This window comes from Klebsiella sp. 141198 (assembly GCF_050600785.1).
GTDB classification, from domain to species: Bacteria; Pseudomonadota; Gammaproteobacteria; order Enterobacterales; family Enterobacteriaceae; genus Klebsiella; species Klebsiella aerogenes.
In genome coordinates this window covers 172,291-228,710 of the sequence record NZ_JAQIRM010000007.1, presented here as the reverse complement: position 1 = coordinate 228,710, position 56,420 = coordinate 172,291, and the positions used below count along the sequence as shown (strand labels likewise).

The following is a 56,420-nucleotide window of genomic DNA, read 5'->3' as shown; positions in this document are numbered from 1 at the left end:
GTTAGTGAGCAGCCACTGGGTCAGCACGCCGTCTTTGATGATGTCGCGACGTTCGGTGCGCACGCCTTCGCTGTCGAACGGCGTGGAGGCCAGCCCCTTCAGCAGATGCGGATGTTCTTCGATGGTCAGCCACTCCGGCAGGATCTGTTTGCCGAGGGAGTCGAGGAGGAAGGTCGATTTACGGTAGACCGCGCCGCCGGCGATCGCCCCAACCAGGTGGCCAAACAGCCCGGTAGCCACTTCGTTGGCGAAGATAACCGGCGCTTTCATCGTCGACAGCTTACGCGGCGCCAGGCGCGACAAAGTGCGGCGGGCGCATTCGTTGCCGACCCACTCCGGGGTCTGTAAATCGCCAAGGGCGCGGCCAATGGTGTAGGCGTAGTCGCGTTCCATATCGCCGTTTTCTTCGGCAATCACGCAGCTGGAGAGCGAGTGGCGGGTAGAGCAATAGCTCTGGAGCATGCCATAGCTGTTACCGAACACTTTAATTCCATAGTGGCTGTTGAAGCTGCCGCCTTCGGTATTGGTGATACGTTTGTCGGCCTGCAGGGCGGCCTGCTCGGCGCGGGCCGCCAGCTCGATGGCTTCATCGGGGGAGACCTCCGCCGGATGGAACAGGTCCAGATCCGGGGCGTCAAAGGCCAGCAGTTCTTTATCCGCCACGCCGGCAAACGGGTCCGGCGAGGTGTAACGCGCGATATCCAGCGCCGCCTGCACGGTACGGGCGATAGCGTCCGGGCTCAGGTCGGTCGAAGAGGCGCTGCCTTTACGGTTTTGATGATAAACGGTGATGCCGAGCGCGCCGTCACTATTGAATTCAACATTCTCCACCTCACCGTAGCGGGTGCTGACGCCGATGCCGGTGGTCTTGCTGACGGAGACTTCCGCACCGTCGGATTTGCCTGCCGCCAGTTCCAGTGCCGTACTAACGGCTTCTTCCAGCGTCTTACGCTGCTGTGCAACTTGAGAGATGACTTTCATTGCTAATGCCATAATGTAAGAAGGAGTTAACTGAAGTCTAACAGAGAACCGTTTTTCAGTGCGCGCCTTAACTGGTAACATTAGCCTCTTTTTTAAGGAGCCTGAGATGACAAAGCAGCCCGAAGACTGGCTCGACGACGTGCCCGGTGATGACGTTGAAGATGAAGATGATGAAATTATCTGGGTCAGCAAGAGTGAAATTAAGCGCGATGCGGAAGAACTGAAGCGTCTTGGCGCGGAAATGGTAGACCTCGGTAAGAACGCGCTGGATAAGCTGCCGCTCGATACCGACCTGCGCGACGCCATTGAACTCGCCCAGCGTATCAAGAAAGAAGGCCGCCGCCGCCAGCTGCAGCTGATTGGTAAAATGCTGCGTAACCGCGACGTCGATCCGATTCGCCAGGCGCTGGATAAGCTGAAGAACCGTCACAACCAGCAGGTGGCGCTGTTCCATAAGCTGGAACAAATCCGCGATCGCCTGATTGATAATGGCGATGATGCTGTCGTAGAGGTATTGAACCTATGGCCAGACGCTGACCGTCAGCAGCTGCGCTCACTGATCCGCAATGCCAAAAAAGAGAAAGAAGGCAACAAGCCGCCAAAATCCGCGCGCCTGATCTTCCAGTATCTGCGCGAACTGGCCGAGAACGAAGGCTAATTCCCACGCTAACCGCCATCTCCCGGATGGCGGCGCGTTGCGCCTTATCCGGGCTACCCCATCACCTCACGCCCTAAATCCTCGGCAAACTGCTGATACTGCGCCGGATCGATCGGTTGCGGATAGCTCAACACCAGCAGTTCATGATCGTCGATCCCTTGATGATAGGTCGGATGCCGGTGCGCCCAGGTATTGGCATGGAATCCCATCGACTGATAAAAGCGCAGCCGCTTATGGGCGATTTCGCTGGTGAGCGGATCGATTTCCAGAATAGTCAGCGGCGCACGCGTCAGGATCTGCGCCAGCAGCTGTTTGCCATAGCCGCGCGAACGCAGGGTGTCGTCAATCGCCAGATGTTCGATATAGCTATAACCGGCAAACTGCCAGCAGCCGCTCAGGCCAATAAATCCCCCGTCATCAAACCAGGCTTCCAACGCATAGTGCGGGTTGCTCAGCGCCTGAAGTTTGGCGTCGCTTTCGCGCTGTTCGTGCCATGGAAAGGCGCGGGCGTACAGCGCGTCAAGCGCGGCGAAATGGGGCGAATCGGTAGAAAGTACTCTTTCACAGGTCAGCATCACACAATCCCTGGTGGCGAAAACAAAACTGCCCCCACGCGGAGGGCAGTAACCGGAAGCGTTCGCGCTTACTCTGCCGCGGCCGCTTTTTGCGCCAGTTTATCCAGCAGCTTCTGATGAATGCCGCCAAAGCCGCCGTTGCTCATCACCAGAATATGGTCGCCCGGATGCGCGGTTTTCACGATCATATCCACCAGCGTATCGACGTCGGCGCTCCAGTGCGCCGGCTGTACGCAGGCTTCCGCCACTTCCGCCACCTGCCACGGAATATGCTGCGGCTGTAGCAGGAAGACTTCATCGGCGCGGCCCAGAGACGGCGCCAGATCGTCTTTGCAGACGCCCATTTTCATGGTGTTGGAGCGCGGCTCCAGCACCGCCAGAATACGCGCGGTGCCGCCGACTTTGCCGCGCAGCGCCTGCAGCGTCGCGAGGATGGCCGTCGGATGATGGGCAAAATCGTCGTAGACGGTCACGCCGTTGGCTTCGCCGCGTAGCTCAAGGCGGCGGCGGGCGTTGATAAAGCTGCCCAGCGCGTTAGCGGCATCCGCCGGCACCACGCCAACATGACGCGCCGCGGCAATCGCCATCAGGCCGTTGTGCATATTATGTTCGCCGACCAGCGCCCAGTTCACTTCGCCAACTTTTTCGCCGTCGAGCAGGACTTCCCACTGCGAGGCATCGGCGTTGAGTTTCTTCGCCTGCCAGTGGCCCTGTTCGCCCACCAGCTCCTGTTCGCTCCAGCAGCCCATCGCCATCACCTGCTTCAGGTTGATGTCGCTCTCCGGCAGAATAATCTTGCCTTTGCCCGGCACGATGCGCACCAGGTGGTGGAACTGTTTCTGAATCGCTTTCAGGTCGTCAAAGATATCCGCGTGGTCAAACTCAAGGTTATTGAGGATCAGCGTGCGCGGGCAGTAGTGAACGAACTTAGAACGCTTGTCGAAGAAGGCGCAGTCATATTCGTCGGCTTCAATCACGAAGAACGGGCTATCGCCCAGGCGTGCGGAAACTTCGAAGTTCCCCGGTACGCCGCCGATAACGAAGCCCGGCTTATAGCCGCAGGCTTCGAGGATCCACGTCGCCATACCGGCGGTGGTAGTTTTACCGTGGGTACCGGCGACGGCCAGCACCCAGCGGTCGCGCAGCACGAAATCGTGCAGCCACTGCGGACCGGACATGTACGGAATGTTGTTTTCCAGCACCGCTTCGACGCACGGATTACCGCGGGTCATGGCGTTACCAATAATCACCAGGTCCGGCTGCGGGTCCAGTTGGCTGGCGTCGTAGCCCTGAATCAGATCGATGCCCTGGTTTTCCAGCAGGGTGCTCATTGGCGGATAAACGTTAGCATCCGAGCCGGTTACTTGATGCCCGAGGGAACGTGCCAGCATTGCCAGCCCCCCCATAAACGTGCCACAGATTCCTAAAATATGAATGCGCATTCGTTACTTCCCTCATTAATCTGACCCGCATTTTACCCATATGTATGCCCCCTGAGAAATGCATTTCAGGCAAATCTGCATTTGCTGGCGCGATTCACCTGTGCGCAGTTTTTTTATTATTTGTTAAGATTGTTGCGTTCGTTTTACTCAACATAAAAATGCAGGGAACGAGTTATGAAAACGTTAGGTGAATTTATTGTCGAAAAGCAGCACGAGTTCTCCCACGCTACCGGTGAGCTGACTGCTTTGTTGTCGGCAATAAAACTGGGCGCCAAGATCATCCACCGCGATATCAATAAGGCCGGTCTGGTCGATATCCTGGGTGCCAGCGGTGCGGAAAACGTTCAGGGTGAAGTTCAGCAGAAGCTGGACCTGTTCGCGAATGAAAAATTAAAAGCTGCACTGCGCGCACGTGATATCGTCGCCGGTATCGCCTCGGAAGAAGAAGATGAAATCGTGGTCTTCGAAGGGTGCGAACACGCCAAATACGTTGTGCTGATGGATCCGCTGGATGGCTCCTCCAACATTGACGTTAACGTCTCCGTGGGGACTATCTTCTCTATCTACCGCCGCGTCACGCCGGTCGGGACGCCGGTCACCGAAGAAGACTTCCTGCAGCCGGGTAACAAACAGGTTGCCGCGGGTTATGTGGTTTACGGCTCCTCCACCATGCTGGTCTACACCACCGGCTGCGGCGTGCACGCCTTTACTTACGACCCGTCACTCGGCGTCTTCTGCCTGAGCCAGGAGCGGATGCGCTTCCCGGAGAAAGGCAAAACCTACTCCATCAACGAAGGTAACTACATCAAGTTCCCGATGGGCGTGAAGAAATACATCAAGTACTGTCAGGAAGAAGATAAAGAGACCCAGCGCCCGTACACCTCGCGCTATATCGGTTCTCTGGTGGCCGACTTCCACCGTAACCTGCTGAAAGGCGGCATCTACCTGTATCCAAGCACCGCCAGCCACCCGCAAGGGAAACTGCGTTTACTGTACGAATGCAACCCGATGGCGATGCTGGCGGAACAGGCGGGCGGCAAAGCCAGCGATGGTAAAGAGCGTATTCTCGATATCATCCCGGAAAGCCTGCACCAGCGCCGTTCGTTCTTCGTCGGCAACGACCACATGGTAGAAGACGTCGAGAACTTCATTAAAGAGTTCCCGGACGCTTAATTTCTGCCTTCCCTTCCCGCCCTGCGGGAAGGGAGTTCCCTGTCAGCGATTCACCGCCCCACCCACGCGAGTCACCGCCGCATTCTGGCGATTTTCCCACAGCACCGTCAGCCCGCGCTGCAGCGCGATGAAGATAAACAGCAGGATGCCGATGGCGATCTTCGTCCACCATGAACTGAGCGTACCGTCAAAGTTGATGTAGGTCTGAATAAGGCCCTGAATCGCCACGCCGAACAGCGTCCCCAGAACCGTTCCGACGCCGCCGCTCAGCAGCGTGCCGCCTATCACCACCGAGGCGATAGCGTCCAGCTCCACGCCGACGCCCGCCAGCGCGTAGCCCGCCTGGGTGTAGATAGAGAAGACGATTCCGGCAAGCGTCGCCAGGCCGGTCGACAGCATATAGATGCGAATAGTGGTGCTACGCGTGGAAATGCCCATCAAATTGGCCGACGTGGCGTTGCCGCCGATGGCATAAACCTGGTTGCCAAAGCGGGTACGGTGGGCGAGGAAAATGCCCAGCACCACCACCAGCAGCATCAGCAGCCCCATCGCGCTCAGGCGGCCGCCGCCGGGGATGGTCCACGCCAGCCCGGACAAAGTGTCATACAGCGGGTGGTTAATGGGAATCGACTCTTCCGAGACCAGATAGCTCACGCCGCGCAGGAAAAACATACCGGCGAGGGTGATGATAAATGCCGGAATTTTCAGCGCATCGATCAGTAATCCCATAAACGCGCCGAAGGCGCAGCCCATGGCCAGTACCAGCGGAAAGGCCAGCAGCGGCGAGATCCCCCAAAAGCCGATCGCTTTGGCGAGAAACACGCCGGTGAAGGCAATCACCGACCCGACCGACAGATCGATACCACCGCTGAGGATCACGAAGGTCATGCCGACGGCGATAATGCCAAGGAAAGCGTTATCGGTCAGGATATTGCAAATCACCCGCGTCGAAGCAAACCCCGGAAACTGGGTCAGGCAGTAGAGATAGCCCAGCACGAATACCGCGAGGGTGATCATCAAAGGTAAATTACGTTTTATCACGGCCGCGTACCCCTTTCAGTAGACCGATAAAGCGCGGCGACTGAACGATCAGTACGCACAGCACCACCACCGCTTTCACCACCTGGTTAAGCTCCGGCGGGAAACCGGAGAGTAAAATCCCGGTGTTCATCCCCTGGATAATCAGCGCCCCCACCACCGACAGCAGCAGATTGAAGCGCCCACCCATCAGCGAACCGCCGCCGATCACCACCGCCAGGATGGCGTCCAGCTCCAGCCACAATCCGGCGTTGTTGGCGTCGGCGCCGCGAATATCCGCCGCCACAATAATCCCGGCAATCGCCGCACAGATGCCGCTCAGCACATAGGCCAGCATCACCACGATGCGGGTATTCACCCCGGCATTCTTTGCCGCACGGATATTGATCCCCACCGCCTCAATAAACATGCCGAGCGCGGTCCGGCGGGTAAACAGCCAGAACAACAGTAGCGTTGCGACGGCAATAATCACCGGCGTCGGCAGCAGCAACAGGGAGCCGCTGCCGAGCCAGGAAAGCGCCGGTGAATCAAAGGTGACTATCTGCCCGGAGGTAATCAGCTGCGCGACGCCGCGCCCGGCGACCATCAGGATAAGCGTGGCCACAAAAGGCTGGATCTTCAGCACGGCCACCAGAATGCCGTTCCACAGGCCGGCCAGCGCGCCTGCGCCCAATGCGGCGAGCAGCACCACCGGCAGGCTGTGCCCGGCGACGGTCATTGAGGCGGCGGTCGCCCCGGCGATAGCCATCACCGCGCCGACTGACAGATCGATGCCGCCGGTGGCGATGACCAGCGTCATGCCAATCGCCAGCAGCGCCACCGGCGCCGCGCGGTTGAGAATGTCAATCGGGCTGCCAAACAGCCGCCCATCCTGCAGCAGCACCTGGAAGAAATGCGGCGCCACCAGGCTATCCACCGCTAATACCAGCAGGAGAGCGATAATTTGCGGCATCCCTTTCGGCCAGCTAAAGCGCCGTTTTGGCTGTCCGCTTTGTGGTACGGTTCTGGGCATCATGCTGGGCTCCTTATGCCGCAATCGCGTTCATGATCGCCGGGACCGATAGCTCGGCAAGCGGGATTTCCGCCACCTGCTGGCGATCGCGCATGATGATCACCCGGTCGGCGTAGCCCACCAGCTCTTCCAGTTCGGAGGAGATAACCAGCAGCGCCAGGCCATCGGCGCAGAGGGTTTCTATCAGGCGAATAATCTCGGCGTGGGCGCCGACGTCGATACCGCGCGTCGGCTCATCGAGGATCAGGAATTGGGGTTTGGTAAGCAGCCAGCGCGACAGCAATACCTTCTGCTGGTTGCCGCCGGAGAGAAATTCGATCGGTTGTTCAGCGCTGGGAGTGCGAATCCCGAGCTGGCGAATAAAACGTTCGGCGATCTCATGCTGTTCACGGCGCGGGATCGGCCGCAGCCAGCCGCGCTGCGCCTGCAGCGCCAGCACGATATTTTCCCGCACCGAAGCAGCGGCGATGATGCCGTCAGTTTTACGATCTTCCGGACAGAAGCCAATGCCGAGGCAGGAAGCCTGATGCGGCGAGCGCAGCGTTTGCGGCTTGCCCTTGATCCACGCTTTACCGCTGTCGGCGGGCTTGATGCCAAAAATGACCTCCGCCGTTTCGGTGCGCCCGGATCCCAACAGCCCGGCCAGGCCGACGATCTCGCCCGGCCGCACCTGCAGAGTAAACGGCGCAATCGTGCCCTTCTTGCCAAAATCTTCAAACGCCGCCACCGGCTTATCGCTAAGCAGCGTGCGCCCGGCGCGCTGCAGCGCCTGATGGTCCAGCTCGCGCCCCAGCATCATTTTGACCAGGTCGATTTGCGGCAGCTCGCGGGTCTCCCGACAGCCGACGAAGCTGCCGTTGCGCAGCACGGTAATACGGTCGCTGACGGCATAGACCTGGTCGAGAAAGTGGGTCACGAAAATCAGGCTGACGCCGTTATCGCGCAGCTGGCGCATCAGGGTGAACAGCATCTCCACTTCCTGAGTGTCCAGGCTGGCGGTCGGTTCATCGAGGATTAATACTTTCGCCGACAGGTCGATGGCCCGGCAGATGGCGACGATTTGCTGCATCGCCACCGAAAAACGGTTCAGCGGTTCGCGCACGTCGAGCGAGAAGCCGTAAGAGGCCATCAGCGCGGTAGCGCGTTTTTCCATCTCTTTGCGCCGCAGCAGACCAAAGCGCTTCGGCTCGCGGCCAATAAACAGGTTATCCGCCACCGACATATTCGGCAGCAGGTTAACTTCCTGGTAAACGGTGCCGATACCCAACTGCTGAGCGTGGGCGGTGTTTTTCGGCGATATCTGCTGCCCTTCCAGCCAAATCGCCCCGCGTTCGGCATGGTACACACCGGTGAGCGCTTTAATCAGCGTCGATTTTCCGGCGCCGTTTTCGCCCAACAGGGCCATGATTTCGCCGCGCCGTAGGCTGAAATTAACGTTATCCAGCGCTTTGACGCCGGGAAAGAATTTGCTTAATCCTTCGGTGCGGAGGATTTCCTGATGTTGGTCGGTGGTCATGATTCCCCCTGCATCACGCCGGATGGCGCTACGCTTATCCGGCCTACAAAAGAGCGCAATGTAGGCCGGGCAAGCGTAAAGCCCCCGGCATTTTCATGAAGGCTTAGTAGCCCATATTTTTCTTCTTCTCTAACTCTTCTTTTGCCGTATCCGGCAGGTAGAGGGTCGATTTGGTGATGGTCAGCTTCTCAGGCAGGGTGCCGTCTTTTTTGTATTTTTCCAGCGCATCAAACGCCGGACCGGCCATATTCGGCGTCAGCTCGACGCTGGCATTCGCCTCACCGGCAATCATCGCTTTATAAATATCCGGCACGCCGTCGATAGAACCGGTGAGGATATCTTTGCCCGGCTTCAGCCCGGCCTCTTTGATGGCCTGAATCGCGCCAATGACCATGTCATCGTTATGGGCGTAGACCATGCAGATGTTCTTGCCGTTATTCTCCGCCTTGATAAAGCTCTCCATCACCTCTTTCCCCTTACTGCGGGTGAAGTCGCCGGACTGCGAGCGGATAATCTTGATGTTGGACGCTTTGGCAATCGCCTCGGCGAAGCCTTTCTTACGATCGATAGCGACGCTGGCGCCCACGGTGCCCTGTAGCTCTACGACGTTACACGGTTTGCCATCGACGGTTTTCACCAACCAGTCGCCAATCAGTTGGCCTTCCAGCACGTTGTTGGCGGTGACGGTGGTCATATACAGCGACTTATCTTTAACGTCGATCGAACGATCGAGGAGGAACACCGGGATATTGGCCTCTTTCGCTTCTTTTAGCACCGGCTCCCAGCCAGTCGCCACGACCGGCGCGATAAAGATCGCGTCCACGCCCTGGGCAATGAACGAGCGCACGGCTTTAATCTGGTTTTCCTGTTTTTGCTGACCGTCGGCAATCTTCAGGGTGATACCACGCTTCGCCGCTTCTTCCTTAGCAACATTCGTTTCGGCCGCGCGCCAGCCCGATTCAGAGCCGACCTGCGAAAATCCTACGGTCAGGTTGGCGGCCATCGCCATAGACGACATAGCTGCCGAAACCGCGGTGACGAGAAGTAAGCGCTTCCACATAAGATGTTCCTCGTAGGGTTATTGTTGGTTAAATGCTCACCTGCGAACAAACTATAGACAATCCGTTATGTAACTGAATGCGTTACATCACACTTCGAAAAAGTAAATAAAATGTTAAGTGGTGCGATTTGTCTGAGCTGAGCGGCGATAAGGCTTCCCGCCCAACGGCATGCCCTGCGCCAATGACGAAAATTTACCTTCTGGATAACCGCCGTTTGCGACATTGAAAACGGTTACACAAATTTATTCAGAATGTAGCTATCTTTATGGATTTTAGGGTTATCTGAGGAAGAGAAATTCAGACGCTTCCTCCTGTATCAAGGCAAAAAGAAGCGAAGACATTCGATGTGAGTTGGCTATAATACCGGGCACTTGTTTGCCAAACATTTTTAAAGGAAACAGACATGAGCTTACTCAACGTACCTGCGGGCAAAGAGCTGCCGGAAGACATCTACGTCGTTATCGAAATCCCAGCTAACGCAGACCCAATCAAATACGAAGTTGACAAAGAGAGCGGCGCGCTGTTTGTTGACCGTTTCATGTCCACTGCGATGTTCTATCCGTGCAACTACGGCTACATCAACCACACCCTGTCTCTGGACGGCGACCCGGTTGACGTGCTAGTCCCAACTCCGTACCCGCTGGAACCAGGTTCAGTTATCCGCTGCCGTCCGGTTGGCGTACTGAAAATGACCGACGAGTCCGGTGAAGATGCCAAGCTGGTTGCGGTTCCGCACACCAAGCTGAGCAAAGAATACGATCACATCAAAGATGTGAACGACCTGCCGGAACTGCTGAAAGCCCAGATCACTCACTTCTTCGAGCACTACAAAGATCTGGAAAAAGGCAAGTGGGTTAAAGTCGACGGTTGGGACAACGCTGAAGCGGCTAAAGCTGAAATCGTTGCTTCCTTCGAGCGCGCTAAACAGAAGTAATTCTGTCTCAGGCAGGGTCATCCCCTGCCTGACTGCGGCACGGATTGCCGCATTATCCTCGTGGAGGGATCCCCGTGAAAAGCACTCGCTATTTCACCCTGAACTATACCGGTTTCACCACCGCGGCCTCTGAAGGGCAAGCCTATTTGCGCCTCATTGCAGGCGAGCATATCTTTTATACCAATAAACGCCATTTTAGCGATCCCACGCTTTTTGACCGCCTGCAGCTTAACCGACCCCTGCACATCGGCGCCCGCCGCTTGCCCAACGGTTGCTACTGGATCCACTGGTTGAGCGACGGCAAAACGTTACTTGAACCTGACCACTTAGCAAAGCCATGGGCCCGGCCGCTGCTGTTGGTTAGCCTGCTGGTCCTCATCGCAACGCTCATCCCCGTCTTTTACATCGATTCAGAATGGGGAAAGATGGGGTTCGGCATTATCGCGGTACTGGCGTTAATCGCGCTGCTATCTGGCCTCTGCGAGCTTCTGTTTCGCCCGGCGTTAAAACTCCTCCCCGATATGCGCGATCTGCTGGCAAAGATGAATTTGGCGGGCCGTGGCGACTTCTCATTTTGTCAGTCGATACAGGCAACGCCGCAGACCGATCGTCAGGCGGCGCTGGCTTTTACAGAAACGCTTCCGCAACGCTATGCCGTCCGGACGGGGAAAATTAGCAATATCATTTTTAAGAAGTGGTTCGCAGGGAATCCAACGCGGGAATACCACGGGGTTGGATTGCAATGCGACACAGCTCCGCTGGCTTTCTTCTGGCAGATCGGTTTCGCCAATTTCGGCCTGCATCCCATTTTTTACCGCCGTCAACCGCCCTTTCTCGCTATCGGCGATCGGATAGTCGCCATCTACCAACGGGAAGATAACGATATCCAGGCGTTATACAACGTCAGTGACGGGGGCGCTTTTCTGAAAAATCATTGGTGGTATCCCGGTAACCGGCAAATGTCGCTACTCTATAACCTGCTTTATGGCATGGCGCTGGCGCTGTACCTGCTTGTACTTGGCATGGAATTATATAATCCCTACAAGTCTGGCAGGAGCTTGTGGTGGTTGTTTCGCGATTCACTGCACATGTTGTCTATATCACTACTTTGTTTCGGCGGAACACTGGCAATAATGGAGCTTATCGGCCCAACCGCCCGCTGTTTATCACAAAGCGTACGCGACTGGCTGGCGCTGCGAACGGCCGTAAGAGGTTACCTCACGCGAGTCACCGCCAACACCACATTAGAGGAAATAGGATAATGTTCAGCACCCCAGCACGACGGTTGTTGTTTCTCGCGCTCACCACGCTGGCGGCCCTTCTGTTGATTGGTAAGAGCCATTTTCATCTGTGGTAATGGCTTTGCCTGAGTCTTCGGCATGGGCTATAGGGAAAAACGCCGCTATTTCATTAAGGAAGGAACCTTGTGAAACAGACTCATTATTTCACCCTGAATTTTACCGGCTTCACCACTGCCGCCTCGGAAGACCAGGGCTATTTACGCCTTATCGAAGATGGGCGCGTCTTTTATACCGATAAACGCTACTTTAAGGACTCCTCGCTTTTTGACCGCCTGCAGGTCGGCCAGCCGCTACATATTGGCACCCGCCGCCTGCAGGATGGTAGCTATTGGATCCACTGGTTAAGCGATGGTAGTGCGTTACTCGAACCCAGCCTACAGCCGCTGAAAGGGGCATGGCTTTTCGGCGTACTGGCGCTCTGCGTTGCTGTCGGTATGATCGCTAACGGGTTATTTTTTGGGCTTTTCATGTTCGCGCTGCTGGTTATGTTATTTTTGCGGATTCACCCTACCGGTTTCGCCTGGATCGCTCATAACTTTTCCCTTACGCAAGCTGACCTGATTAGCAAAATGAATCAAGCCAGACAAGGTGACTTTTCATTTTTCCAGATATTAAACTCAGCACATTCAATAGACGAGAGAAATAAACTCCCGCTGGATAAAAATCTATCGCTACCAGAACATATCGCCCTTGAGGAAGGCGTAATAATGAATAGTTACTTTCGAATGTGGGAGTATAGACCTTCGAGAAGATATGCAACAGCAGAAGGCGTATGTTTCCAGCTAGCCACCTCTACATTGTATTTTCCTGCACAACTGACCTGGCTAACCAACCTCTTCGTGACACATCCGAATATATATCGTCATCACCCACCATTTCTTGCCGATGGCGACTGGGTAATTACCGCACGACAACATGGACATAATGGCCTCCAGGCGTTATACAATGTCAGCGATGGCAGCACTTATCTGAAAAGCAGTCAATTTAGCCTCGGCAATCCGCAGATGGCGTTTATTTATAAATGTGCTTACGGCTTCGTACTGTTGATTGTATTATTCTCACTATCAATACATCTGCACGATCTGCTAAGCGCTCCTGTAAATTGGAAGTTCATTACCAGCCTGATGATAATGGCGATGCCTATCAATCTTCTTTTAATTATCATCGAACTTATCGGCTTAGTTAGCCGTCGGCTATCGCGCCGGGTAAAAGGTAGAATAAAAGTGCATCAAATAATATTGGCTTACGCCAGGCGTAATGGTTCCAGGATAACGCCACGAGAATTGATATAGCAGTCAGCTATATTTATTATTTTAAATATTTTAATATCCGACGACCTTGAACTGGTCGCCATGTATTCTAACCACGATAGAAAATATATTAACAAAGCAGGCAACAGAATACATTGAGCATTGACATATATAAGGAGAGTAAATGACCAGAAAAGTAATAATATTAGCAATATCTATCCTTACCAGCCTGGTGACACTACCATGCCGGGCAGATGGGCCATCACCACTCACGGCTGATGAACTTCAAAAGATAGCTAAAGATGATCGTGGCTTTGATGATTATGCAAAGAGAGTCATTATTGCCGGGCCGGCAATTATTTCACTAAACGGCATTGCCGAACTGAACCTTCCGGAAGGTTATATTTATGCCGAAAATAAAATAACCTATAACAAGCCTCCACAAACCAGGTTAGAGCAAACTTGCAACAGGTACCTGGCGCTACGCGGCGCCAGCGAAAATAGACTATGTATAAAAATATCCGATGTAGGTTATTTAAGGTTATCTGACGAACTGTTTCTGTTGAAAGACCAGGCTGAACAACTGCAGCGGAAAGTGCCTCCAAAAGCTTTCTGGCATTTTCCTGAGACGATCAACTTTAACTGGCTACAGAAACCCACTTATAACAAACAAAATCACACCTTATCATGGGCGTATCACTATATTTATGATAATAAAACCATAAAAAACCAGCGCCCAGAAAGTTTCGTCGATCAAGAAATCAGCATGGTCATGTTCGGGCAGCGCCACATCATCTGGTTAGTCAATGGCAGCTATGATTCAGCGGAAAAATTCCAGCCACAATTAGCTGACTGGGTACAAAGAATAACATTTTACGATCAATTTAAGTATCAGGAAGATAAAGCTCCCACCTGTTATGGACTCGCACCAGGGGATAGCGCGTTAGGGGGCAATGCCTATGACTATTATGCCGACCCGCAACGCTGTTTTCCTTACCCAATAGAATATTTAATTATTGATTTACCTAACAGCAACGATGGCAATGATAATATTTCGAGGTTTCTTTCCACCAGAAGAAATTTGGTATGGACTAAAATTACACCGAGAGGCTAAGATATGGATATTAAAAAAAACAATTATTTTGGACTGCTATGTATTCTGTTTCTTACCGCCTGCGATAACGCACAGCCAGACGCCGGGTACCCGGTTACCAAATTGAATGAACAGCAGTGGCTTCCGGAAATTCAAAAACGTTTTGACGCCGCTAATCCTAATGGCAATCAGGCGATATGTATTATTACTCAAAATAAGCTACAAACGGATTTTTCCGAAGCGTTGTCACCAAGCGCTGGGACGTCCTGGTTTGTTCAGCACGATCTGCTTGAAGAAAAAATTAAGGTAAATGAAAGGGGAGTCACCGAATACTATTACCGGCTCACTGATAAAGGCGCATCCAGTAGGCCTACATGGCCTAATAGCTGGAGAACCGGCCTGTGCTTCGGCAGCGTACAGGTGGAAAATGTAAGTCGTATAACTCCGTTTGATGATGAACCTACCACTGAGGTCGAATTTATTTACCACCTCAACAACGTCCCCGATTGGGCGCAGGAGCTCATGCCACAGTTTTTCCCCAATATAAAAGAAGGGAAAATAGCCGGCAGCGCCCAATTTGATATGGCGGATAAAACTCACTTACGCTGCCAATCCGGTATCAGCAATGAATACGTCGAGGAAGACAAGTTCTTCAACGCGAAATGATAAGGATTTTATCTATGTCATTTAAGAAAATACTCTGCGGGTTCTTTATCTATACGCTATGCGGCTGTAATGATCAGCAATATGTGTCTGAGATCAATTCGGAGTTGGGGATCTGGGCAAACAAAGCCCACTGCTTCGCTATTCGTAAGCAGGATTTTTCATTTCCCAAGGATATCAAACAGGCTTTGACATCATCAGACCTGGCCACAAGCATCGTTAAAAAACAGCCTTCAGATACCAACCAGGTTAAACAGACGCTGGACAGTTTTGTAAATCTAGGGCTCATTACCAGACAATCCATCCCCTATGATAATACTCAAGACCTAATCATTAACCGCTATACGCTGACGCCTGAAGGACGTAAATACTGGCAGAAAAAAACGTCCTCCTTCTGCTTCGGCTCAATCAAAGCGATTAAAGTTACCGATGTAAAAGATGGGCAAGCTTTTCATCATCAAGTTCGAATAATAGACTATAACTATCAAATAGAGAATATCCCCGACTGGGCTCATCAGAATACCTTCTATCAGATATACGGTATTAATCCTGACGACTATAGCGACCGTATTCATTCAACCAGCGCTATCTATGATAAAGAAGAGGCCCGCTATATTGCGCTGCAATCCTCCCACGGCATAATCCGGGAAGGATTTTTAGGTTACCCGCAAACATCGTGGCCAGAAAATAAATAATAACGCCCCGAGCGCAAGATAAAACAACGCCACCCGAAGGTGGCGTTGTCGTTTTCAATTACTGGTCTCTGTCCAACCAGTTTCCGCTCTCAATCTGCGCAAACCCCTCGACGGAGCGCTGGTAGACATACATCCACGCGCTGCCGTAAGGCGTTTGGATCAGATGGCGCGCGTATTCACCGCCCTTGGTGCGCAGCGCATCCAGCTCGGCCAGCGTCGATGCGTCGATACGATACACTTCACCATGTACTGTGCCTTCGCCCGGCACCGCGCCTGGATAGTGGCCCAGGCTGTACAGCTGATAATCGTCGACACTATGAGCGCCCAGCAACTGGGCGTTGGTCATCCAGTGGCTGTTGCCTTGTTTGCGTCGTAAACTGCCGTAAACAAATATTCGCATTGCTAAAACTCAAACTGATAGAGCAAATCGAGAGCCTGGTCTACGCCAGACACCGCTTCCATATATAGCTTAGGCATCAGGCGATAACGCAGGGTAAGCGTCGCCAAAGAGTCGAAGATGCCGACGCCGTATTTTACCTGAAGACCCGGCAGCACATAGCCGCTGACCACCACCTGGGAGGAGTCGCCTACCCCCTGGGTATCCAGCGCCAAATTGCTTACGCCAAACGTCTCGCCGATTTTACCCACAACCTGACCACTTTGTGCAACCCCCATTCCAATAAGCATTGAGGTCATCGCCGCACTATCGCTCTGTTCGCTGCCTAATCCCTGACCGCGTAACAGATAAGAAAGCGCTTCCTGCTGCGACATTGCCGGGTCGGAGAAGATCTCGGCCTTCGGCTGATCGGCAGAACCGGTGACGCGAACGCCGGCGATCACGTCGTCTTCGGTGGCTTCCGGGTTACGAATCGCTTCGATATTGAGCAGCGGCTGGTCCGGCGGCCCGGAGAACAGCAGCTCGCCTTTACGCACGATCAGATCCTGACCATAAGCGTGGAAACGACCTTCCGGAATATTGATCTGGCCATTAAGCCCCAGTCCCTGCTTATCCTGCGCCACTTTCAGATCGCCGGTCAGACGCGCTTTCAGGCCGAAAGCGTCCAGACGCACGTTGTTGCCGACGTGAATCGTCAGGTTGCTGTTGATCGGAATACCGGCGCTCTGCGGCTTAATCGGCTTCAGATCTTTATCCAGCATCACCTCATCGGAAGAGACGCCCACCGCGCTCTCCGGCACCTCGTTCACCACGATGCGCGCCCACGGTACGTCAACGCGGCCATCGAGGTTAAACAGGCTTGGCGTGGCGGTAAACACCACATCCGGAGAAACATCCAGGCGGACCATCGGCGGCACGGTAATGCGCACCCGGCTGCCCTTCGCCGCAATCTGCGCGCGCCAGTTGTCGATTTGCGTCCAGTCGGCGTTGCCGCTCAGCGCAATCTGCCCCTGTTTGGTATTCACCGTCCCCTGCAGAGTCGAACGCGTTCCGTTGAAGTTCATCGCCAGCTGGCTCGGCTGCATATCAAACGGCATAAAGTTGCCGTCGATATCGACGCCGCTGAGCTGCATTTGACCAAACAGCTGCGGGCTCTGCAAGTTGCCGCCCAGACGCAGACGGGCATTAAGCTTGCCTTCCGCTTTCTCGCCGCGAGCGAAGATCGGGTTAATCATCGCCAGCGAGAAGTTGCTGATGTTGACGTTGCCGCCCAAGTTACGCCGCCCCTGCGGGTCGGTCACCTCTACCTGGCCATCAAGCTGGCCGTTGTTGGTCAGGCGTATCAACCAGCCCAACTGCGCCCGGTTGTTATGCAGGTCGGCGCTGAGGTTAAGCGTATCGAAAGCCACCGGCAGCGGCGCGTCGTTGACCGTCTGGGTGACTTTGACGTTGCGCCCGCTGAGGGTGACTTTGCCCTGCGGCAGCCCCTCTTTGGTGGTGTCCCAGCTCACATCGGCGTTACCGCTAAACACGCCGCTTGCTTGGGTCGCGTCCGGCATAAACGGCTTCAGCATCGCCAGATCGAAACGGTTGAGATTGACCACCGCGCGCCCGCTAGCGCCGGCATCGATGGTCTGCGGTACGCACAGCTCAGCATTCGGGTTGCTCCAACAGTGCGGTCCGATGCTGATTTTCTGCTCCTGATTACGGTAATCCAGCGCAATGTTGCGCGTCAGCGCCACCGGCCCAACAGGCGTCTGGAAACGGGTATTGCTCAGGGTGCCCTTCCAGCGCTCCTCTTTACGATCGAAACTGCCCGCCAGCGTCAACTGCCCCGACACCGGCTCGCCCTGTACGCGCAGCTGTAAATCATGCTGCTTCTCAGTCCCTTTGGCATTCAGCTGCACCAGGCTAATGTTAACGCCCGGCTGGCTGATGCGATCGACGCGTACGTCAAGATTACCGCCAATCTGGTCGCTGGATTTGACGTCGCCTTTGACGTTAACCTGGGCTACCGTCAGTTCCTGCCAGCGTAAAGCGCGGGCGGTGATATCCGCCAGTAGCTGCGGCGCGTCGATGGTGCCACGCACCTTCAATAGTCCCTTCGCCGTACCGCCGAGCCCCGGCAGCGCATTGTCGAGATGCGGCGCATCGATGGTGGCGTCGAGATTAAGGTCTTTCACCCCCAGCTCGCCTTTCACATCGGCGCTGTTTGGGCCAAGCGCCAGATGCAGTCCCGGCACTTTCCACTGCATATAGCTGTTACCCTGCAGCGAACCGTGAACATCGACTTTATTCTGTTTCACGTTGCCGGTAATTTTCAGCTCGGGAACCGCCATCTGCCAGCTGCTGCCGTACAGGCTCCCCTGGGTTTTGATAATCCCGTTCAGCTTCGACGGCCAGTCCGGCACCTCTTTGGCGGTATTAATGCCATCGAGGGTCAATTCGCCGCGCCAGCTGATCGCCTGCTGCCAGTCGAGCAACGCTTTCAGTTCGGTTTTCCCCTCCAGCGCCGCCACGGTCAGCTTATCGAGATTTACCTGCTGTTCGTTGCCTTTAGCATTAAGGGTAATTTTAGCCGGCGGCAGCGACTGTCCTTTCACCGCGGTACTAAACGCCATGGTGTAGTCGGTCATTTTGCCGCTGAATTTCAGATGCAGATCATCCGCCTGGAACTGTTTCTCGCCGGTAAACGGCCAGTACAGCTGCTTACTCTTCACTTCCATATTCAGCGGCAGACCGGCTTCCGCCAGCTGCGCTTCGGCGCGCAGGGTCATGGCCACCGAGCCGGCTAAATCAACGCCGACCTGCAGTTTTTTACGCAGCTCGCCGCCTACTTTCAGCTTCACCTTCTCGCCTTTCAGCGGGTCGATGTTCAGCGTGCTGTCGAGAGTAATATCGACCGGCCAGTTATCCTGCAGTTGCGCGGTGCCGGAAGCGGTAACCTTGCCCTGGTCGGAATCGACGTCCAGCGCATCAAGTTTCATCTGCCCGTCGATGCTGCTGACCTTCAGCAGCAGGTTGTAGACGGTCATATCGGTATCGCCGGTCAGGCGCAGCTGTTCGCCGCGGAACTCCTGAATATTAAGATTCAGCGGCAGATGCACATCGACCATTTCCGGCAGCACCGGCTGCGAGAACAGATCTTTCATCGTCTCGCCGAGAGGCTTCTCTTCCGGTTTCGGATGGTCAATTTTCGGCTCCACAACCTGCTCCTGCGCCACTTTCGCCACCTTCGGCAGGGCGATGAGTAACCCCTGCAGCGAGGTCGGCGTCAGGGTCAGGTTTTTCTCCTGCCAGTTCAGGCCGGTGGAGAAATCGCGCAGCGAAACGGCGGTGTCGTCGATTTTGACATTGACGTTATGCAGCGCCACGCGGCTGAGGGTAATGGGATAGGGCGTCGAGAGGTTCAGCGGGCCGGAATCTTCTTCCTCTACCGGCGTCGAAGGCGGCATCTTTTTGGTATCGATAGCGACGTAGATATCGCGCAGCGAGATATCGTTAACGCACAGGCTGCTATCCCACAGACAGCGCAGCTTGACGCCGAGATGGAACTGGCCGGCCGTCACCGCCACGCCCGGCTGTTCGAAGCGTACGTTCTGTAAGGTCAGGTCGCGCCAGCCGCCGGTGACCTTGCCAATCTCCAGCCCCGGCACCCAGCGGTCCGCCGCTTTCAGTACCAGATGCAAACCGGTAGTGGTACCGACTAAAAAGCCGACCGCGCCAATCAGCAGCACTAAAAAGAGTAATACGCCGAGGCTTATCTTCTTCCATAAACTCATAATTCAGGCCCCAGACCGATGTAAAACTGTAAACCGTGTTCTTCTTTGTCGCCGATAGGTCTGGCGATATCCAGCTTGATCGGCCCAACCGGCGATTGCCAGCGCACGCCGACGCCCGCGCCGGTTTTAAAATCGCTTTTACGGATATCGCTCACCGCTTCGCCGCTGTCGATAAACGCCGCCCCCCACCATTTACCGGTGACGTTGTATTGATACTCCAGCGAGCCCGTCGCCAGCTTTGAGGCACCGATTAGCTTGCCGTCGTCATCTTTCGGCGAGATCGATTTGTATTTATAACCACGAATGCTGCGGTCGCCACCGGCGAAGAAACGCAGATCCGGCGGAACTTTGCTGAAGTCATCGGCTTCAATCCAGCCGAGGTTGCCGCGCACCACGAAGCGGTGGCGGTCATAGAGGGTGCGGATCCACACGTCCTGCGCCTGCATGACGATAAAGTTAATGTCCGAGCCCCACATGGTGTTGGAGTAGTCCACCGAATAGCGCTGGGAATCGCCCCAGGTTGGCATCAGGCCGCCGCGGGAGCGGGTGCGGTTTACCGAGACGCCGGGATAAAGCAGCATAGTGGTATTGGTGACGTTAGCCTGGGTAAAGTGGTCCAGACTCCAGCGCAGGTTAATCGCGCGCTGCCAGCCGCTCGACATCTCCCAATAGCGCGACAGCGCCAGGGTGGTGGAATCGGCCTTGGTATCGTTAAGGTCGGTACGCTTAAAACCGCCCTGCATCAGGTAATACTGCTCAAGCGGGCTTTTTAATAGCGGGACTTTATAGCTGAAATCGAGCTGCTGTTCCGGCGCGGAGAGGCTAACGCTGGAGGTCAGGCTGTGGCCGTAGGAGTTCATCCACGGCTTTTTCCACGTTGCTTTCACGCGCGGCCCGACGTCTGTCGAATAGCCGACCCCGGTTTCCACGGTGTTCTCTTTGCGTGGCGAAACGACGCCCTGCAGAGGCAGCACCTTGGTTTTACGTGATTTATCAAACTGCGGCGCGACGACCACCGAGTTAAACCAGCCGGTCGCCGCCAGGCGGCGGTTCAGCTCCGCCAAATCCTGCGAGGTGTAATAATCACCCTGTTTAAAGGGCACCAGGTTTTGCAGGTACTCTTCGCGGATCTGCGAACCGGTAAAGCTTACCGGGCCAAAGCGGTAGCGCTCGCCGCTGTTGTAGTCAATGTCCCAGAAAGCCTGATGGCGATCGAGCGACACGCCGAGCTGGCTTTTATTGAACTCGCTATCGAAATAGCCTTTACGCAGCGCCACCTTGGTGAGCGAGCTTTTGAAGCCGTCATAATCACTGTGATTGAGCACCGTGCCAATTGCCGGACGCGTTTTCAGCAGATCCAGGTAATCGCGGTCGGTGCGCGCGCCGCCGCGCAGGATCACCTCGGTGCCGCCAATGCGCACCGGCTCGCCGGGAGTCACTTTGGCAATCAGCACCTGACGCCCTTTTTTGGGCGGCGGACGCAGATCGAAATCGATGGTGGGTTCATAGTAACCCAGCGCTTTCAGGCCCTCGCGGATGGCGTCATCGACGCGCGCGCGAAAACGACGGTCCGGCGTGACCTCATCGCTCTGGATCGTGGATAGTTGGGCGCGGACGTTTTTTTCCAGTTCCCCGGATAACCCCTCAACCTGCAAACGCACATTCGCTGCGCTGGCGACCCCGCTGACCAGCAAAAGGCTGGTAACGCATATCTGGCGGATTTGTTGCACGTGTTCTCCTGAATATCCTTGTTTCCCCCCGAAGGAAACGCAAGTGCCGCTCCACGGCTTAACAAAACCCTAACAACTAAGGGTTGAAAAAGTGACGGTAACCCAAATAATTCTTATGTTTAAATTTAGACGTATTGAGCGTGTTTATTGTCTAAAAAGATACGCGACGTTACAACCTTAACCACAAATTGCGAGGCCAACCGTGAGTCTATTTGATAAAACGCATCTTGTCGCCCAGGCGGATGCGCTGCCGGGGCGCAACACGCCGATGCCGGTAGCAACACTCCACGCCGTTAACGGCCACTCAATGACCAACGTTCCTGAAGGAATGGAGGTAGCGCTGTTCGCGATGGGCTGCTTCTGGGGCGTCGAGCGTCTGTTCTGGCAATTGCCGGGGGTCTACAGCACCGCGGCGGGCTATACCGGCGGCTACACGCCAAATCCAACCTATCGTGAAGTGTGCAGCGGCGATACCGGGCACGCGGAAGCGGTGCGCGTGGTATATGACCCGCAGGTCATCAGCTATGAACAACTGCTGCAGGTTTTCTGGGAGAACCACGATCCAGCGCAAGGGATGCAGCAGGGTAACGACCACGGCACGCAGTACCGTTCGGCTATCTACCCGCTGACGCCGGAGCAGCTTGAAGCGGCGCAGGCCAGCATGCTGCGTTACCAGGCAGCGATGCGCGACGCCAACGATACCCGCGAGATCACCACTGAAATCGCCACGGCGAAACCGTTCTACTATGCCGAGGACGATCATCAGCAGTACCTGCACAAAAATCCGTACGGCTACTGCGGTATCGGCGGGATTGGCGTTTGCCTCCCTCCGCAGGCGTAATCCTGTAGAAGAGGCCGCTGGCGAGAATAATTATCGCTCTGGTGGCTTTACAGACATTTACGCTATACTACGCTGTGTCATAGCCGGTCCAGCGCCTTCGGACCGGTTTTTTATGTATTCCACATTAAAAGAGTTATCCACTTCCCTTCCGAGGATCTGGCCTCAACGGTCAGAAAAGATATGTTAAACAGTATTTTAGTAATACTTTTCCTTATTGCCGTCAGTGCATTTTTTTCGATCTCTGAAATCTCACTGGCCGCATCACGTAAAATCAAACTCAAATTGCTGGCTGATGAAGGCAATGTGAATGCGCAGCGCGTTCTCAAAATGCAGGAAAACCCTGGCACCTTCTTCACCGTCGTGCAGATCGGCCTCAACGCCGTGGCCATTCTCGGTGGTATCGTCGGCGATGCCGCATTTTCACCCGCGTTTCACAGCGTATTGAGCCGCTACATGTCGCCGGAGCTTTCCGAGCAGCTGAGCTTTATTTTCTCTTTCACCCTGGTCACCAGCTTGTTCATCCTGTTTGCTGACCTGACGCCGAAACGCATCGGTATGATTGCGCCAGAAGCCGTGGCTTTGCGCATCATCAACCCGATGCGCTTCTGTTTACTGGTCTTCCGCCCGCTGGTGTGGCTGTTTAACGGCATGGCGAACAACATCTTCCGCCTGTTTAAAATCCCGATGGTGCGTAAAGACGACATCACCTCCGATGATATCTACGCGGTGGTGGAAGCCGGCGCGCTGGCCGGGGTGCTGCGTAAACAGGAACACGAATTAATTGAAAACGTCTTTGAGCTGGAATCCCGTACCGTCCCCTCTTCGATGACGCCGCGCGAAAACGTGATTTGGTTCGATTTACACGAAGACGAGCAGAGCCTGAAGAATAAAGTGGCGGAACATCCGCACTCCAAGTTCCTGGTATGTAACGAGGATATCGATCACATCATCGGCTACGTCGATTCAAAAGACCTGCTGAACCGCGTGCTGGCAAATCAGAGCCTGGTGTTAACCGGCGGCGTGCAGATCCGCAATACGCTGATCGTGCCGGATACCCTGACGCTCTCTGAAGCGCTGGAAAGCTTTAAAACCGCCGGCGAAGACTTCGCGGTGATCATGAACGAATACGCGCTGGTGGTGGGGATTATCACCCTCAACGACGTCATGACCACCCTGATGGGCGACCTGGTCGGCCAGGGGCTGGAAGAGCAAATCGTCGCCCGCGATGAGAACTCATGGTTAATTGACGGCGGGACGCCGATCGACGACGTAATGCGCGTGCTGGATATCGATGAATTCCCGCAGTCCGATAATTACGAGACCATCGGCGGCTTTATGATGTTCATGCTGCGTAAGATCCCGAAACGCACCGATGCGGTGAAGTTCTCTGGCTACAAGTTTGAAGTGGTGGATATCGATAACTACCGTATCGACCAGCTACTGGTTACCCGTATCGACAACAAACCAACGGTGCTGGTACCGAAACTGCCTGATATCGAAGAAGCGGCGAAGAAAGAAAAAGGCGCGGCGTAAGCGGCCCTGAAAACATCAACGGCTCCCATCGGGAGCCGTTTTTTTTCGTGCCGTCATACCACGTTATGCGGTCTCAGTTTGCAGACGCATAACCTGACGATTGACTTCGGACATCACTGAGAAATGCAGCTTGTCCTTAACCTTCGGGATAAGGATTTTGCCCTTATCAAATTCAAAAGCGCCAACGTCCTTGATGTACAACCGTCCACGAAACAGGATCTTCACGTACTTCGCCACTTGCAGCGGATTGTAGCGTTGGAAAATTTTCATTGTTGTCTCCTGCCAGGGTTACGCTCCTGCGGTGCCACAGTTAGCCCACGTATCGGGAGCGCAAATTTTAATGCCCTAAAACTATAGTCCAGATTTCCGAAGACACCCAGTCTGTAGAAGTTTTTTTACCCTTTGATGACAATAATTCAGAATTTTCGTTTCAGGCATACGTAGTTGTTAGTATAAGTTTCCGTTTTTTATTGAATGTGTGCGTTGGCACGCAAACTGGCATCACGCTTGCGGGTAATGGCGACAATTCGCACTTATCATTAAACAAGACCAAGTGGTCGGATCACCTGCATATAAAAAAGGATATCTCATGACCCTACGTAAGTTGCTGGCGGTTTCCGCCCTCCTGTTTCCGTTAATGGCTTCGGCGCATAATTTTGTCGACGGTCAGCGCGTCGCGCCGGTAGGCATCGCCGATCGCGGAGAACTGATACTGAATAACGATAAGTTTAGCTACAAAAACTGGAATAGCTCGCAGCTGGCGGGAAAAGTGCGCGTCATCCAGCATATTGCCGGGCGCACCTCGGCAAAAGAGAAAAATGCCAATCTGATTGAGGCGATTAAGGCGGCTGGCCTGCCGCACGACCGCTACCAGACCACCACCATCGTCAATACCGACGACGCGATCCCCGGCTCCGGGATGTTCGTGCGCAGCAGCATCGAGAGCAACAAGCAGCTCTATCCGTGGTCGCAGTTTATCGTCGACAGCAACGGTCTCGCGCGCAAAGCCTGGCAGCTCGATGAAGGAAGTTCGGCGATTGTGGTGTTAGATAAAAACGGCCGTGTTCAGTGGGCAAAAGACGGCGCGCTGACCCAGCAAGAGGTGCAGCAGGTCGTCGACCTGCTGCATAAGCTGCTTAATAAATAGAGACGCGGAAGCCGGGGTTGAGGAAGGATTCACGCGGCGTGTAGTCAAGAGTTTTGCCTTGCCAGTCGTGAACATGCGCCCCGGCGGCTACCGCGACCGCATGACCGGCAGCGGTGTCCCAGGTGCTGGTCGGCCCGAAGCGCGGATAGAGCTGCGCCTGGCCTTCCGCCACCAGGCAGAATTTCAGCGACGAACCGATTGAGGTGGTCTGGTGCTCGCCCAGTTGCTCCAGATACTCCTGCAGCTCCGGGTCATTACCATGGGAGCGGCTAATCACCACCAGCGGCGGGCGAGCATCGCGAACCTGAATCTGCTTGCGCACGCCGCACTCTTCTTTCCACGCCTTGCCATTTTGCGCGCTGTACATCACTTTCATCACCGGTGCGTACACCACGCCCAGCGTCGGTTTGCCGTTTTCAATCAGCGCGATATTAACGGTGAATTCGCCATTGCGCTTGATAAATTCTTTGGTGCCGTCCAGCGGGTCGACCAGCCAGTAGCGCTGCCAGTGCTGACGCACTTCCCACGCCGGCGGATCTTCTTCCGACAGGATGGGGATTGTGGCATCCAGCGCCTGCAGGCCGCTGACAATGACTTTATGCGCGGCGATATCCGCCGCGGTAACGGGAGAATCATCCTTTTTGCTGCTCACATCCATCGGCTGGTTCCCATCGTAGACATCCATGATGGCATCGCCCGCGGTCCGTGCAAGCTGACATACTTGTTCTAACATTCTCCACCTCTTCTGGTTACAGTGGCGTTAACTCGTTGTTTTATTTATATCGCATCATCACCAGTTCCGCTATCTGTGATAACACTAGCGGTTTCCATTCACGCTTTTCTGGCAGAATTCACAATTCTGTAAGCAACAGAATGTAAATACATTTTCTTTTGTGCCATTGCTCATAAAAAAGGACGCCTCTGATGATTAAGTTTAGCGCAACGCTGCTGGCCACGCTGGTGGCGGCCAGCGTCAACGCGGCGACGGTCGACCTGCGGATCATGGAAACCACCGATCTGCACAGCAATATGATGGATTTCGATTACTACAAAGATACCGCCACGGAAAAATTCGGTCTGGTCAGAACCGCCAGCCTGATTGAAAAAGCCCGCGCGGAAGCGAAAAACAGCGTGCTGGTGGATAACGGCGATGTTATTCAGGGTAGCCCACTGGGCGACTATATGGCGGCAAAAGGACTTAAAGAGGGGGATGTGCATCCGGTTTATAAGGCGATGAACACCCTGAATTACGCCGTCGGCAACCTGGGCAACCATGAATTTAACTATGGCCTCGACTTCCTGCATAAAGCGCTGGCCGGGGCGAAGTTCCCTTACGTTAATGCCAATATTATTGATGTAAAAACCGGGAAACCGATGTTTACGCCATACCTGATTCAGGATACCCAGGTTCAGGATAGCGATGGTCAGCCCCATACCCTGCGCATCGGCTACATCGGTTTTGTGCCGCCGCAGATCATGACCTGGGATAAAGCCAACCTCAACGGCAAGGTGAAGGTCAACGACATCACCGAAACCGCGCGCAAGTACGTGCCGGAGATGCGCGCGAAAGGCGCTGATGTGGTCGTGGTGGTCGCGCATTCGGGGCTCTCCGCCGATCCGTATCAGGCAATGGCGGAAAACTCGGTCTACTACTTAAGCCAGGTACCCGGCGTTGACGCCATCATGTTCGGCCACGCCCACGCGGTGTTCCCCGGTAAAGACTTCGCCACCATTAAAGGCGCGGATATCGCCAAAGGTACGCTAAACGGTATTCCGGCGGTGATGCCGGGAATGTGGGGCGATCATCTCGGGGTGGTCGATTTGGTGCTGAATAACGACAGCGGTAAATGGCAAGTGGCTCAGGCCAAAGCCGAAGCGCGACCTATTTACGACGCGGTAGCGAAAAAGTCGCTGGCGGCGGAAGATAGTAAAATGGTGGCGGTGCTGAAAGCCGATCACGACGCCACACGCGAATTCGTCAGCAAGCCTATCGGCAAGTCCGCCGACAACATGTACAGCTACCTGGCGCTGGTGCAGGACGACCCGACGGTGCAGGTGGTCAACATGGCGCAAAAGGCCTATGTCGAGCACTACATCCAGGGCGATCCAGATCTGGCGAAACTGCCGGTACTCTCCGCCGCCGCGCCGTTTAAAGTCGGTGGGCGTAAAAACGATCCGGCAAGCTTTGTCGAAGTGGAAAAAGGCCAGCTCACCTTCCGTAACGCCGCCGACCTCTATCTCTACCCGAACACGCTGGTGGTGATGAAGGTAAGCGGTAAAGAGGTCAAGGAGTGGCTCGAATGCTCAGCCGGGCAGTTTAACCAGATTGACACCGCCAGCAGCAAACCGCAGTCGCTGATTAACTGGGACGGGTTCCGCACCTATAACTTCGACGTGATTGACGGCGTAAATTACCAGATCGACGTGAGTCAACCGGCGCGCTACGACGGCGAGTGCCAGATGATTCACCCGCAGTCAGAACGCATTAAAGACCTGACCTTTAACGGTAAGCCTATCGATCCGCAGGCCACCTTCCTCGTCGCCACCAATAACTATCGCGCCTACGGCGGCAAATTCGCCGGTACCGGCGACGACCATATCGCTTTTGCCTCCCCGGACGAAAACCGTTCGGTGCTGGCGGCGTGGATTGGCGCGCAGTCGAAGAAGGATGGTGCGATCCATCCGGCGGCGGATAACAACTGGCGACTGGCGCCGATCCACAGCAAAACGCCGCTGGATATTCGCTTTGAGACCTCGCCAGCCGACAAAGCCGCGGCGTTTATCAAAGAGAAAGCGCAGTATCCGATGCGACAGGTAGCGACCGATGATATCGGCTTCGCTATTTATCAGCTGGATTTGAGTCAATAATGCCTGTTCCCCGGTGGCGCTGCGCTTACCGGGGCTACAAAGCGGAGGTGGCTGGTAGTCCGGATTAGGCGCCAGCCGCTATCCGGGTACAGCTCCCCGGTGGCGCTGCGCTTACCGGGGCTACGGAGCGGAGCGGGCTGGTAGCCCGGATTAGGCACCAGCCGCTATCCGGGTACATCTCCCCGGTGGCGCTGCGCTTACCGGGGCTACAAAGCGGAGCTGGCTGGTAGCCCGGATAAGGCGCCAGCCGCTATCCGGGTACAGCTCCCCGGTGGCGCTGCGCTTACCGGGGCTACAAAGTGGAGCGGGCTGGTAGCCCGGATTAGGCGCCAGCCGCTATCCGGGGTTACAGGGAGTGATACTTTTTCACTCCCCGTGGTTAGCCAGCACCGCGGGGAGATTCAGCTCGATCCAGTCCGCCAGCGCCGCCACCTTCTCGCTCACCTGCAGACCGAGCGGCGTCAGGCTATATTCAACATGCGGCGGCACCACCGGATACGAGACGCGGTCGATAAAGCCATCCAGTTCCAGCGCCTGTAAGGATTGCGCCAGCATTTTTTCGCTGACGCCGCCCATTTTGCGCCGCAGATCGCTAAAGCGGTGAGTTCCCTCGCGAAGCGCCACCAGAATCAACACGCCCCAGCGGCTGGTCACGTGTTTTAGCACATCACGCGACGGGCACTGTTCAGCAAACAGATCCCCGTTGCGCAGTTTGTCGCTCAGCGTCGGTTCGGCCATTTTATACTTACCTTTTTGTACGTACTTACTAAAAGTTAGTTAAGGTGTTAGCTTACCACAACTGCCAATGAACACGAAGGAGAAGAACTATGATCGCGATTACCGGCGCCACCGGCCAGCTTGGCCAGCACGTACTGCATGATCTGTTAAAAACCGTCCCCGCCAGCCAGATTTTGGCGATTGTCCGCAACCCGGCGAAAGCGCAAGCGCTCAGCCAGCAGGGCGTGATTGTGCGCCAGGCCGAATACGGCGATGAAGCCGCGCTTACTGCCGCGCTGCAGGGGGTTGATAAACTGCTATTAATCTCCTCAAGCGAAGTCGGCCAGCGTGCCGTCCAGCACCGTAACGTCATCAACGCCGCCAAAGCCGCTGGGGTGAAATTTATCGCCTATACCAGCCTGCTGCACGCCGATACCTCACCGCTGGGCCTGGCCGGTGAACATATCGAAACCGAACAAATGCTGGCTGATTCCGGTATTCCTTACGCGCTGCTGCGCAACGGCTGGTATACCGAAAACTATCTGGCCAGCGCGCCGCCGGCGCTGGAACACGGCGTGTTTATTGGCGCCGCCGGGGAGGGTAAAATCGCCTCCGCCACCCGTGCCGATTATGCCGCCGCCGCCGCCCACGTTATCGCCGGCGAGGGCCATGCCGGGAAAGTTTACGAACTGGCGGGAGACAACGCCTGGACTCTGAGCGAACTGGCTGCCGAGCTGAGCAAGCAAAGCGGGAAAAATGTGGTTTATCAGAACCTCAGCGAAGCCGATTTCGCCGCCGCGTTGAAGAACGTCGGCCTGCCGGCCGGGCTTGCCGATATGCTGGCGGATTCCGATACCGGCGCGTCGAAAGGCGGACTGTTTGACGACAGCCGCACCCTGAGCAAACTGATTGGCCGCCCGACCACGTCGCTTGCCGATAGCGTAAAAGGCATCATCTAACCAATCCCTGTCAGTTTTTGCGGTTGCGTCCCGGCGCTTCATCTCTAATATTGAAGGGATGAATCGTCGGGAGACACGGCATGCAGGGCGTACCACCACAATTTAGCGATGAAAAAGACCGCGCGCGCTTTCGCCATCTCGAACAACTTCCCGGCGTAGAGCTCTATCACGCCCATATTTCTCGTTATGCCTTTGAACCGCATACCCACGAAGCCTTCGGCATCGGCGTGATTGAACAAGGCGCCGAACGCTTTCGCTATCGTGGCAGCCAGCACGTCGCTTCAGCCAATTCCATCGTCACCATGAATCCGGATGAGCTCCATACCGGCGAGGCGGAAACCGCCGAAGGCTGGCGCTACCGGATGATTTATCTGGAGCCGGATCGGCTGGAAGCCTTCACCGGCGTTCGCCACTGGTGGTTCAGTGAGGTCGTGCGCCAGGAGCCGCAGCGTGCCCGGCAAATCGGCCAACTGATTTACGGCCTGTGGCACGCTGACGATCCGCTGGCGCAGCAAGGGATGCTACTCGACCTGGTTGATACCTTCCGCCCGCTGGCCCACCATGCGCCAATGGCGCCGGAAGCGGCGCACCGCTTCGATCGGGTACGCGACTACCTGCACGATAACTATATGCGCGCCGTCAGCCTTGATGAACTGGCGCAGGTGGCAGCGCTCAGCCCCTATCACTTCCAGCGCCAGTTTAAAGCCCACTTTCACGTTACCCCGCACCAGATGCTGATGGCGATTCGCCTGTGGCGCGCCAAGGCGTTTCTGACCCACGGCATGCCCGCCGCCGAAGTGGCCATCGCCGCCGGATTAACCGACCAGTCACATTTAACCCGCGCCTTCACCCGTCGCTACGGCATCACGCCGGTGCGTTATCAAAAACAGGTCGCCGGGCGCTAAAGCGCAATCTCATACAATATTCTTACCCTCGCGCCCTCCTACACTTGGCGCAAGCAAACTGAAGATGGATGTCATCATGATTAGCGGCGTGTTGTATGCCCTGCTGGCGGGGTTAATGTGGGGGCTGATTTTCGTCGGCCCGTTGCTGGTGCCGGAATATCCCGCGGTGCTGCAGTCGATGGGGCGCTATCTGGCGCTGGGACTTATCGCCTTGCCGCTGGCGTGGCTCGGCCGCGCGCGTCTGCGGCAGCTGAACGGCAAGGATTGGTGGACCGCGCTGGCGCTGACCATGATGGGGAACCTGATCTATTACTTCTGTCTTGCCAGCGCCATTCAGCGCACCGGCGCGCCGGTCTCGACAATGATTATCGGCACCCTGCCGGTAGTATTGCCGGTGTGCGCCAACCTACTGTATAGCCAGCGCGATGGCAAGCTACCGTGGCGGCGGCTATTTCCGGCGCTAATCTGTATCGCCCTGGGGCTGGTGTGCGTCAACGTGGCGGAGCTGCAGCACGGGCTTCCTGATTTCAGCCCGTGGCGCTATGGTTCGGGCATTGTTCTCGCGCTGATCGCCGTCGTCTGCTGGGCGTGGTACGCCCTGCGCAACGCCCGCTGGCTGCGTGAAAACCCGGATAAGCCGCCGATGATGTGGGCCACCGCGCAGGCGTTGGTCACCCTGCCGGTATCGCTGGTCGGTTATATTGCCGCCTGCGGATGGCTGCAGGGCCAGCATAGCGACTTCCCGCTCCCCTTCGGCCCGCGCCCGGCGGTGTTCATCGTCCTGATGCTGGCGATCGCCGTGCTCTGCTCGTGGGTCGGCGCACTGTGCTGGAACATTGCCAGCCAGCGCCTGCCGACGGTGATCCTCGGGCCGCTGATCGTCTTCGAGACGCTGGCCGGTCTGCTGTACACCTTCCTGCTACGCCAGAGTCTTCCTCCGCTGCTGACGCTGAGCGGGATCCTGCTGCTGGTGCTCGGTGTGGTGTCGGCGGTTCGCGCCCGCCCGGAAAAACCGGTTCTGCAGGAACTGCGCGTCGAGCCAAAAAAATAGCCTGGTATCCTAAAGGGGTATTCCCATGGATTAAAGATGCATTTAATATGCATCTTATATTCTTGATGACGAGGTAACTGCTATGGCTTTCCGTGACCAACCTTTAGGCGAGCTGGCGCTGAGCATCCCGCGCGCCTCCGCGCTGTTCCGTAAATACGATATGGATTACTGCTGCGGCGGCAAACAAACCCTGGAGCGCGCGGCGGCGCGCAAAACGCTGGACGTCGCGGCGATTGAAGCCGAACTGGCAAAACTGGCCGAGCAGCCGATCGAGCGCGACTGGCGCGCCGCGCCGTTCACCGACATCATCGACCACATCATCGTTCGCTATCATGATCGTCACCGTGAACAGCTGCCGGAACTGATCCTGCAGGCAACCAAGGTTGAACGCGTCCACGCCGATAAACCGAACGTGCCAAAAGGGCTAACTAAATACCTGACCATGCTGCACCAGGAGCTCTCCAGCCACATGATGAAAGAAGAGCAGATTCTGTTCCCGATGATCAAACAGGGGATGGGAACCCAGGCCGGTGGTCCTATCAGCGTGATGGAAAGCGAGCACGACGAGGCGGGCGAACTGCTGGAAGTGATCAAACACATCACCCATAACGTGACGCCGCCGCCGGAAGCCTGCACCACCTGGAAAGCGATGTACAACGGCATTAACGAAATGATTGACGACCTGATGGAGCACATCAGTCTGGAAAATAACGTGCTGTTCCCGCGTGCCCTCGCCGGAAAATCATAAAAAAAGGCGCCCGCAGGCGCCCTCTCGACATTGTCAGTTTATTGGCCACTCCGGGTGGCCTTTTTATTTCGCCAGACGTTTTTTACCGGCAAACAGCCAGCCTGCGCCCAGCAGAACAAACCACAGCGGGGTGACCATCAGCGCCTCGCGGGTATCATCTTCCAGCGTCAACAGCACCAGTACGAAGACGAAGAAGGCCATGCACACCCAGCACATCACTTTACCCAGCGGCATCTTATAGATGGACTTCTCGTGCAGCTGCGGACGCTTTTTACGATAGACCAGGTAAGAGCAGAGGATAATGGTCCAGACGAACATGAACAGAATTGCCGACACCGTGGTGATCATGGTGAACGCGGCAATCACGCTCGGGTTGACCATCAGCATCACCACGCCGCCCAGCAGGCACATGCAGGAGAAGGTTAAGCCCTTCGCCGGCACCGCGCGTTTAGACAGCTTGGCGAACATTTTCGGCGCCTGACCTTCCTGCGCCAGACCGAACAGCATACGACTGGTGGAGAACACTCCGCTGTTAGCGGAAGAGGCGGCGGAAGTCAGTACCACGAAGTTGATCAGGCTGGCGGCAGCCGGCAGGCCGACCAGAACAAACAGCTCAACGAACGGGCTCTTGCTCGGCACGACGGAGCTCCACGGCGTCACCGACATAATCACAATCAGCGCGAAGACGTAGAACATAATGATACGCAGCGGGATGGAGTTGATCGCCCGCGGCAGTGATTTTTCCGGGTCTTTGGTTTCCGCCGCGGTAGTACCCACCAGCTCAATCCCCACGAAGGCGAATACCGCTATCTGGAAGCCGGCAAAGAAACCGCTGAGGCCTTTCGGGAACCAGCCGCCGTCATTCCACAGATGCGCGAATGAGGCTTCGACGCCGGTCGGCGATTTAAAGTGCATCATCACCATCACCAGGCCGACCACGATCAGCGCCACGATAGCGACGATTTTGATCATCGCGAACCAGAACTCCATTTCGCCAAACATCTTCACGGTTGCGAGGTTCAGGCCCAGCAGCAGCAGGATAACCGCTAACGAAGCGACCCAGTCAGAAAGTCCGGGGAACCAGAACTGCGCGTAGGCGGTGATGGCGACAACGTCCGCCATCCCGGTGACCACCCAGCAGAACCAGTAGGTCCAGCCGGTAAAATACCCCGCCCACGGCCCTAACAGGTCGGAGGCGAAGTCACTGAATGATTTATATTCGAGGTTCGACAGCAGTAATTCGCCCATTGCACGCATGACGAAAAACAGCATAAAACCGATGATCATATAAACAAAAATAATGGATGGCCCGGCGAGACTGATGGTCTTGCCAGACCCCATAAACAGCCCGGTGCCGATCGCCCCGCCGATAGCAATAAGCTGAATATGCCGGTTAGTGAGATTTCGCCGTAGCGATTGTTCAGTCGTCTCCTGCTCGTCGGCAACGACTTTGACCTGATCTACCATGTGATTTTCTTCCTGTTGTACCTGTCTGTGTTGTTCAGGCTCTGTTGGCCTGTCATTTGTCGCAACCCTGGCAAGAGGGTTTATCGATATTAGGTAAGAATCGGAGGGATGAATACTATGATTTAGATATAATGTTAATTTTATGTTTAAAGTGAGTGTTATATCACCAATGTAACGCGAAACAGCTCACAAAAATACACTCAACGAACTTATATGCAATACAAAATTCCAATAAATTTATAACTTAAGGATTTTACACTGTTTTTATTGGCTCCCTCCCCCTGACAGGAGAGGAAGCCCCTGGTGCTTAAATAATGTCCAGCAGCTCAACTTCAAAGATCAGGGTGCTGAATGGCGGGATAGAAGCGCCCGCGCCGCGCTCGCCGTAAGCCAGGTTGTGCGGAATGGTCAGTTCCCATTTGGAACCTACCGGCATCAGGGTCAGCGCTTCGATCCAGCCGCCGATCACGCCGGTCACCGGGAATTCAGCCGGTTCGCCGCGGGCCACGGAGCTATCGAACACGGTACCGTCGATAAGCTTACCGGTGTAGTGAACGCGTACGCGGTCGGTACGCGCCGGGATCGGGCCTTCGCCCTGCGTCAGTACGCGGAACTGCAGACCAGATTCAGTGCTGTTCACGCCTTCTTTTTCACGGTTTTCATCGAGGTATTTCTGGCCATCGGCGGCCATCGCCTGGAAGCGCTCACGACGCACGGCGTCAGCGCGTTCGTGGATTTCACGCAGCGCGCGGTGTACGGCTTCAACCGGCACCTGCGGCTGGTTGCCTTCCAGCGCATCGGCAATGCCGGCAACCAGCGCTTCCGGCAGCAGCCCCTGCAGGCCGGATTCGCTCAGTTGTTGTCCAACCTGCAAGCCGATACCGTAACTTGCCTGCGCTTCGATAGTGTCAAAAGTCGGGGTTGCCATCTTTGTTCCTTTTTTGGGTGATAAACATCTTGAGAAAAGCGTTCGAAAGCATAACAGCCATAGAGGAATGGGTAAAACTTTGTCGGCGGATGATGACAAATCTCAGCGAAACAGAAACAATAGGCGATATCAGGTTAACCTCTACCTTCAGGACGTTAGCCGTCTATACTCATAAGCAGGATAAAAATATGCGGAGCAGGAGGAAAGCCATGCCCGGGCGCTTTGAATTGACATCTACCCTGGCGAAGATCTGGCACGCCCCGGATCAACTTCGTCTCATGGATCCGCTACCGCCCATGCATCGCCGCGGCATCATCGCCGGCTTCCTGCTGGTCATTATTGGTTTCCTGCTCCCCTCCGGCGATAACAGCACGCCGACCCAGGCCAGCCGCGAAGCTAATCTCGATCTGCAGTCCCAGTCTCAGCCGCAAGGTTCGGGCAATCAGGCCGTGCCGCTTCCGCCAATCACCAATACGCCGACGGTCAGCGATGCCGACCAGGTTGCGCCTGTGGCGCCTGAAGCCATTCAGGATGAACAGCCGGACCAGACGCAGACGCAAACTTCTTCTTCTTCTCAGCCGTACCAGCAGCCGGCGCAGCAGCAATCTGCGCCGGGCATTGAACAGCAGTGGCGCACCTACCGGATTGAATCGGGCAAAACGCTGGCGCAATTGTTCCGCGACCACGGACTGCCAGCCACTGACGTCTACGCCATGGCGCAGGTCGAAGGCGCCGGCAAACCATTAAGCACCTTGCAGAGTGGACAGACGGTGCAAATTCGCCAGAACGCCAACGGCGTCGTCACCGGCCTCACTATTGATACCGGCAACGGCCAGCAGGTGCTGTTCACCCGCCAGTCGAACGGCAGCTTCGTGCGCGCGCGATAAACGCTTCGCTTAGGCCGGGTTGTACGCCCGGCCTAATGCGCCTGGCTTTTGTTCACCCAGCGGATCCCTACACACACCAGGACCAGCGCGATCGCGTACTTCCACTCAAAGATATTCTCGCCAAGAAAGATCGCTGACAGCACCGTCCCGGCCACCGGGATAACAAAGTTAAACGGCGCAATCATACTGACGCGATTGTGCTTGAGCAGCACGCTCCATAGCGCAAAAGCTATCGACGACAGCAGAGTTAAATAGCCAAGGATCATCGCTGCGGTCAGGCTGTGCATCCGTAGCTCCCCGCCGGTCAGATACCCGCCCGCCACCAGCACCAGACCGCCGAAGGCCAGCTGCCAGCCGGTCATCACCGTCGGGTCGACGGTTTGCGAGATGCGTTTGCCGTAGAGCGTCGCCGCCGAGAGGATGAACGCCGCCAGCACGACAAAGCCATCGCCCTGCCAGACAAAATTAAAATCGCCCAATGAGGTGTTGAAGTTCACCAACATCACGCCGACGAAGCCCAGCACACAGCCGATAGTTTTGTTATAGCTGAGCCGGTCATTCTGGTAGATAAAATGCGCCAGCAGAACGCTGAAGAACGTCCCGGTGGCATTCATAATCGATCCCTTCACTCCGGTGGTGAACGCCAGGCCGACGTAGAAGAAGGCGTACTGGATAGCGGTCTGCGTCAGCCCCAGCATCGCCAGCTGCCCGCACTGGCGGCCATTGAGCCGGGCGATGGGTTTGCGCTGCGCGAGCGCAAACAGCAGCAACAATAAGCCTGCAAACAGGAAGCGATAACCGGCAAAAACAATTTTTGAGGGGACATCATCGGTGGCGATGTGCAGAAGTTCATAGCCGTTTTTTATCGAGGGATAAGAACTGCCCCACAGCAGACAGCATAGCGTCGCGCAGACATAAGCTACTTTTTTATTGGCAAAAATCGAGGGGGTCGGAAAGGAAGCGTCCATTAACTTTACCGGAAATAAAATCGTGTTTTATTTTATCATCCAGAAAGTGGCGAGAATAGCTACCATACCAGATAAAAATCAGGCAGGCGCTAAAAAGCAAAACGCCGGCACAAGGCCGGCGCATCGACGTGAGTTGAGTAAAAAATTACTCAGCTACAACGTTAACAACCAGTTTAGCGAAGACTTCGCTGTGAACCTGGAAGTCTACTTCGTGCTCACCGGTGGTGCGCAGAACGCCGTTCGGCAGGCGAACTTCGCTCTTCGCAACGGCAACGCCAGCTGCAGAAACAGCGTCAGCGATGTCGCGAGTACCGATGGAACCGAACAGTTTACCTTCGTCGCCAGATTTGGACGCGATGGTAACGGTGCCCAGTGCGTTGATTGCTTCAGCACGTGCGTTAGCAGCGGCCAGAACGTCAGCCAGTTTGGCTTCCAGTTCAGCGCGGCGCGCTTCGAAGAACTCAACGTTTTTCTTGGTAGCTGGAACAGCTTTACCCTGTGGTACCAGGAAGTTACGAGCATAGCCCGCTTTAACGTTTACCTGATCACCCAGGCTACCCAGGTTTGCTACTTTATCAAGCAGAATAACTTGCATTACCTTATCCTCTCAAAGTCGTATTAATGGACCGTGACCGATTACTGATGACGATCAGTGTACGGCAGCAGGGACAGGTAGCGTGCGCGTTTGATAGCGCGAGCCAGCTGACGCTGATATTTTGCACGGGTACCGGTGATACGGCTTGGGACAATCTTACCGCTTTCGGTGATGTAGTTTTTCAGCGTAGCGATATCTTTATAGTCGATCTCTTGAACGCCTTCCGCGGTGAAACGGCAGAACTTGCGACGACGGAAATAACGTGCCATATGGCTAGTCTCCAGAATCTATCAATTCAATCTGCTCGGCATGCAGAACCATTTTACTCAAGCCGTTCTTTGCCTTATGGCAACTAATGAACCCTTGAACGGTGACTGCGCTACCGACCGTTATACTGTGAGTAATGGCCTGGTTCTCGTGTCCGCTAATAATAACGGGCATTTGGCACCACGCCTGCCGGTGAAAACCGGCTTCCTCCTGCACAGAACGATGCTCAAGCACGAACTGGCAATGAGGAATTCCTGACGGGCTGACCTTTCGAAGGGGCATCCTGCACACGGTGCCGGACAACACCAGACGGTTGGTCATCAGGATTACTCTTCAGAATCCCCAGCTTCAGAATCATCTGCGGTTTCGTTAGCGAAATCTTCACGACGCTCACGGCGCTCGTCTTTCGCTTTAACCATCGGAGATGCTTCGGTAACAGCGTGCTTAGTACGCATTACCATGCTGCGGATAACGGCGTCGTTGAAGCGGAAGTTAGTTTCCAGCTCATCGATCGCTTCCTGCGGCGCTTCAACGTTCAGCAGAACGTAGTGAGCTTTGTGCAGTTTGTTGATCGGATAAGCCAGCTGACGGCGGCCCCAGTCTTCCAGACGGTGGATCGTACCTTCTGCTGCAGTGATTGCACCAGTGTAACGTTCGATCATGCCCGGAACCTGTTCGCTCTGGTCAGGATGGACCATAAAAACGATTTCGTAATGACGCATCGAATTGCTCCTTACGGATTATTCAGCCTCCTGTCTGGGTCAGCCGCGGCCCATGGAGGCAAGGAACGTGTTAAAGGGCGGCTGAAAAATTGACGCGTCATTCTAATTGCGCCCCCCCAGGAACACAAGCGCATTTGCACAAATAATTCGCACTAAGCGCCAAGCTGGGCTAAGTGGGTGATTTAAAATTAACCAATAACGAACGCGGCATTTTTTTGAACAACTGCATCAGAAAAGGTCGCTATCAGGCGACGCGCCAGCGATTACAATTTAATCAATAGCCAGACACCAGCAAGAGGAGTCCAGCGTTTTACCCGTACTGTCAGTAAGGAGCGTTCTATGAAAAGCATTATCATCGCCGTAATGGCTGCGCTACTCCTTAGCGCCAACGCGCTGGCAGCCATCAAAATCGATGGGCGTCAGGCTCGCAACATGGATGATGTGCAGAGTCTGGGCGTAATCTATATCAACCATAATATGGCTAGCGAACAAGAGGCCGACCAGGCCCTGAACCAGGAAAGCGATGCCCTGGGAGCGAAGTACTTCCAGCCAATCCTGATTCACGAACCGCAGAGCAATGGCCTTATTCATGCCAGCGCCGCTATTTACCGCTAACCCAGGTCGATGCTTCGCCTCTCCTCATGAGGGGCGAAGCGAAAGCCTACGTAAACGCAATTGAGAATTATTTTCCAAACTGACTTACCAGCGTCATCGCAACCTGATTTAATCATCAATTCACCGTTTGTTAATCAGGAGTGATTGATGGTCCCGCGTTTCGCGACGTTAGGTCGCATCCCTAAAGGAGTTTGGGTACTCGGCGGCGTCAGCCTGTTAATGGATGTCTCGTCAGAGATGATCCACAGCCTGCTACCGTTGTTTATGGCCACCACGCTCGGCGCCAGCGTCATTATCATCGGTCTTATCGAAGGGCTGGCCGAAGCCACCGCCTTAATTCTCAAAGTCTTCTCCGGCGTTATTAGCGACTACGTTGGCAAACGCAAAGGGCTGGCGCTGCTTGGCTACGGGCTGGGGGCGATCAGCAAGCCGCTGTTTGCCCTCGCGCCGAGCGCCGGGGTGGTATTTAGCGCCCGCATGATCGACCGCATCGGAAAAGGTATCCGCGGAGCGCCGCGCGATGCACTAGTCGCCGACGTAACGCCGCCGGAGATCCGTGGCGCGGCCTACGGGCTACGTCAGGCACTGGATACCGTCGGCGCCTTTCTCGGCCCGCTGCTGGCGGTGCTGCTGATGTTCATCTGGGCCAACGATTTTCACGCTATCTTCTGGGTGGCGGTCATTCCCGCCGTACTATCCATTGCTCTACTGGGCTTTGGCCTGCAGGAGCCGAAATCCGCCATCGCGCACAAACGTAGCAATCCGCTGAAGCGCGAAAACCTGAAAAAGCTCTCCGCCGCCTACTGGTGGGTGGTGGCGATCGGCAGTATCTTCACCCTCGCCCGCTTCAGCGAAGCTTTTTTGGTGCTGCGCGCCCAGCAGATGGAGATCCCGCTGTTTACTATTCCGCTGGTCATGGTCGCGATGAACCTGGTCTACAGCCTCACGGCTTACCCGTTCGGTAAGCTCTCTGACAGCATGAGTCACAGTAAACTGCTGCAATGGGGGCTGCTGGTGCTGATCCTCGCCGATATCGTGCTGGCGCTCAGCGGCCACTGGAGCACGCTGCTGATCGGCGTCGCGCTGTGGGGGATTCACATGGGGATGACTCAAGGCCTACTGGCGGCCATGGTTGCGCATACCGCGCCGCCGGAACTACGCGGTACGGCATTCGGCATGTTTAACCTGATGAGCGGCCTGGCGCTGCTGCTGGCCAGTACCGGCGCAGGGGTACTGTGGGAAACCTTCGGCGCAGCCTCGACGTTTTACGCCGGCGCGATGATTTGCGTGGTCACGCTCATCGGCATGCGCTGTATGCCATCGGCCTATCGTCAGGGTTAAAAACGGCTCCGGGGCCAGACCAGTTGCTTCACCCTGAGGTGAAAGCCCCGGAGCGCGTAGCTTACTTCTGCCCGTAGTAGGCGTCAGGCCCGTGTTTACGCAGAAAATGTTTCTCCATTAGCCAGCCGTCGATGGGCTGTAGCTGCGGATTAATCCCGCGGGCGATCCACGCCATTCGCGCCACTTCTTCCATCACCACCGCATTGTGCACCGCCTCGTGGGCATCTTTCCCCCAGGAAAAGGGTCCGTGCTGATAGACCACAATCCCTGGCGTATGTAACGGGTTGGCCTCGCCCAGCGTTTCGATAATCACCTTCCCGGTGTTCAGCTCATAGGCCTCTTCCACCTCCTGTGCGCTGAGCGCCCGGGTGCAGGGGATATCACCGAAGAAGTAGTCCGCGTGGGTGGTGCCGAGCGCCGGGATTGCCAGCCCCGCCTGCGCCCAGGCGGTAGCGTGCGTCGAGTGGGTATGCACCACCCCGCCAAGGCCGGAATAACGGTGGTATAACGCAAGGTGGGTAGCGGTATCAGAAGAGGGACGCCAGCGCCCCTCCACCACGTTGCCCTGCAAATCGACCACCACCATATCATCGACGGTCATTGACTCGTAGGCTACGCCGCTGGGCTTAATCACCACCAGCCCACGCTGCCGGTCGATTGCGCTGACGTTGCCCCAGGTAAAGGTCACCAGCCCGTAGCGCGGCAGATCCATATTAGCTGCAAATACCTGCTGTTTAAGCTGCTGCATTATGCCGCCTCCGTCAGGCCTGCGCGGGCCATCCGCGCCTTTACCCAGTCACGGGCTTTCGCGACTTCCGCCGCCGGGTCATCGGTGGTTTCGCTCCACATTTCAATCAGATACGGACCACAGTAGCCTGTCTGCTTGAGCGTTTCGAAACAACGTTCAAAATCGACGACCCCTTCACCAAACGGCACGTTTTTGAAGACGCCGGGCTTCGTATCTTTGACGTGTACCGCCACGATATGCCCCATGCCGGCCTGCAATTCCATTTGTACGTCGTTATCCCACGCCGACAGATTGCCAATATCCGGATAAAGCTGGAACCACGGATTATTCAGGTAGTGAGCATAGCCCAACGCCTTACTGATCGAGTTCATCAGCGGATAGTCCATGATTTCCATCGCCAGCGTCACCTGGGCCCGGCTGGCCATCCCGACGCTCTCTTTCAGGCCTTCGCGAAAACGGCGTCGAGTCTCATCATTCGCCTGCTGATAATAAACATCGTAGCCTGCCAGTTGGATCACCCGAATCCCCACATCCTGCGCCAGCTGGATGGCTTTACGCATGATGTCCAGTCCCTGATTACGCACCGCGTCATCTTCGCTGCCGAGCGGAAAACGACGATGGGCGCTAAGGCACATCGATGGTACCCGGACGCCGGTTTCGGCTACCGCCTTGACCAGCGCCAGGCGCTGCTCCTGGCTCCAGTCCAGCCGGGCGAGACGAGCATCGGTTTCATCAAGCGACATTTCGACAAAGTCAAAACCGAGGGTTTTCGCGAGCTGTAACCGCTCCAGCCAGCACTCCCCGCCGGGGAGCGCTTTTTCATAGATACCGAGCGGAATGTGTTTCGACAACATAGCCGCTCCTTAACCCCACAGCTGGGCGATAGAGCGTTTAAACTGGCGAGCCGCTTCCACCGGCGAGGCGGCATCGCGGATACTGCGCCCGGCAATAAAGACGTGAATAGGGATACCGGCGAACAGCGGCAGGTCTTCCAGCGCCAGCCCGCCGGTCACGGTGACTTTGAAGCCCATATCGGAAAGGCGCTTAATCGCGCTGATATCCGCCTCGCTCCACGCCACGCCCGCGGCCTGCGCGTCGCGGCTGCGGTGATAGACCACCTGCTGAATGCCCGCGTCGCGCCACGCCTGCGCCTGCTCCCAGGTCCAGAAACCGGTCAGTTCAATTTGCACGTCGCCGTTGAACTCTTTGGCGACATCCAGCGCCCCTTTGGCGGTGTTGATATCGGCGCAGCAGATCACGGTCACCCAGTCGGCGTTGGCCTCAAAGCACATCCGCGACAGGATTTTTCCGGCATCGGCGATTTTGGCATCCGCCAGCACGATTTTATGCGGGTACAGCGCTTTCAGATCGCACACCGCGCGCACCCCTTCGCCAACACAGAGAATAGTACCGACTTCAATGATATCCACCTCTTCGGCGATCAGTCGGGTGGTCTCATAGGCGTGAGACAGGGTTTGGTTATCCAGCGCAACCTGCAACATTGGTAACTGAGACATCGTATAAACTCCCTCTTAAACAGCCGCCGCAGTGGCGTTTTCAATTAAATCCAACACTTCCTGCTCGGTGCGGCAGGCGCGTAAACGGTCGAAATTGGCTTCGTCATCAAACAGGTTAACGATCTGCATGATGCCCACCTCCTGGTGGGTGGTAGCGTCAACTGCCGCCATGGTGATCAGAATGTCGACCGGGTCGTTATCTTCGTGATTGAAAATCAGCGGTTTTTTGAGCGTCACCAGCGCAAAGCCGGTTTTCTTAACGCCCTCTTCCGGACGGCCGTGCGGCATCGCCAGCCCCGGCGCGATAACAAAATAGGGACCATGCTGCGCGACGCCATCGAGGATCGCCTGGTAGTAACGCGGTTCCACTACGTCGGCGGCCACCAGCAGATCGACACCGATTTTCACCGCCTCCTGCCAGCTTTCCGCCTCCGCCTGCAGGCGTATGGAGTGGTTCTGCGCCAGAGAATCATGAAGTTTCATGGCGGCTCCTTATTTCACGTCCTGCGGGAAGTGGGCTTTGATCACTTCAAGCAGTTTTGGGCCGAAATCCGCAGGCGACAGCATGTTGCGCACGCCAACCACGTATTTATTGCCAGTAACGGTGATTTCGCCTGCGATGTGGGTCGAGGCAATAATGATATCCGCGCCGTTTAGCTCGCTTTTATACTCACCGACCGCGCAGCTGTTCACCGTGTGGTCGATGTTTGATTGCGTCAGGAACTGGTCCACCTTCATTTTCATGATCATGGAACTACCTTGCCCGTTGCCACACACAGCCAGAATACGTACGGTCATAATCAGAACTCCTTATTGAGCAGAGGCTTCTGCCAGTTGTTTTTCCGCATCTTCCTCGGCGCGCAGCGCGCGGCCGGCGAAGAACATATAAGCCAGTGAAATCAGAATAATGACGGCCATAAACGCCAGCCCTATCGAGGCGAAGCCCTGCATCATCGGCGGCGCCAGGATTGACCAATCCGCCATGCCCATCCAGGCGCTCATTCCGGTCAACTTCACCGCCCACACGCAGCCGAAGATTTCAATCATGCCCATCACCAGACAGATCTTGAGCGCCGCGCGCCAGCCGCCGAAGTGATTAGCAAAGACGCCAATCGTCGCGTTAGAGAAGAACATTGGGATAAAGCCCGGGATGATCAGAATGGAGGAGCCAACGCCGACGAGAATACCAACGGCAATCAGTTGGCCGATGGTGCCCCACATAAAGCCCCAGACCACGGCATTCGGCGCGAAGCTATAGATAGCGGCGCAGTCGATCGCCAGCACGGCGCCGGGGATCAGGCGCTGTGAGATACCGTTGAAGGCTTCGGACAGCTCGGCAACGAACATACGCACGCCCTGGGTAATGATGAAAATGGCCACGGCGAAGGAGAAACCGGTCTGCAGGATATAGACCGTCCAGTGGGTTTTGCCCGCCATCGCCTGTACAACATCGATGCCAAAGGAGAGCAGAATGGCGCCAAAGAAAATGGTCATCACAATCGCGGTAGAGACGATGTTGTCGTGGAAAATATTGAGCCAGCCCGGCAGCTTGAGGTCTTCGACGCTCTCCTCTTTTTTCCCCAGATACGGCGCCACTTTATAGGCAATCCACGAGGCAAACTGCTGTTGGTGACCGATAGAGAAGCCGCAGCCGTCGGTAACCAGTTGAGTCGGCTTAAACATCATGTTGGAGGTGATACCCCAGTACAGGGAGACCAGCACCGCGGTGCAGATAATGGTCGTCCACATGGAGTAGCCGAAGATGAAGAAAGAGACCGCAATCAGCCCCGCCTGCTGAAACATGATATGGCCAGTCAGCATGATAGTGCGGATGCCGGTAATGCGGCGCAGCAGGACGTAACAGATATTTAGCGCCAGGGCCAACAGCACCGCATACCCCACCCAGCTATAGGCCTCGCCCATCCGGTCGATGGTCGCCATCATTGAGGCGTAGGTATCGGAAATCGCGCCATTGATGCCATAAACCTCTGACATTTTCGCCACCACCGGCTTAAAGGTGCTGGTAAGAATGCCGGAGCCGGCTTGTAACAGCATGAAACCAATGATGGTTTTGATCGTGCCTTTGATAATCACGCTGACGCTTTTACGCAACAAGATATAGCCAAGGCAGGTCACGATACCCAGCAGCAGCGGGGCATTAGTCATTACCTGATTAAAGAAGACGGTAAAGATGTTGTAGAGGATCTCCATAACACACTCCAGAAGAGGAAGGCTTAGAACGCGCATGACGCTCAGCAGTTGTCGTCGCCCTCACTCTAATAATCAAAAACAATCACAACAAGATTGAATTTGATTAAATGTGACGCATCACGCAAATAATCATATTTTTTATAGGTGTATTCTCTCCCACGTCACGCGATAACCAAACAAACCACTAATATCAACAATATACATACATGCCCGATATTAAATTCAGGGGTTTTCAGCGCGTTAGCGCTACGATATCACCGCATTCCATCGAAAATAGCCGATTGCATTCCTGAAAAAACAGTGCCAGTATCAATCAAAACAAATCACCAATTGATTACTTTTGAAATAAAAGAGGAAGAGATCGATGAGTAAAGTGCAAACCATCACCCGTGAATCCTGGATTTTGAGCACTTTCCCGGAATGGGGCAGCTGGCTGAATGAAGAGATCGAACAAGAGCAGGTTGCGCCGGGCACCTTTGCCATGTGGTGGCTGGGATGCACCGGTATTTGGCTAAAATCGGAAGGCGGCGCTAATATTTGCGTCGATTTCTGGTGCGGCACCGGTAAGCAGAGCCACGCTAATCCGCTGATGAAAACCGGCCACCAGATGCAGCGCATGGCCGGAGTGAAAAAACTGCAGCCGAACCTGCGCACTACGCCATTCGTACTCGATCCTTTCGCCATCCGTCAAATTGACGCCGTGCTGGCGACGCACGATCACAACGATCATATCGACGTTAACGTCGCCGCCGCGGTGATGCAAAACTGCGCCGCCGATGTGCCGTTTATTGGACCAAAAACCTGCGTTGATCTGTGGATTGGCTGGGGCGTGCCGGCAGAACGCTGCATCGTCATGAAGCCGGGCGATGTGGTGAAGATCAAAGACATTGAGATCCACGCGCTCGACGCATTCGATCGTACGGCCCTCATTACCTTGCCTGCCGATCAAAAAGCCGCCGGCGTGCTGCCGGACGGCATGGACCAGCGCGCGGTCAACTATCTGTTCAAAACGCCGGGCGGCAACCTGTACCACAGCGGCGACTCCCACTACTCCAACTACTATGCAAAGCACGGTAACGACCATCAGATTGACGTCGCCCTCGGTTCCTACGGGGAAAACCCGCGCGGCATCACCGACAAAATGACCAGCGCCGATATCCTGCGCATGGCGGAATCGCTAAATGCCAAAGTAGTCATTCCGTTCCACCATGATATCTGGTCCAACTTCCAGGCCGACCCACAGGAGATCCGCGTACTGTGGGAGATGAAAAAGGATCGTCTGAAATACGGCTTCAAGCCCTTTATCTGGCAGGTCGGCGGTAAATTTACCTGGCCGCTGGATAAAGACAATTTCGAATACCACTACCCACGCGGATTCGATGACTGCTTTACCATTGAGCCAGACCTGCCGTTCAAATCCTTCTTGTAACCGTATCCCGGCGGGCGCGCCCGCCGGAATTCCCTTTCCGCATTAGTATTTAGCGTTAATTTCAAATATCATCTTTGCTTGTCACTTTTAATCGGATTCGCTCATGACTGAAGCGCAAAGACATCAAATTTTACTGGATTTGCTGGCGCAAACGGGATTCGTTACCGTTGAACAGGTAATCTCCCGCCTCGGCATCTCTCCGGCGACGGCAAGACGCGATATCAATAAGCTTGATGAAAACGGCAAGCTGAAAAAGGTCCGTAATGGCGCGGAAGCCATCAGCGAACAGCGCCCGCGATGGTCGCCAATGAACATTCATCAGGCGCAAAACCATGATGAGAAAGTGCGGATTGCCCGCGCCGCCTCGCAGCTGGTGTCGCCGGGCGAAAGCATTGTTATCAACTGCGGCTCCACCGCCTTCCTGCTCGGCCGCGAATTATGCGGCAAACCGGTGCAGATCATCACCAACTACCTGCCGCTGGCCAACTATCTGATTGACCAGAAGCATGACAGCGTGATCATTATGGGGGGGCAATATAACCACAGCCACTTCATCACCCTCAGCCCGCAGGGTAGCGAAAACAGCCTGTATGCCGGGCACTGGATGTTCACCAGCGGCAAAGGGTTAACCGCCGAGGGATTGTACAAAACCGATATGTTGACCGCGATGGCCGAACAGAAAATGCTGAATGTCGTCGGCAAGCTGGCGGTACTGGTCGATAGCACTAAAGTCGGCGAGCGCGCCGGGATGCTATTCAGCCAGGCCAGTCAGATCGACCTGGTCATTACCGGCAAGCAGGCCGATGAAGCGATCCTCAAGCAGCTTGAGGATCAGGGCGTGCAGGTTATCCGCGTTTAAAGGTGCTGTAAAAAAAAGGCGGTGGTCGCGTCCAGCGCTTCCGGGGTAATGCGGTGACGCACGCCCTTTTGCCAGTGGCAGGTCAGGTTAGTTGCCAGGCCGCTCTGCGTTAACGCCTGCTGCAGGCGGAAAGTTTCGCCTGGCGGAACCACGTCATCGGCATCGCCGTGCCACAGCAGCAGCGGCTTATTCGCCAGCGCCGACAGTTGATGAGTGACGTCCCACTCCGCCAGGCTTGCCGTATCGAATCCGGGTGACGGAAACAACGTCTGTGCGAGGGTACTGAAATAGCCCGAGCCCATCAGACAGGCCACGCATTTAAGCTCAGAATGATGAGTCATGATGCCAAGCGCGGTCATGCCGCCCATTGACGCGCCGGCCACCGCCAGCCGCTCGCCTTCCAGCCACCCCTCAGCGATAATCGCTTCTCGCAGTGCGGAAAACTCAACAAAGTTCTGTCGCAGGATCGGCCAAAAGCGCTGCATTCGCCCGGCATCATCGCCGTGAAAACGCGCGCCGTGTTCGGCGGCATCAGGCATAACCACCCGGAAACCGGCTTCGGCCAGCGCGACGGCAAAGTAGCTGTAGACCAGCTTGGAAGAGGTAAAACCGTGATAAAAGACGATAACCGGCAGAGGTTTATCCGCCATCCCAGCCGGACAGGCGTGGATCGCTTCACCGCCTGCTAGATTGCGCATTTCGAGTGTAATCAACTATCGTCTCCTTCTTTATAGTGGCACGACGTTGCGCACCAAAACATTCGCCAAAGCTTTACGTTGAGCACGATTTATAATGTTGAGAGCTCGGTTACGCTTTCATAACATTTTCATTCGAAAATCGCGCGATAGATAACAATTCGGGAACATTCCCCAGAAATGATGTTCAGGCTACCACTACACTATCACTATCAGGAAACGAGATATGGTCATGCGTAGGTTTACACCGTGGTTACTGGCTCTCGCCTTAAGCGGATGTAGCATCCTGCAGGGTACGCCGGAGGCGCCGCCGCCGGCAAGCGATCATCCGCAGGAGATTCGTCGCAATCAGACTGAGGGCCTGCAAAAGATAGGTACCGTCAGCGTGCTGATGTACGGTTCGCCGATGGATGTCGAGACCGCGTTGAAAGCCAAAGCAGAAGCCGCAAAAGCGGATTACTACGTCATCGTCATGATCGATGACACCATGGTTCCCGGCCAGTGGTATTCGCAAGCGATTCTGTATCATAAATAGCGGCGTGATGCGTTTTTAACCAGCTTTACACTGCTTTGCGTCCATTCACGTTCTCCTGCGCATAATAACGTTCGGCCAGCCTTTTGGCAGAACGTTAGCAAACGGACTGCCCTCGGGATTACGTGAAATGGAGCTGACGATGAAACGATCACTGACCTTACCCAGCCTGTTGCTGACCACCGCGACGGCCAATACTTCCGCTCAGTCAGCCGAATTCGCCAGTGCGGATTGCGTCACCGGCCTGAACGAAATTGGTCTGATTTCCGTCAATAATATTTCCGGCAGTCAGCAGGATGTCGAGCACGCCATTGCCGTAAAAGCCGATGAGCAGGGCGCTTCCTGGTATCGTATCGTTCAGATGTATGAAGAGCCGCAGCCGGATAGCTGGCGAGTGCAGGCTATTCTCTACGCCTGAGAAGGCTGTCGTCCGCGCCCCATCGCCCGCAGCAGCGCATCGTCCAGCAGCTGCGCGTCCAGGCGGATACCTCCTCGCGGATCCAGCATCATCCGGCACCATGCCTGGGCCAGCGGTGGCGACGCAAAGCGCAGCATCTGCGCACCCGCCCCCAGGCAATACACCAGACGCGCTATTTCTCGTCCCTGCGCCTCAACAGGTCGCCGTAAGAGTTGCTGAAGCTGTCGCCACGCGCGGTCATAATGCCGGTTCTGCCCCTTAACCTCAGCACACTCCGCCGCCAGCATTTCTAGCGCCGCCGGCTGCTTGCCAAGCACCCGCATCACGTCGAGACACATAATATTGCCGGAGCCTTCCCAGATACTATTCACCGGCATCTCACGGTATAAGCGCGGGAGTTCGCTCTCTTCGCAATAACCGATACCGCCCAGCACTTCCATCGCCTCAGCGACAAACGGTATACCGGCGCGACAGATAGCAAACTTGGCGACCGGGGTAAATAAACGAGCCCATAGCACTTCATGCGCATCGTCGCGCCGATCCCAGGCGCGAGCCAGACGGAACAGAAAAGCGGTTTGTCCTTCAAGACGCAGCGCCATCTGGCCCAGCACCTGACGCATCATCGGCTGATCGGCCAGATTCTTGCCGAACGCCTGACGCTGCAGCGCATGATACAGCGCCACCGAGTAAGCGCGGCGCATCAGGGCATGGCTACCAACGGCGCAGTCGAAGCGGGTCAACGCGCCCATCTTGAGAATTTGCCGCACGCCGTCGCCTTCTTCGCCTATCAGCCACCCGCAGGCGTCAAAGAACTCCACTTCGCTACTGGCGTTAGAGCGGTTGCCTAATTTATCTTTCAGCCTCTCAAGACGCACGCCATTGCGTTGACCATCGGGTAAAAAACGCGGCACAAAGAAACAGGAGAGCCCGCCTGGCGTCTGGCCTAATACCAAATGCGCATCGCTCTGCGGCACCGAGAAGAACCATTTATGGCCCACCAGCCGATAGAATCCTTCCGCCGTTTTTTCCGCCCGGGTGGTATTACTGAGCACATCCGAACCGCCCTGTTTTTCGGTCATTCCCATACCAATCAGCAACCCACGCTTCTGATCGCCGGGCGCCAGATGCGGGTCATAGCGGTCGCTGAGCAACGGCGGCAGCCAGTCGCTAAAGACGGTGGGCAGCGCGCGCTGCAGCAGCGGCGTTGCGGCGAAGGTCATGGTTATCGGGCATAACGTTCCCGCCTCCACCTGGGCATGCAGCATAAAGCGGGCGGTACGAGCAACAAACGAACCCGCGCGGGCATCCTCCTGCCAGGCAAGATTATGCACCCGGTTGGCGCACAGTCCCTGCATTAGCAAATGCCAGGCGGGATGAAACCGCACGTCATCCAATCGGGCGCCGGTGGCGTCGTAGCGTAGCAGTTCCGGCGGATTACTATTGGCCAGGCGCCCCAACTCCAGCGATTCCGCCGTGCCCAACTGCTGGCCGATGCTGGCGAGCAGATCGCCATCCCAGCCGGCGCCTTCACGCACCACCGCCTCACAAAGCGCGGTATCAGACAAAAACAGATTGCTGTTACACAGTGGCGTCGGTTGATTGAATACGGTATGCGTTTGCCAGTGCATGATGTCTCCCTCCGTCAATGGCTCTGACAGTAAGTATGGTCGCCCGCATAGACGCTCACAAAAAAACCGCTCCGCCTTCGTGAAGCCCATCACAGGCATAAGAATTTAAAATTTTCTCATTAAAAATGTATGGAATAATTTATTCATTCGTTACTGTTTTGTATTAGTCGGGGCTTCCTATGCACACCGCCAGCACAACATCGGCAGCGCAAAAACGCGCGCTGATCGCCGGTTCTATCGGTAACTTTATTGAATGGTACGAGTTCGCGGTCTATGGCTTTCTGGCGACCGTAATTGCGAAAAATTTTTTCCAAATGACCGGAGAAGCGCCGCTGACCGGGCTGATTCTGACTTACGCCTCTTTCGCGATTGCGTTTTTCTTTCGCCCGCTGGGCGCCATCGTTTTTGGCCGCCTCGGCGACCGTATCGGCCGCAAGCCGACGCTGATTATCGTATTGGTACTGATGACGCTCGCCACCACGGCTATCGGACTGGTGCCGGTTTACGCCAGCATCGGTATTGCCGCGCCGCTTATTCTGACCGGATTACGTATTCTTCAGGGGCTTTTTGCCGGCGGCGAGTACGGCGGGGCGGTCTCGCTGATGACCGAGTTCGCCCCTAAAGGTAAGCGCGGACTGTATGGCGCATGGCAATCTTTTACCGTCGCGCTGGGGCTGCTGGCAGGCGCTGGCGTGGTCGCCCTGATTTCCACCGCGCTCAGCCCCGAAGCATTGCATGACTGGGGCTGGCGAATCCCCTTCTTCCTCGCTATACCGATGGGCATCGTCGCGCTGTGGCTACGCGTAAAAATGGAAGAGACGCCGGGTTTTTTGCGCCAGCAGCAGGCTACGCCGTCCCTGGAAACCCGCGCCAGTTGGCGCCAGACGCTCAAAGCGATTTTCACCGGCATTGGTCGGCTGATGGTATGGTCGGCGGCGGGTTATACCTACCTGGTGATCATGCCCTCGTACCTCCAGTCCGCGCTACACACCGGTTTTAATCAGGCGCTGCTAATTGCGGTGATCTCCAACATTGGCTTCGCCATCACCATCTTGCCTGCCGGGATACTCAGCGATAAGTGGGGACGTCGGCGGGTAATGGTCGCGGCTGCGGTATTGCTGCTGGTACTGGCGCTGCCGCTGCTGAAAATATTGCAGGCGGAAAGCAGCACGCTGCTGGTGAAAGGTATCGTGGTGCTGATTGCGGGTGGACTGGTGGGGATTCTGGCCGGGCCTGGACCGGCTATGCTGGCGGAGATGTTTCCTACCAAGGTGCGTTATACCGGGCTGGGGTTAGCCTATTCGCTATCGAATGCCGTGTTTTCCGGCTGCGCCGGATTGATTATTACCGGCCTGATTAAACAGACCGGTAATCTGGACATTCCGGCGTACTACGTGATGGCGACAGCCGTCGTCAGCATCGCTGCGCTAATGACGCTCAATAAGAACGATCATCTGCGCGCGCTGGATGACTAACCCACCTCGCCAGCGGCGGCTTAGCTGCGCTGGCGCACCGCTTCAAACAGGCAGATACCGGTGGCGACGGAGACGTTCAGCGAAGAGACGCTACCCGCCATCGGGATGCTGATCAGCTCATCACAATGCTCACGGGTCAAACGGCGCATGCCTTCGCCTTCCGCGCCCATCACCAGCGCCATCGGGCCGGTCATTTTGCTCTGGTAGAGCGTATGGTCGGCTTCGCCCGCGGTACCAACGATCCACACGTTTTCTTCCTGCAACAGACGCATGGTACGTGCCAGATTGGTGACGCGAATCAGCGGCACGCTTTCCGCCGCGCCGCAGGCGACTTTCTTCGCCGTAGCGTTGAGCTGAGCGGAACGATCGCGCGGCACGATCACCGCATGCACGCCAGCGGCGTCGGCGCTACGCAGGCAAGCGCCGAGGTTGTGCGGATCGGTGACGCCGTCGAGGATCAGCAGGAACGGTTGATCGAACTGCGCCAGCAGATCCGGCAGATCGTTTTCCTGATACTGACGTCCCGGCTTCACGCGGGCAATAATGCCCTGATGCACCGCGCCTTCGCTTTTCTCATCGAGGTACTGGCGGCTGGCAACCTGAATCACCACGCCCTGCGCTTCAAGGGCATGGATCAGCGGCAGCAGACGCTTATCCTCACGGCCTTTCAGAATAAAAACTTCCTGAAAACGCTCAGGTGCGCGTTCCAGCAGTGCCTGCACCGCATGGATGCCGTAAATCATTTCACTCATTGATGTACTCGTTTTAGGTTCTGTTATCCGCCCCCTTCACCCTATCCTGCGCCAGCAGACTTCAGGGTGAAGGGGCGTCAATCACTCGGCGATCTTCTTTTTCGCCGCGCGCTTGGCTTTGGTCGCGGCGGCGATTTTCTGCGTTTTCGCCGACGGCTTTTTCGCTTTCTTCTCGCCTTTCGGTTTGGCTTTAGCTTTATCTTTTTCCTTACGGAAGGCGCTATCCGGCTCGAAGTTTACCTGCTTGCCAACCTGACGACGACGGCCGCCGCCGTTTTTACCCGGCGCGCCTTTCTTCGCTTTTTCGCGTGCGGTTTTGCCGACATTACGCGGGCCGCGTTCGCTGGAAATCAGGCTGAAATCAATCTTACGCTCATCCATATTGACCGCTTCGACGCGCACTTCCACGCGGTCGCCCAGGCGGTAAGTCTGGCCGCCGGACTCGCCGATCAGCCGCTGCCCTACCTGATCGAAGCGATAGTAGTCATTATCCAGCGAGGAGACATGTACCAGGCCATCGATAAACAGATCGTTCAGGCGGACGAAGAAGCCGAAGCCGGTGACGCTTGCGATCACGCCGGAGAAGGTGTTGCCCACCTGATCCTGCATGAAGTCGCACTTCAGCCAGTCGGACACTTCACGCGTCGCTTCATCGGCGCGGCGCTCGGTCATCGAGCAGTGCTCGCCCAGCTGCAGCATCTCTTCCATGCTGTAGTGCCAGCCGCCGGTCTCGGTGCTATTGCCTTTATGTCCCTGCTCTTTCGCCAGTAAATACTTAATAGCGCGATGCAGCGACAGGTCAGGATAACGACGGATCGGCGAGGTGAAGTGGGCGTATGACTGCAGCGCCAGGCCGAAGTGGCCGCGGTTTTCCGGATCGTAGACCGCCTGTTTCATGGAACGCAGCAGCATCGTCTGCAGCATTTCCGCATCCGGGCGATCGGCGATGGAAGTCAGTAGCTCAGCGTAATCGCGCGGCTCCGGCTTGTTGCCGCCCGGTAGTTCCAGCCCCAGCTCCGCCAGCACGGTACGGAAAGCGGTAATCGCTTCGGTGCTTGGCTTATCGTGAATACGGAACAGCGCCGGCTCCTGCGCTTTCTCAACGAAACGCGCCGCTGAGATGTTCGCCAGGATCATGCACTCTTCAATCAGCTTGTGCGCATCGTTACGCTGAGTCTGTTCAATACGCTCTATACGGCGCTCGGCGTTGAAGATGAATTTAGCTTCTTCACTTTCAAATGAGATACCGCCGCGCTCTTCACGGGCGCCGTCCAGCACCTTGTAGAGGTTATGCAGCTCTTCAATATGCTTCACCAGCGGCGCATAGTGCTCGCGCAGCTCTTGATCGCCCTGCAGCATATGCCAAACCTTGGTGTAGGTCAGACGGGCGTGAGAGCTCATCACCGCTTCATAGAATTTAAAGCCGGTCAGTCGACCTTTTGACGAGATAGTCATTTCGCAGACCATACACAGGCGATCGACCTGCGGATTCAGCGAGCACAGGCCGTTGGACAGCACTTCCGGCAGCATCGGTACGACCTGCGAAGGGAAGTAGACTGACGTCCCGCGGCTGCGCGCTTCGCCGTCCAGCGGCGTACCAGGGCGCACATAGTAGCTCACGTCGGCGATAGCCACCCATAGACGCCAGCCGCCGCCGCGTTTTTTCTCGCAGTACACCGCGTCATCGAAGTCGCGGGCATCTTCGCCATCAATGGTAACCAGCGGCAGGGAGCGCAAATCAACGCGCCCGGCTTTTGCCTCTTCCGGCACCTGTTCTTTGAGGCCGGAAACCTGTTTTTCCACCGCCGGCGGCCAAACGTAAGGGATCTCATGGGTACGCAGCGCCATATCAACGGCCATGCCGGTGCCCATATTGTCGCCCAGCACTTCAACTATTTTGCCTACCGCCTTGGTACGACGGGTTGGACGCTGGGTCAGCTCGACCACCACCACGTAGCCCATACGCGCGCCCATAATCTCTTCAGGCGGGATCAGGATATCGAAGCTAAGACGGCTGTCGTCCGGCACCACGAAGCCTACACCGGCATCGGTGAAGTAACGGCCGACGATCTGGCTGGTTTTCGGCACCAGAACGCGAACGATGCGCGCTTCTCGACGGCCCTTACGATCGGCACCCAGCGGCTGGGCCAGCACCTGATCGCCATGAATACACATTTTCATCTGCTCAGATGAAAGATACAGGTCGTCTTTGCGCCCTTCGACGCGTAAAAAGCCGTAGCCGTCGCGGTGGCCAATAACGACGCCTTTGACTAAATCGAGACGCTCCGGCAGCGCATAGCACTGACGACGAGTGAAGACCAACTGGCCATCACGTTCCATCGCACGCAGGCGTCGACGCAGCGCTTCGGTTTGTTCTTCACCCTCGATATTTAACTCAATCGCCAGCTCATCACGGCTGGCCGGTTTTTCGCGTTTGGTTAAATGTTCGAGGATAAATTCCCGGCTCGGGATTGGATTCGCGTACTTCTCAGCTTCGCGTTCCTGGAATGGATCTTGTGACATATCGGTTCCTCCGTTGTCATCTCCGATGAAAGTCTCTGGGTGGCGCACGCCGCCGCTTTGTGAGTTCTCTTTACGCTGCGGCGCGAATCACTCAGCGCTTTTCTTCCACCAGTAATAATTTATATAGCGGTTGATTCTTTTCAACCAAATCGGCCAGCGTGTAGTTATCCAGTTCCTTCAGGAAACTTTGCGCGGCTTCGGCAAGTGCCTGTTTCAGGCGGCAAGCGGGAGTAATGTGGCAAAATTCGCTGCTGCAATTCACCAGCGATAGCGGCTCCAGATCGCGTACAACATCACCCACGCGAATCATTTTAGCCGGCTTGCCAAGGCGAATCCCCCCATTCTTTCCCCGCACGGCCGTCACGTAGCCAACACGGCTTAACTGATTGATTATTTTGACCATATGATTACGGGAAACGCCATAGACATCCGTCACCTCGGAAATACTGGTCATTCGGTCATCCGGCAACGACGCCATATAAATCAGCGCGCGTAATCCATAATCGGTGAAACTCGTTAACTGCACATCAACCTCAGGGTAAGGGGAAAGCGGTGAATCCGCGGGTATTAACTCTATTGATGATAAACCAGCCAGCGCTCAGGCCGCTAATTTATTTGAAATGGGGCGGGCGAACTGCAAAAACAAGGGCGCCCGAACGGCGCCCCTGGATGATGATTACGCGTCGAACGGGTCGCGCAGAATCATAGTCTCAGTACGGTCAGGACCGGTAGAGATGATATCAACCGGCACGCCGGTCAGCTCTTCAATACGAGCGATGTAGTTCAGCGCTGCCTGCGGCAGACCGCTGCGCTCTTTCACGCCGAAGGTGGTTTCGGACCAGCCCGGCATGGTTTCGTAGATAGGTTCGATACCTTCCCAGTTGTCGGCAGCCAGCGGAGTGGTGGTCACTTCACGGCCGTCCGGCATACGGTAGCCGACGCAGATTTTCACTTCTTTCAGGCCGTCCAGGACGTCCAGTTTGGTCAGGCAGAAGCCGGACAGGGAGTTAATCTGCACCGCGCGGCGTACCGCAACAGCGTCCAGCCAGCCGGTACGACGACGACGGCCGGTAGTGGCGCCGAATTCGTTACCCTGCTTGCACAGGAACTCGCCGGTTTCATCAAACAGCTCGGTCGGGAACGGACCCGCGCCTACACGAGTAGAGTAAGCTTTGATGATACCCAGAACGTAATCCACATAACGCGGGCCCAGGCCGGAACCGGTCGCCACGCCACCAGCAGTGGTGTTGGAGGAAGTTACATACGGATAGGTACCGTGGTCGATATCCAGCAGCGTGCCCTGCGCGCCTTCGAACATCACGAAGTCGCCGCGCTGACGCGCCTGATCCAGCAGATCGGAAACATCAACGACCATGCCGGTGAGGATGTCGGCAATCGCCATCACATCGTCCAGCACTTTCTGGTAGTCAACCGCTTCTGCTTTATAGAAGTTCACCAACTGGAAGTTGTGATATTCCATCACTTCTTTCAGTTTGTCAGCGAAGGTGGCTTTATCAAACAGGTCGCCAACGCGCAGGCCGCGACGAGCGACTTTATCTTCGTAAGCCGGGCCGATACCGCGACCGGTCGTACCGATAGCTTTCGCACCGCGTGCTTTCTCACGCGCTACGTCCAGCGCAACGTGATAATCGAGAATAAGCGGACAGGCTTCGGACAGCAGCAGACGCTCACGAACAGGGATACCACGGTCTTCCAGACCTTTCATCTCTTTCATCAGCGCAGCCGGAGACAGCACAACACCGTTACCGATGA

The 56,420-nt window shown here is 55.8% G+C and carries 56 protein-coding genes (2 of these 56 only partly in view); 24 read left to right on the top strand and 32 right to left on the bottom strand.

The window, feature by feature from the left end; genetic code table 11:
- Positions 1–993, bottom strand: partial view of a metalloprotease PmbA gene (pmbA, locus tag PGR10_RS22415; protein ID WP_045360325.1) — the 5' portion only. Its footprint begins 360 nt before the window's first position; only the first 993 of its 1,353 coding nucleotides appear in the window; the start codon lies at positions 991–993; its stop codon lies off the left edge, out of view.
- A gap of 94 nt (positions 994–1,087) precedes the next feature.
- Between pmbA and yjgA the strand changes: the two genes are divergently transcribed.
- On the top strand, positions 1,088–1,639 hold the full coding sequence (gene yjgA / locus PGR10_RS22410) for a ribosome biogenesis factor YjgA (RefSeq protein ID WP_015368580.1): 552 nt from the start codon (positions 1,088–1,090) through the stop codon (positions 1,637–1,639).
- Between the two features lie 53 nt (positions 1,640–1,692).
- Here yjgA and PGR10_RS22405 read toward each other — a convergent pair whose 3' ends face one another.
- Positions 1,693–2,214, bottom strand: a complete 522-nt coding sequence (locus PGR10_RS22405; RefSeq protein ID WP_430924123.1) for a GNAT family N-acetyltransferase — start codon at positions 2,212–2,214, stop codon at positions 1,693–1,695.
- 68 nt (positions 2,215–2,282) lie between these two features.
- Positions 2,283–3,656, bottom strand: a complete 1,374-nt coding sequence (mpl, locus tag PGR10_RS22400; RefSeq protein ID WP_087858324.1) for a UDP-N-acetylmuramate:L-alanyl-gamma-D-glutamyl-meso-diaminopimelate ligase — start codon at positions 3,654–3,656, stop codon at positions 2,283–2,285.
- Positions 3,657–3,830: 174 nt separating this feature from the next.
- Between mpl and fbp the strand changes: the two genes are divergently transcribed.
- Positions 3,831–4,829, top strand: coding sequence for a class 1 fructose-bisphosphatase (fbp, locus tag PGR10_RS22395; RefSeq protein WP_015368583.1), 999 nt, complete (start codon positions 3,831–3,833; stop codon positions 4,827–4,829).
- A gap of 42 nt (positions 4,830–4,871) precedes the next feature.
- Here fbp and yjfF read toward each other — a convergent pair whose 3' ends face one another.
- The 4 genes from yjfF to ytfQ form a co-directional block, all read right to left on the bottom strand.
- On the bottom strand, positions 4,872–5,870 hold the full coding sequence (gene yjfF / locus PGR10_RS22390; protein WP_015368584.1) for a galactofuranose ABC transporter, permease protein YjfF: 999 nt from the start codon (positions 5,868–5,870) through the stop codon (positions 4,872–4,874).
- Entirely contained in the window at positions 5,857–6,882 is a 1,026-nt protein-coding gene (gene ytfT, locus PGR10_RS22385; RefSeq protein ID WP_015704197.1) for a galactofuranose ABC transporter, ATP-binding protein YtfT, read from the bottom strand. Before ytfT ends, yjfF begins: the two co-directional genes overlap by 14 nt.
- Before the next feature lie 10 nt (positions 6,883–6,892).
- Positions 6,893–8,395, bottom strand: a complete 1,503-nt coding sequence (gene ytfR / locus PGR10_RS22380) for a galactofuranose ABC transporter, ATP-binding protein YtfR (protein WP_015704196.1) — start codon at positions 8,393–8,395, stop codon at positions 6,893–6,895.
- Positions 8,396–8,498: 103 nt separating this feature from the next.
- On the bottom strand, positions 8,499–9,455 hold the full coding sequence (ytfQ, locus tag PGR10_RS22375) for a galactofuranose ABC transporter, galactofuranose-binding protein YtfQ (protein WP_020079801.1): 957 nt from the start codon (positions 9,453–9,455) through the stop codon (positions 8,499–8,501).
- Positions 9,456–9,859: 404 nt separating this feature from the next.
- Between ytfQ and ppa the strand changes: the two genes are divergently transcribed.
- From ppa to PGR10_RS22345, 6 genes are all read left to right on the top strand, one after another.
- On the top strand, positions 9,860–10,390 hold the full coding sequence (gene ppa, locus PGR10_RS22370; RefSeq protein WP_087858319.1) for an inorganic diphosphatase: 531 nt from the start codon (positions 9,860–9,862) through the stop codon (positions 10,388–10,390).
- Positions 10,391–10,464: 74 nt separating this feature from the next.
- Positions 10,465–11,652, top strand: coding sequence for a hypothetical protein (locus PGR10_RS22365; protein ID WP_430924122.1), 1,188 nt, complete (start codon positions 10,465–10,467; stop codon positions 11,650–11,652).
- Between the two features lie 164 nt (positions 11,653–11,816).
- Complete coding sequence (locus tag PGR10_RS22360; RefSeq protein ID WP_430924121.1) at positions 11,817–12,983, top strand: hypothetical protein; 1,167 nt, start codon at positions 11,817–11,819, stop codon at positions 12,981–12,983.
- Positions 12,984–13,125: 142 nt separating this feature from the next.
- Positions 13,126–14,055, top strand: coding sequence for a hypothetical protein (locus tag PGR10_RS22355; protein ID WP_430924120.1), 930 nt, complete (start codon positions 13,126–13,128; stop codon positions 14,053–14,055).
- Positions 14,056–14,058: 3 nt separating this feature from the next.
- Positions 14,059–14,700 carry a hypothetical protein gene (locus tag PGR10_RS22350; protein WP_430924119.1) on the top strand — a complete coding sequence of 214 codons (642 nt, stop codon included), beginning with the start codon at positions 14,059–14,061 and terminating at the stop codon, positions 14,698–14,700.
- A 14-nt stretch (positions 14,701–14,714) separates the two neighbouring features.
- Positions 14,715–15,392, top strand: a complete 678-nt coding sequence (locus PGR10_RS22345; RefSeq protein WP_430924118.1) for a hypothetical protein — start codon at positions 14,715–14,717, stop codon at positions 15,390–15,392.
- 58 nt (positions 15,393–15,450) lie between these two features.
- Here the strand turns inward: PGR10_RS22345 and PGR10_RS22340 are convergent, their stop codons facing one another.
- From PGR10_RS22340 to tamA, 3 genes are read right to left on the bottom strand one after another with little or no spacing between them, the layout of a single operon-like run.
- Entirely contained in the window at positions 15,451–15,792 is a 342-nt protein-coding gene (locus PGR10_RS22340; RefSeq protein WP_015704194.1) for a gamma-glutamylcyclotransferase family protein, read from the bottom strand.
- A gap of 2 nt (positions 15,793–15,794) precedes the next feature.
- Complete coding sequence (gene tamB / locus PGR10_RS22335; RefSeq protein WP_087858313.1) at positions 15,795–19,571, bottom strand: autotransporter assembly complex protein TamB; 3,777 nt, start codon at positions 19,569–19,571, stop codon at positions 15,795–15,797.
- A complete protein-coding gene (tamA, locus tag PGR10_RS22330) occupies positions 19,568–21,301 on the bottom strand; it encodes an autotransporter assembly complex protein TamA (protein WP_087858312.1) in 1,734 nt (577 codons plus the stop codon). Before tamA ends, tamB begins: the two co-directional genes overlap by 4 nt.
- Before the next feature lie 202 nt (positions 21,302–21,503).
- Here tamA and msrA point away from each other — a divergent pair, with 202 nt between their 5' ends.
- The gene (msrA, locus tag PGR10_RS22325) at positions 21,504–22,142 is read left to right on the top strand and encodes a peptide-methionine (S)-S-oxide reductase MsrA (RefSeq protein WP_015368592.1); all 639 of its coding nucleotides are present in this window, start codon (positions 21,504–21,506) and stop codon (positions 22,140–22,142) included.
- 180 nt (positions 22,143–22,322) lie between these two features.
- Entirely contained in the window at positions 22,323–23,675 is a 1,353-nt protein-coding gene (locus PGR10_RS22320; RefSeq protein ID WP_015368593.1) for a hemolysin family protein, read from the top strand.
- A 63-nt stretch (positions 23,676–23,738) separates the two neighbouring features.
- On the opposite strand, the gene PGR10_RS22315 is transcribed toward PGR10_RS22320, so the two are convergent.
- Positions 23,739–23,945 carry a DUF1107 domain-containing protein gene (locus PGR10_RS22315; RefSeq protein ID WP_015368594.1) on the bottom strand — a complete coding sequence of 69 codons (207 nt, stop codon included), beginning with the start codon at positions 23,943–23,945 and terminating at the stop codon, positions 23,739–23,741.
- 319 nt (positions 23,946–24,264) lie between these two features.
- On the opposite strand from PGR10_RS22315, the gene PGR10_RS22310 reads away from it, so the two are divergent.
- Complete coding sequence (locus tag PGR10_RS22310; RefSeq protein ID WP_213317449.1) at positions 24,265–24,822, top strand: YtfJ family protein; 558 nt, start codon at positions 24,265–24,267, stop codon at positions 24,820–24,822.
- Here the strand turns inward: PGR10_RS22310 and cysQ are convergent.
- Positions 24,812–25,555 carry a 3'(2'),5'-bisphosphate nucleotidase CysQ gene (gene cysQ, locus PGR10_RS22305; RefSeq protein ID WP_032713537.1) on the bottom strand — a complete coding sequence of 248 codons (744 nt, stop codon included), beginning with the start codon at positions 25,553–25,555 and terminating at the stop codon, positions 24,812–24,814. The two genes, PGR10_RS22310 and cysQ, sit on opposite strands and share 11 nt — an antisense overlap.
- 191 nt (positions 25,556–25,746) lie before the next feature.
- Between cysQ and PGR10_RS22300 the strand changes: the two genes are divergently transcribed.
- Entirely contained in the window at positions 25,747–27,690 is a 1,944-nt protein-coding gene (locus tag PGR10_RS22300; protein ID WP_430924117.1) for a bifunctional 2',3'-cyclic-nucleotide 2'-phosphodiesterase/3'-nucleotidase, read from the top strand.
- Positions 27,691–28,056: 366 nt separating this feature from the next.
- Here the strand turns inward: PGR10_RS22300 and PGR10_RS22295 are convergent, their stop codons facing one another.
- Positions 28,057–28,428 (bottom strand): winged helix-turn-helix transcriptional regulator, encoded by a 372-nt coding sequence (locus PGR10_RS22295; RefSeq protein WP_087858307.1) that lies wholly within the window; start codon positions 28,426–28,428, stop codon positions 28,057–28,059.
- 89 nt (positions 28,429–28,517) lie between these two features.
- Here PGR10_RS22295 and PGR10_RS22290 point away from each other — a divergent pair, with 89 nt between their 5' ends.
- The 4 genes from PGR10_RS22290 to ytfE all read left to right on the top strand — a co-directional run bounded on the left by PGR10_RS22290 (position 28,518) and on the right by ytfE (position 32,070).
- Complete coding sequence (locus tag PGR10_RS22290; protein WP_430924116.1) at positions 28,518–29,366, top strand: SDR family oxidoreductase; 849 nt, start codon at positions 28,518–28,520, stop codon at positions 29,364–29,366.
- Between the two features lie 80 nt (positions 29,367–29,446).
- Entirely contained in the window at positions 29,447–30,271 is an 825-nt protein-coding gene (locus PGR10_RS22285) for an AraC family transcriptional regulator (RefSeq protein WP_020079805.1), read from the top strand.
- A gap of 76 nt (positions 30,272–30,347) precedes the next feature.
- A complete protein-coding gene (locus PGR10_RS22280; protein WP_162750236.1) occupies positions 30,348–31,322 on the top strand; it encodes a DMT family transporter in 975 nt (324 codons plus the stop codon).
- An 82-nt stretch (positions 31,323–31,404) separates the two neighbouring features.
- Positions 31,405–32,070, top strand: a complete 666-nt coding sequence (ytfE, locus tag PGR10_RS22275; RefSeq protein WP_113374753.1) for an iron-sulfur cluster repair protein YtfE — start codon at positions 31,405–31,407, stop codon at positions 32,068–32,070.
- Between the two features lie 63 nt (positions 32,071–32,133).
- Here the strand turns inward: ytfE and cycA are convergent, their stop codons facing one another.
- Positions 32,134–33,537 carry a D-serine/D-alanine/glycine transporter gene (gene cycA, locus PGR10_RS22270; protein ID WP_015368603.1) on the bottom strand — a complete coding sequence of 468 codons (1,404 nt, stop codon included), beginning with the start codon at positions 33,535–33,537 and terminating at the stop codon, positions 32,134–32,136.
- Between the two features lie 307 nt (positions 33,538–33,844).
- On the bottom strand, positions 33,845–34,465 hold the full coding sequence (gene fklB, locus PGR10_RS22265) for an FKBP-type peptidyl-prolyl cis-trans isomerase (protein ID WP_002886687.1): 621 nt from the start codon (positions 34,463–34,465) through the stop codon (positions 33,845–33,847).
- 209 nt (positions 34,466–34,674) lie between these two features.
- Between fklB and PGR10_RS22260 the strand changes: the two genes are divergently transcribed.
- Entirely contained in the window at positions 34,675–35,352 is a 678-nt protein-coding gene (locus PGR10_RS22260; protein WP_047053215.1) for a LysM-like peptidoglycan-binding domain-containing protein, read from the top strand.
- A gap of 32 nt (positions 35,353–35,384) precedes the next feature.
- Here PGR10_RS22260 and PGR10_RS22255 read toward each other — a convergent pair whose 3' ends face one another.
- From PGR10_RS22255 to rpsF, 5 genes are all read right to left on the bottom strand, one after another.
- Entirely contained in the window at positions 35,385–36,320 is a 936-nt protein-coding gene (locus PGR10_RS22255) for a DMT family transporter (protein ID WP_430924115.1), read from the bottom strand.
- A 145-nt stretch (positions 36,321–36,465) separates the two neighbouring features.
- On the bottom strand, positions 36,466–36,915 hold the full coding sequence (gene rplI, locus PGR10_RS22250) for a 50S ribosomal protein L9 (protein ID WP_015368607.1): 450 nt from the start codon (positions 36,913–36,915) through the stop codon (positions 36,466–36,468).
- A gap of 41 nt (positions 36,916–36,956) precedes the next feature.
- Positions 36,957–37,184: a 30S ribosomal protein S18 gene (gene rpsR, locus PGR10_RS22245; RefSeq protein ID WP_000135199.1), complete on the bottom strand. Its 228-nt coding sequence runs from the start codon at positions 37,182–37,184 to the stop codon at positions 36,957–36,959.
- Positions 37,185–37,188: 4 nt separating this feature from the next.
- Positions 37,189–37,503: a primosomal replication protein N gene (priB, locus tag PGR10_RS22240; RefSeq protein WP_015704181.1), complete on the bottom strand. Its 315-nt coding sequence runs from the start codon at positions 37,501–37,503 to the stop codon at positions 37,189–37,191.
- A 5-nt stretch (positions 37,504–37,508) separates the two neighbouring features.
- Positions 37,509–37,904, bottom strand: coding sequence for a 30S ribosomal protein S6 (rpsF, locus tag PGR10_RS22235; protein ID WP_004098001.1), 396 nt, complete (start codon positions 37,902–37,904; stop codon positions 37,509–37,511).
- Positions 37,905–38,243: 339 nt separating this feature from the next.
- Between rpsF and PGR10_RS22230 the strand changes: the two genes are divergently transcribed.
- Both PGR10_RS22230 and PGR10_RS22225 read left to right on the top strand, forming a co-directional pair.
- The gene (locus PGR10_RS22230; RefSeq protein ID WP_020079809.1) at positions 38,244–38,519 is read left to right on the top strand and encodes a DUF1471 domain-containing protein; all 276 of its coding nucleotides are present in this window, start codon (positions 38,244–38,246) and stop codon (positions 38,517–38,519) included.
- A 147-nt stretch (positions 38,520–38,666) separates the two neighbouring features.
- Complete coding sequence (locus PGR10_RS22225) at positions 38,667–39,860, top strand: MFS transporter (RefSeq protein WP_430924114.1); 1,194 nt, start codon at positions 38,667–38,669, stop codon at positions 39,858–39,860.
- A 61-nt stretch (positions 39,861–39,921) separates the two neighbouring features.
- Here the strand turns inward: PGR10_RS22225 and PGR10_RS22220 are convergent, their stop codons facing one another.
- From PGR10_RS22220 to ulaA, 6 genes are read right to left on the bottom strand one after another with little or no spacing between them, the layout of a single operon-like run.
- Positions 39,922–40,608: an L-ribulose-5-phosphate 4-epimerase gene (locus tag PGR10_RS22220; RefSeq protein WP_430924113.1), complete on the bottom strand. Its 687-nt coding sequence runs from the start codon at positions 40,606–40,608 to the stop codon at positions 39,922–39,924.
- A complete protein-coding gene (locus PGR10_RS22215; RefSeq protein ID WP_113374751.1) occupies positions 40,608–41,462 on the bottom strand; it encodes an L-ribulose-5-phosphate 3-epimerase in 855 nt (284 codons plus the stop codon). Before PGR10_RS22215 ends, PGR10_RS22220 begins: the two co-directional genes overlap by 1 nt.
- Positions 41,463–41,471: 9 nt before the next feature.
- Entirely contained in the window at positions 41,472–42,125 is a 654-nt protein-coding gene (gene ulaD / locus PGR10_RS22210; RefSeq protein ID WP_430924112.1) for a 3-keto-L-gulonate-6-phosphate decarboxylase UlaD, read from the bottom strand.
- A 15-nt stretch (positions 42,126–42,140) separates the two neighbouring features.
- The gene (ulaC, locus tag PGR10_RS22205) at positions 42,141–42,608 is read right to left on the bottom strand and encodes a PTS ascorbate transporter subunit IIA (RefSeq protein WP_015368614.1); all 468 of its coding nucleotides are present in this window, start codon (positions 42,606–42,608) and stop codon (positions 42,141–42,143) included.
- Between the two features lie 9 nt (positions 42,609–42,617).
- On the bottom strand, positions 42,618–42,923 hold the full coding sequence (gene ulaB / locus PGR10_RS22200; protein WP_001577590.1) for a PTS ascorbate transporter subunit IIB: 306 nt from the start codon (positions 42,921–42,923) through the stop codon (positions 42,618–42,620).
- A gap of 12 nt (positions 42,924–42,935) precedes the next feature.
- Positions 42,936–44,336, bottom strand: coding sequence for a PTS ascorbate transporter subunit IIC (gene ulaA / locus PGR10_RS22195; protein WP_015368616.1), 1,401 nt, complete (start codon positions 44,334–44,336; stop codon positions 42,936–42,938).
- A 364-nt stretch (positions 44,337–44,700) separates the two neighbouring features.
- Here ulaA and ulaG point away from each other — a divergent pair, with 364 nt between their 5' ends.
- Positions 44,701–45,765, top strand: a complete 1,065-nt coding sequence (gene ulaG, locus PGR10_RS22190; RefSeq protein WP_113374750.1) for an L-ascorbate 6-phosphate lactonase — start codon at positions 44,701–44,703, stop codon at positions 45,763–45,765.
- A 103-nt stretch (positions 45,766–45,868) separates the two neighbouring features.
- On the top strand, positions 45,869–46,624 hold the full coding sequence (ulaR, locus tag PGR10_RS22185) for an HTH-type transcriptional regulator UlaR (protein ID WP_430924111.1): 756 nt from the start codon (positions 45,869–45,871) through the stop codon (positions 46,622–46,624).
- On the opposite strand, the gene yjfP is transcribed toward ulaR, so the two are convergent.
- Complete coding sequence (gene yjfP, locus PGR10_RS22180; protein ID WP_430924110.1) at positions 46,621–47,337, bottom strand: esterase; 717 nt, start codon at positions 47,335–47,337, stop codon at positions 46,621–46,623. The two genes, ulaR and yjfP, sit on opposite strands and share 4 nt — an antisense overlap.
- Before the next feature lie 208 nt (positions 47,338–47,545).
- On the opposite strand from yjfP, the gene bsmA reads away from it, so the two are divergent.
- Entirely contained in the window at positions 47,546–47,854 is a 309-nt protein-coding gene (gene bsmA / locus PGR10_RS22175; protein WP_045379672.1) for a biofilm peroxide resistance protein BsmA, read from the top strand.
- 139 nt (positions 47,855–47,993) lie between these two features.
- Entirely contained in the window at positions 47,994–48,269 is a 276-nt protein-coding gene (gene yjfN, locus PGR10_RS22170) for a DUF1471 family protease activator YjfN (RefSeq protein WP_020079815.1), read from the top strand.
- Here yjfN and PGR10_RS22165 read toward each other — a convergent pair.
- Complete coding sequence (locus PGR10_RS22165) at positions 48,260–49,897, bottom strand: isovaleryl-CoA dehydrogenase (RefSeq protein ID WP_271031647.1); 1,638 nt, start codon at positions 49,895–49,897, stop codon at positions 48,260–48,262. The genes yjfN and PGR10_RS22165 overlap by 10 nt on opposite strands.
- 179 nt (positions 49,898–50,076) lie before the next feature.
- Between PGR10_RS22165 and PGR10_RS22160 the strand changes: the two genes are divergently transcribed.
- The gene (locus tag PGR10_RS22160) at positions 50,077–51,372 is read left to right on the top strand and encodes an MFS transporter (protein ID WP_430924109.1); all 1,296 of its coding nucleotides are present in this window, start codon (positions 50,077–50,079) and stop codon (positions 51,370–51,372) included.
- A 20-nt stretch (positions 51,373–51,392) separates the two neighbouring features.
- Here the strand turns inward: PGR10_RS22160 and rlmB are convergent, their stop codons facing one another.
- From rlmB to PGR10_RS22140, 4 genes are all read right to left on the bottom strand, one after another.
- The gene (rlmB, locus tag PGR10_RS22155; protein WP_087858291.1) at positions 51,393–52,124 is read right to left on the bottom strand and encodes a 23S rRNA (guanosine(2251)-2'-O)-methyltransferase RlmB; all 732 of its coding nucleotides are present in this window, start codon (positions 52,122–52,124) and stop codon (positions 51,393–51,395) included.
- Between the two features lie 81 nt (positions 52,125–52,205).
- Complete coding sequence (gene rnr / locus PGR10_RS22150; protein WP_045379679.1) at positions 52,206–54,647, bottom strand: ribonuclease R; 2,442 nt, start codon at positions 54,645–54,647, stop codon at positions 52,206–52,208.
- A 91-nt stretch (positions 54,648–54,738) separates the two neighbouring features.
- Positions 54,739–55,173 (bottom strand): nitric oxide-sensing transcriptional repressor NsrR, encoded by a 435-nt coding sequence (nsrR, locus tag PGR10_RS22145; protein WP_045379682.1) that lies wholly within the window; start codon positions 55,171–55,173, stop codon positions 54,739–54,741.
- Positions 55,174–55,323: 150 nt separating this feature from the next.
- Positions 55,324–56,420, bottom strand: partial view of an adenylosuccinate synthase gene (locus PGR10_RS22140; RefSeq protein WP_087858289.1) — the 3' portion only. The gene runs 202 nt beyond the window's last position; only the last 1,097 of its 1,299 coding nucleotides appear in the window; its start codon lies off the right edge, out of view — the gene reads right to left on this strand; it ends in the stop codon at positions 55,324–55,326.

What these genes read in the sequence shown, in the direction of transcription:
- yjgA (WP_015368580.1), top strand. Translation starts at nt 1,088, where the DNA reads ATGACAAAGCAGCCCGAAGACTGGCTCGACGACGTGCCCGGTGATGAC.
- PGR10_RS22405 (WP_430924123.1), bottom strand. Translation starts at nt 2,214, where the DNA reads ATGCTGACCTGTGAAAGAGTACTTTCTACCGATTCGCCCCATTTCGCC.
- mpl (WP_087858324.1), bottom strand. Translation starts at nt 3,656, where the DNA reads ATGCGCATTCATATTTTAGGAATCTGTGGCACGTTTATGGGGGGGCTG.
- fbp (WP_015368583.1), top strand. Translation starts at nt 3,831, where the DNA reads ATGAAAACGTTAGGTGAATTTATTGTCGAAAAGCAGCACGAGTTCTCC.
- ytfT (WP_015704197.1), bottom strand. Translation starts at nt 6,882, where the DNA reads ATGATGCCCAGAACCGTACCACAAAGCGGACAGCCAAAACGGCGCTTT.
- ytfR (WP_015704196.1), bottom strand. Translation starts at nt 8,395, where the DNA reads ATGACCACCGACCAACATCAGGAAATCCTCCGCACCGAAGGATTAAGC.
- ytfQ (WP_020079801.1), bottom strand. Translation starts at nt 9,455, where the DNA reads ATGTGGAAGCGCTTACTTCTCGTCACCGCGGTTTCGGCAGCTATGTCG.
- ppa (WP_087858319.1), top strand. Translation starts at nt 9,860, where the DNA reads ATGAGCTTACTCAACGTACCTGCGGGCAAAGAGCTGCCGGAAGACATC.
- PGR10_RS22355 (WP_430924120.1), top strand. Translation starts at nt 13,126, where the DNA reads ATGACCAGAAAAGTAATAATATTAGCAATATCTATCCTTACCAGCCTG.
- PGR10_RS22350 (WP_430924119.1), top strand. Translation starts at nt 14,059, where the DNA reads ATGGATATTAAAAAAAACAATTATTTTGGACTGCTATGTATTCTGTTT.
- PGR10_RS22345 (WP_430924118.1), top strand. Translation starts at nt 14,715, where the DNA reads ATGTCATTTAAGAAAATACTCTGCGGGTTCTTTATCTATACGCTATGC.
- PGR10_RS22340 (WP_015704194.1), bottom strand. Translation starts at nt 15,792, where the DNA reads ATGCGAATATTTGTTTACGGCAGTTTACGACGCAAACAAGGCAACAGC.
- tamB (WP_087858313.1), bottom strand. Translation starts at nt 19,571, where the DNA reads ATGAGTTTATGGAAGAAGATAAGCCTCGGCGTATTACTCTTTTTAGTG.
- PGR10_RS22320 (WP_015368593.1), top strand. Translation starts at nt 22,323, where the DNA reads ATGTTAAACAGTATTTTAGTAATACTTTTCCTTATTGCCGTCAGTGCA.
- PGR10_RS22315 (WP_015368594.1), bottom strand. Translation starts at nt 23,945, where the DNA reads ATGAAAATTTTCCAACGCTACAATCCGCTGCAAGTGGCGAAGTACGTG.
- PGR10_RS22310 (WP_213317449.1), top strand. Translation starts at nt 24,265, where the DNA reads ATGACCCTACGTAAGTTGCTGGCGGTTTCCGCCCTCCTGTTTCCGTTA.
- cysQ (WP_032713537.1), bottom strand. Translation starts at nt 25,555, where the DNA reads ATGTTAGAACAAGTATGTCAGCTTGCACGGACCGCGGGCGATGCCATC.
- PGR10_RS22300 (WP_430924117.1), top strand. Translation starts at nt 25,747, where the DNA reads ATGATTAAGTTTAGCGCAACGCTGCTGGCCACGCTGGTGGCGGCCAGC.
- PGR10_RS22295 (WP_087858307.1), bottom strand. Translation starts at nt 28,428, where the DNA reads ATGGCCGAACCGACGCTGAGCGACAAACTGCGCAACGGGGATCTGTTT.
- PGR10_RS22290 (WP_430924116.1), top strand. Translation starts at nt 28,518, where the DNA reads ATGATCGCGATTACCGGCGCCACCGGCCAGCTTGGCCAGCACGTACTG.
- PGR10_RS22285 (WP_020079805.1), top strand. Translation starts at nt 29,447, where the DNA reads ATGCAGGGCGTACCACCACAATTTAGCGATGAAAAAGACCGCGCGCGC.
- PGR10_RS22280 (WP_162750236.1), top strand. Translation starts at nt 30,348, where the DNA reads ATGATTAGCGGCGTGTTGTATGCCCTGCTGGCGGGGTTAATGTGGGGG.
- ytfE (WP_113374753.1), top strand. Translation starts at nt 31,405, where the DNA reads ATGGCTTTCCGTGACCAACCTTTAGGCGAGCTGGCGCTGAGCATCCCG.
- cycA (WP_015368603.1), bottom strand. Translation starts at nt 33,537, where the DNA reads ATGGTAGATCAGGTCAAAGTCGTTGCCGACGAGCAGGAGACGACTGAA.
- fklB (WP_002886687.1), bottom strand. Translation starts at nt 34,465, where the DNA reads ATGGCAACCCCGACTTTTGACACTATCGAAGCGCAGGCAAGTTACGGT.
- PGR10_RS22260 (WP_047053215.1), top strand. Translation starts at nt 34,675, where the DNA reads ATGCCCGGGCGCTTTGAATTGACATCTACCCTGGCGAAGATCTGGCAC.
- PGR10_RS22255 (WP_430924115.1), bottom strand. Translation starts at nt 36,320, where the DNA reads ATGGACGCTTCCTTTCCGACCCCCTCGATTTTTGCCAATAAAAAAGTA.
- rplI (WP_015368607.1), bottom strand. Translation starts at nt 36,915, where the DNA reads ATGCAAGTTATTCTGCTTGATAAAGTAGCAAACCTGGGTAGCCTGGGT.
- rpsR (WP_000135199.1), bottom strand. Translation starts at nt 37,184, where the DNA reads ATGGCACGTTATTTCCGTCGTCGCAAGTTCTGCCGTTTCACCGCGGAA.
- priB (WP_015704181.1), bottom strand. Translation starts at nt 37,503, where the DNA reads ATGACCAACCGTCTGGTGTTGTCCGGCACCGTGTGCAGGATGCCCCTT.
- rpsF (WP_004098001.1), bottom strand. Translation starts at nt 37,904, where the DNA reads ATGCGTCATTACGAAATCGTTTTTATGGTCCATCCTGACCAGAGCGAA.
- PGR10_RS22230 (WP_020079809.1), top strand. Translation starts at nt 38,244, where the DNA reads ATGAAAAGCATTATCATCGCCGTAATGGCTGCGCTACTCCTTAGCGCC.
- PGR10_RS22225 (WP_430924114.1), top strand. Translation starts at nt 38,667, where the DNA reads ATGGTCCCGCGTTTCGCGACGTTAGGTCGCATCCCTAAAGGAGTTTGG.
- PGR10_RS22220 (WP_430924113.1), bottom strand. Translation starts at nt 40,608, where the DNA reads ATGCAGCAGCTTAAACAGCAGGTATTTGCAGCTAATATGGATCTGCCG.
- PGR10_RS22215 (WP_113374751.1), bottom strand. Translation starts at nt 41,462, where the DNA reads ATGTTGTCGAAACACATTCCGCTCGGTATCTATGAAAAAGCGCTCCCC.
- ulaD (WP_430924112.1), bottom strand. Translation starts at nt 42,125, where the DNA reads ATGTCTCAGTTACCAATGTTGCAGGTTGCGCTGGATAACCAAACCCTG.
- ulaC (WP_015368614.1), bottom strand. Translation starts at nt 42,608, where the DNA reads ATGAAACTTCATGATTCTCTGGCGCAGAACCACTCCATACGCCTGCAG.
- ulaB (WP_001577590.1), bottom strand. Translation starts at nt 42,923, where the DNA reads ATGACCGTACGTATTCTGGCTGTGTGTGGCAACGGGCAAGGTAGTTCC.
- ulaA (WP_015368616.1), bottom strand. Translation starts at nt 44,336, where the DNA reads ATGGAGATCCTCTACAACATCTTTACCGTCTTCTTTAATCAGGTAATG.
- ulaG (WP_113374750.1), top strand. Translation starts at nt 44,701, where the DNA reads ATGAGTAAAGTGCAAACCATCACCCGTGAATCCTGGATTTTGAGCACT.
- ulaR (WP_430924111.1), top strand. Translation starts at nt 45,869, where the DNA reads ATGACTGAAGCGCAAAGACATCAAATTTTACTGGATTTGCTGGCGCAA.
- bsmA (WP_045379672.1), top strand. Translation starts at nt 47,546, where the DNA reads ATGGTCATGCGTAGGTTTACACCGTGGTTACTGGCTCTCGCCTTAAGC.
- yjfN (WP_020079815.1), top strand. Translation starts at nt 47,994, where the DNA reads ATGAAACGATCACTGACCTTACCCAGCCTGTTGCTGACCACCGCGACG.
- PGR10_RS22165 (WP_271031647.1), bottom strand. Translation starts at nt 49,897, where the DNA reads ATGCACTGGCAAACGCATACCGTATTCAATCAACCGACGCCACTGTGT.
- PGR10_RS22160 (WP_430924109.1), top strand. Translation starts at nt 50,077, where the DNA reads ATGCACACCGCCAGCACAACATCGGCAGCGCAAAAACGCGCGCTGATC.
- rlmB (WP_087858291.1), bottom strand. Translation starts at nt 52,124, where the DNA reads ATGAGTGAAATGATTTACGGCATCCATGCGGTGCAGGCACTGCTGGAA.
- rnr (WP_045379679.1), bottom strand. Translation starts at nt 54,647, where the DNA reads ATGTCACAAGATCCATTCCAGGAACGCGAAGCTGAGAAGTACGCGAAT.